Source organism: Streptomyces sp. NPDC101152 (genome assembly GCF_044768275.1).
Lineage (GTDB): Bacteria > Actinomycetota > Actinomycetes > Streptomycetales > Streptomycetaceae > Streptomyces.
This window is the reverse complement of record NZ_JBIWPO010000030.1, coordinates 1-56,124: the sequence shown is the minus strand read 5'-3', so window position 1 is coordinate 56,124 and position 56,124 is coordinate 1. Positions and strand designations below refer to the sequence as shown.

The 56,124-nt window shown below is 71.7% G+C and carries 53 protein-coding genes and 2 pseudogenes (1 of these 55 only partly in view); 28 read left to right on the top strand and 27 right to left on the bottom strand.

What is annotated here, in order from left to right:
- The 6 genes from ACIRVK_RS30825 to tgmB form a co-directional block, all read left to right on the top strand.
- On the top strand, positions 1–444 hold the 3' end of the coding sequence (locus tag ACIRVK_RS30825; protein ID WP_404252802.1) for an FAD-dependent monooxygenase. 723 nt of this gene lie to the left of the window's left edge; only the last 444 of its 1,167 coding nucleotides appear in the window; its start codon lies off the left edge, out of view; its stop codon occupies positions 442–444.
- A gap of 2 nt (positions 445–446) precedes the next feature.
- The gene (locus tag ACIRVK_RS30820) at positions 447–1,412 is read left to right on the top strand and encodes a DUF1152 domain-containing protein (RefSeq protein WP_404252800.1); all 966 of its coding nucleotides are present in this window, start codon (positions 447–449) and stop codon (positions 1,410–1,412) included.
- A gap of 274 nt (positions 1,413–1,686) precedes the next feature.
- Positions 1,687–2,832, top strand: coding sequence for a hypothetical protein (locus ACIRVK_RS30815; RefSeq protein ID WP_404252798.1), 1,146 nt, complete (start codon positions 1,687–1,689; stop codon positions 2,830–2,832).
- A gap of 685 nt (positions 2,833–3,517) precedes the next feature.
- Complete coding sequence (locus ACIRVK_RS30810) at positions 3,518–3,853, top strand: YkvA family protein (RefSeq protein ID WP_404252796.1); 336 nt, start codon at positions 3,518–3,520, stop codon at positions 3,851–3,853.
- A gap of 83 nt (positions 3,854–3,936) precedes the next feature.
- Entirely contained in the window at positions 3,937–4,128 is a 192-nt protein-coding gene (gene tgmA, locus ACIRVK_RS30805; protein WP_404252794.1) for a putative ATP-grasp-modified RiPP, read from the top strand.
- Between the two features lie 17 nt (positions 4,129–4,145).
- Positions 4,146–5,120, top strand: coding sequence for an ATP-grasp ribosomal peptide maturase (tgmB, locus tag ACIRVK_RS30800; RefSeq protein ID WP_404252792.1), 975 nt, complete (start codon positions 4,146–4,148; stop codon positions 5,118–5,120).
- Between the two features lie 6 nt (positions 5,121–5,126).
- On the opposite strand, the gene ACIRVK_RS30795 is transcribed toward tgmB, so the two are convergent.
- A complete protein-coding gene (locus tag ACIRVK_RS30795; protein ID WP_404252790.1) occupies positions 5,127–5,342 on the bottom strand; it encodes a hypothetical protein in 216 nt (71 codons plus the stop codon).
- Between the two features lie 127 nt (positions 5,343–5,469).
- Positions 5,470–5,721, bottom strand: coding sequence for a DUF5133 domain-containing protein (locus tag ACIRVK_RS30790; protein WP_404252788.1), 252 nt, complete (start codon positions 5,719–5,721; stop codon positions 5,470–5,472).
- A gap of 169 nt (positions 5,722–5,890) precedes the next feature.
- Between ACIRVK_RS30790 and ACIRVK_RS30785 the strand changes: the two genes are divergently transcribed.
- Entirely contained in the window at positions 5,891–6,226 is a 336-nt protein-coding gene (locus tag ACIRVK_RS30785; protein WP_404252786.1) for a hypothetical protein, read from the top strand.
- 7 nt (positions 6,227–6,233) lie between these two features.
- On the opposite strand, the gene ACIRVK_RS30780 is transcribed toward ACIRVK_RS30785, so the two are convergent.
- Positions 6,234–7,091, bottom strand: a complete 858-nt coding sequence (locus ACIRVK_RS30780; RefSeq protein ID WP_404252784.1) for an aldo/keto reductase — start codon at positions 7,089–7,091, stop codon at positions 6,234–6,236.
- Positions 7,092–7,335: 244 nt separating this feature from the next.
- Between ACIRVK_RS30780 and ACIRVK_RS30775 the strand changes: the two genes are divergently transcribed.
- Positions 7,336–8,229: a Gfo/Idh/MocA family protein gene (locus tag ACIRVK_RS30775; protein WP_404252782.1), complete on the top strand. Its 894-nt coding sequence runs from the start codon at positions 7,336–7,338 to the stop codon at positions 8,227–8,229.
- Between the two features lie 8 nt (positions 8,230–8,237).
- Here the strand turns inward: ACIRVK_RS30775 and ACIRVK_RS30770 are convergent, their stop codons facing one another.
- Positions 8,238–8,840, bottom strand: a complete 603-nt coding sequence (locus ACIRVK_RS30770) for an AAA family ATPase (RefSeq protein ID WP_404252780.1) — start codon at positions 8,838–8,840, stop codon at positions 8,238–8,240.
- 197 nt (positions 8,841–9,037) lie between these two features.
- Between ACIRVK_RS30770 and ACIRVK_RS30765 the strand changes: the two genes are divergently transcribed.
- Positions 9,038–10,060, top strand: a complete 1,023-nt coding sequence (locus ACIRVK_RS30765) for a PP2C family protein-serine/threonine phosphatase (RefSeq protein ID WP_404252778.1) — start codon at positions 9,038–9,040, stop codon at positions 10,058–10,060.
- Here the strand turns inward: ACIRVK_RS30765 and ACIRVK_RS30760 are convergent.
- Positions 10,032–12,290 (bottom strand): MMPL family transporter, encoded by a 2,259-nt coding sequence (locus tag ACIRVK_RS30760; protein WP_404252776.1) that lies wholly within the window; start codon positions 12,288–12,290, stop codon positions 10,032–10,034. The two genes, ACIRVK_RS30765 and ACIRVK_RS30760, sit on opposite strands and share 29 nt — an antisense overlap.
- A gap of 167 nt (positions 12,291–12,457) precedes the next feature.
- Between ACIRVK_RS30760 and ACIRVK_RS30755 the strand changes: the two genes are divergently transcribed.
- Complete coding sequence (locus ACIRVK_RS30755; protein WP_404252774.1) at positions 12,458–12,664, top strand: hypothetical protein; 207 nt, start codon at positions 12,458–12,460, stop codon at positions 12,662–12,664.
- Positions 12,665–12,779: 115 nt separating this feature from the next.
- Positions 12,780–14,183 carry a Si-specific NAD(P)(+) transhydrogenase gene (gene sthA / locus ACIRVK_RS30750; protein ID WP_404252772.1) on the top strand — a complete coding sequence of 468 codons (1,404 nt, stop codon included), beginning with the start codon at positions 12,780–12,782 and terminating at the stop codon, positions 14,181–14,183.
- An 8-nt stretch (positions 14,184–14,191) separates the two neighbouring features.
- Here the strand turns inward: sthA and ACIRVK_RS30745 are convergent, their stop codons facing one another.
- Entirely contained in the window at positions 14,192–14,668 is a 477-nt protein-coding gene (locus ACIRVK_RS30745; RefSeq protein ID WP_404252770.1) for a DUF5709 domain-containing protein, read from the bottom strand.
- A 336-nt stretch (positions 14,669–15,004) separates the two neighbouring features.
- Between ACIRVK_RS30745 and ACIRVK_RS30740 the strand changes: the two genes are divergently transcribed.
- Both ACIRVK_RS30740 and ACIRVK_RS30735 read left to right on the top strand, forming a co-directional pair.
- Positions 15,005–16,480, top strand: coding sequence for an APC family permease (locus tag ACIRVK_RS30740; RefSeq protein WP_404252768.1), 1,476 nt, complete (start codon positions 15,005–15,007; stop codon positions 16,478–16,480).
- Positions 16,481–16,491: 11 nt separating this feature from the next.
- The gene (locus tag ACIRVK_RS30735) at positions 16,492–17,451 is read left to right on the top strand and encodes a hypothetical protein (protein ID WP_404252766.1); all 960 of its coding nucleotides are present in this window, start codon (positions 16,492–16,494) and stop codon (positions 17,449–17,451) included.
- Positions 17,452–17,463: 12 nt separating this feature from the next.
- Here ACIRVK_RS30735 and ACIRVK_RS30730 read toward each other — a convergent pair whose 3' ends face one another.
- The 5 genes and pseudogenes from ACIRVK_RS30730 to ACIRVK_RS30710 form a co-directional block, all read right to left on the bottom strand.
- Positions 17,464–18,573 (bottom strand): HoxN/HupN/NixA family nickel/cobalt transporter, encoded by a 1,110-nt coding sequence (locus ACIRVK_RS30730; RefSeq protein ID WP_404252764.1) that lies wholly within the window; start codon positions 18,571–18,573, stop codon positions 17,464–17,466.
- Positions 18,574–18,705: 132 nt separating this feature from the next.
- Positions 18,706–19,561, bottom strand: a pseudogene (gene prcB / locus ACIRVK_RS30725) (proteasome subunit beta).
- 92 nt (positions 19,562–19,653) lie between these two features.
- A complete protein-coding gene (locus ACIRVK_RS30720; RefSeq protein ID WP_404252762.1) occupies positions 19,654–21,144 on the bottom strand; it encodes a hypothetical protein in 1,491 nt (496 codons plus the stop codon).
- Between the two features lie 145 nt (positions 21,145–21,289).
- Positions 21,290–23,635 (bottom strand): glycoside hydrolase family 65 protein, encoded by a 2,346-nt coding sequence (locus tag ACIRVK_RS30715; protein WP_404252760.1) that lies wholly within the window; start codon positions 23,633–23,635, stop codon positions 21,290–21,292.
- Positions 23,632–24,372 (bottom strand): HAD family hydrolase, encoded by a 741-nt coding sequence (locus ACIRVK_RS30710; protein ID WP_404252758.1) that lies wholly within the window; start codon positions 24,370–24,372, stop codon positions 23,632–23,634. The genes ACIRVK_RS30715 and ACIRVK_RS30710 overlap by 4 nt, the downstream gene beginning before the upstream one ends.
- A 128-nt stretch (positions 24,373–24,500) precedes the next feature.
- Here ACIRVK_RS30710 and ACIRVK_RS30705 point away from each other — a divergent pair, with 128 nt between their 5' ends.
- Positions 24,501–25,139 carry a nucleoside/nucleotide kinase family protein gene (locus ACIRVK_RS30705; protein ID WP_404252756.1) on the top strand — a complete coding sequence of 213 codons (639 nt, stop codon included), beginning with the start codon at positions 24,501–24,503 and terminating at the stop codon, positions 25,137–25,139.
- A 13-nt stretch (positions 25,140–25,152) separates the two neighbouring features.
- On the opposite strand, the gene ACIRVK_RS30700 is transcribed toward ACIRVK_RS30705, so the two are convergent.
- The 4 genes from ACIRVK_RS30700 to ACIRVK_RS30685 all read right to left on the bottom strand — a co-directional run bounded on the left by ACIRVK_RS30700 (position 25,153) and on the right by ACIRVK_RS30685 (position 30,127).
- Complete coding sequence (locus tag ACIRVK_RS30700) at positions 25,153–26,871, bottom strand: hypothetical protein (protein ID WP_404252754.1); 1,719 nt, start codon at positions 26,869–26,871, stop codon at positions 25,153–25,155.
- Between the two features lie 2 nt (positions 26,872–26,873).
- Complete coding sequence (locus ACIRVK_RS30695; protein WP_404252752.1) at positions 26,874–27,776, bottom strand: carbohydrate ABC transporter permease; 903 nt, start codon at positions 27,774–27,776, stop codon at positions 26,874–26,876.
- On the bottom strand, positions 27,773–28,684 hold the full coding sequence (locus ACIRVK_RS30690) for a carbohydrate ABC transporter permease (RefSeq protein ID WP_404252750.1): 912 nt from the start codon (positions 28,682–28,684) through the stop codon (positions 27,773–27,775). The genes ACIRVK_RS30695 and ACIRVK_RS30690 overlap by 4 nt, the downstream gene beginning before the upstream one ends.
- Before the next feature lie 114 nt (positions 28,685–28,798).
- On the bottom strand, positions 28,799–30,127 hold the full coding sequence (locus ACIRVK_RS30685) for an extracellular solute-binding protein (protein WP_404252748.1): 1,329 nt from the start codon (positions 30,125–30,127) through the stop codon (positions 28,799–28,801).
- 221 nt (positions 30,128–30,348) lie between these two features.
- On the opposite strand from ACIRVK_RS30685, the gene ACIRVK_RS30680 reads away from it, so the two are divergent.
- From ACIRVK_RS30680 to ACIRVK_RS30645, 8 genes are all read left to right on the top strand, one after another.
- On the top strand, positions 30,349–31,527 hold the full coding sequence (locus tag ACIRVK_RS30680) for an ROK family protein (protein ID WP_404252746.1): 1,179 nt from the start codon (positions 30,349–30,351) through the stop codon (positions 31,525–31,527).
- Between the two features lie 47 nt (positions 31,528–31,574).
- Entirely contained in the window at positions 31,575–32,678 is a 1,104-nt protein-coding gene (locus ACIRVK_RS30675) for a Gfo/Idh/MocA family protein (protein ID WP_404252744.1), read from the top strand.
- 190 nt (positions 32,679–32,868) lie between these two features.
- Positions 32,869–34,779, top strand: coding sequence for a phosphatase PAP2 family protein (locus ACIRVK_RS30670; protein ID WP_404252742.1), 1,911 nt, complete (start codon positions 32,869–32,871; stop codon positions 34,777–34,779).
- Between the two features lie 92 nt (positions 34,780–34,871).
- Positions 34,872–36,569 (top strand): ArnT family glycosyltransferase, encoded by a 1,698-nt coding sequence (locus tag ACIRVK_RS30665; RefSeq protein WP_404252740.1) that lies wholly within the window; start codon positions 34,872–34,874, stop codon positions 36,567–36,569.
- Between the two features lie 76 nt (positions 36,570–36,645).
- Positions 36,646–37,569 (top strand): MurR/RpiR family transcriptional regulator, encoded by a 924-nt coding sequence (locus ACIRVK_RS30660; RefSeq protein WP_404252738.1) that lies wholly within the window; start codon positions 36,646–36,648, stop codon positions 37,567–37,569.
- Between the two features lie 303 nt (positions 37,570–37,872).
- Entirely contained in the window at positions 37,873–38,241 is a 369-nt protein-coding gene (locus tag ACIRVK_RS30655) for a hypothetical protein (RefSeq protein WP_404252736.1), read from the top strand.
- 56 nt (positions 38,242–38,297) lie between these two features.
- A complete protein-coding gene (locus tag ACIRVK_RS30650) occupies positions 38,298–38,864 on the top strand; it encodes an antibiotic biosynthesis monooxygenase (protein ID WP_404252734.1) in 567 nt (188 codons plus the stop codon).
- Positions 38,865–38,960: 96 nt separating this feature from the next.
- Complete coding sequence (locus ACIRVK_RS30645) at positions 38,961–41,396, top strand: SpoIIE family protein phosphatase (protein ID WP_404252732.1); 2,436 nt, start codon at positions 38,961–38,963, stop codon at positions 41,394–41,396.
- Positions 41,397–41,404: 8 nt separating this feature from the next.
- Here ACIRVK_RS30645 and ACIRVK_RS30640 read toward each other — a convergent pair whose 3' ends face one another.
- Positions 41,405–41,563 (bottom strand): hypothetical protein, encoded by a 159-nt coding sequence (locus tag ACIRVK_RS30640; RefSeq protein WP_404252730.1) that lies wholly within the window; start codon positions 41,561–41,563, stop codon positions 41,405–41,407.
- Between the two features lie 89 nt (positions 41,564–41,652).
- A complete protein-coding gene (locus ACIRVK_RS30635; RefSeq protein WP_404252728.1) occupies positions 41,653–42,336 on the bottom strand; it encodes a peptidoglycan-binding protein in 684 nt (227 codons plus the stop codon).
- Between the two features lie 180 nt (positions 42,337–42,516).
- Here ACIRVK_RS30635 and ACIRVK_RS30630 point away from each other — a divergent pair, with 180 nt between their 5' ends.
- Together ACIRVK_RS30630 and ACIRVK_RS30625 are read left to right on the top strand one after the other, a co-directional pair.
- Positions 42,517–43,215, top strand: a complete 699-nt coding sequence (locus ACIRVK_RS30630; protein ID WP_404252876.1) for a TetR family transcriptional regulator — start codon at positions 42,517–42,519, stop codon at positions 43,213–43,215.
- 112 nt (positions 43,216–43,327) lie between these two features.
- Entirely contained in the window at positions 43,328–43,741 is a 414-nt protein-coding gene (locus ACIRVK_RS30625) for a Zn-ribbon domain-containing OB-fold protein (RefSeq protein WP_404252874.1), read from the top strand.
- Between the two features lie 100 nt (positions 43,742–43,841).
- On the opposite strand, the gene ACIRVK_RS30620 is transcribed toward ACIRVK_RS30625, so the two are convergent.
- A complete protein-coding gene (locus ACIRVK_RS30620) occupies positions 43,842–45,182 on the bottom strand; it encodes a Gfo/Idh/MocA family oxidoreductase (protein WP_404252726.1) in 1,341 nt (446 codons plus the stop codon).
- A gap of 63 nt (positions 45,183–45,245) precedes the next feature.
- Complete coding sequence (locus tag ACIRVK_RS30615; protein ID WP_404252724.1) at positions 45,246–45,638, bottom strand: PPOX class F420-dependent oxidoreductase; 393 nt, start codon at positions 45,636–45,638, stop codon at positions 45,246–45,248.
- A 96-nt stretch (positions 45,639–45,734) separates the two neighbouring features.
- Here ACIRVK_RS30615 and ACIRVK_RS30610 point away from each other — a divergent pair, with 96 nt between their 5' ends.
- The 3 genes from ACIRVK_RS30610 (at position 45,735) to ACIRVK_RS30600 (ending at position 49,099) form a co-directional block, all read left to right on the top strand.
- Positions 45,735–46,730, top strand: coding sequence for a hypothetical protein (locus ACIRVK_RS30610; RefSeq protein WP_404252722.1), 996 nt, complete (start codon positions 45,735–45,737; stop codon positions 46,728–46,730).
- Between the two features lie 54 nt (positions 46,731–46,784).
- Positions 46,785–47,609, top strand: coding sequence for an SAM-dependent methyltransferase (locus ACIRVK_RS30605; RefSeq protein ID WP_404252720.1), 825 nt, complete (start codon positions 46,785–46,787; stop codon positions 47,607–47,609).
- A 113-nt stretch (positions 47,610–47,722) separates the two neighbouring features.
- Complete coding sequence (locus tag ACIRVK_RS30600) at positions 47,723–49,099, top strand: S1 family peptidase (RefSeq protein WP_404252718.1); 1,377 nt, start codon at positions 47,723–47,725, stop codon at positions 49,097–49,099.
- A 4-nt stretch (positions 49,100–49,103) separates the two neighbouring features.
- On the opposite strand, the gene ACIRVK_RS30595 is transcribed toward ACIRVK_RS30600, so the two are convergent.
- The 3 genes from ACIRVK_RS30595 to ACIRVK_RS30585 form a co-directional block, all read right to left on the bottom strand.
- A complete protein-coding gene (locus ACIRVK_RS30595) occupies positions 49,104–49,925 on the bottom strand; it encodes an EamA family transporter (protein WP_404252716.1) in 822 nt (273 codons plus the stop codon).
- A 56-nt stretch (positions 49,926–49,981) separates the two neighbouring features.
- Positions 49,982–50,167 carry a hypothetical protein gene (locus tag ACIRVK_RS30590; RefSeq protein ID WP_404252714.1) on the bottom strand — a complete coding sequence of 62 codons (186 nt, stop codon included), beginning with the start codon at positions 50,165–50,167 and terminating at the stop codon, positions 49,982–49,984.
- A gap of 100 nt (positions 50,168–50,267) precedes the next feature.
- Positions 50,268–51,428: an ROK family protein gene (locus ACIRVK_RS30585; RefSeq protein WP_404252712.1), complete on the bottom strand. Its 1,161-nt coding sequence runs from the start codon at positions 51,426–51,428 to the stop codon at positions 50,268–50,270.
- A 188-nt stretch (positions 51,429–51,616) separates the two neighbouring features.
- Here ACIRVK_RS30585 and ACIRVK_RS30580 point away from each other — a divergent pair, with 188 nt between their 5' ends.
- A complete protein-coding gene (locus ACIRVK_RS30580) occupies positions 51,617–52,816 on the top strand; it encodes a Gfo/Idh/MocA family protein (protein WP_404252710.1) in 1,200 nt (399 codons plus the stop codon).
- 25 nt (positions 52,817–52,841) lie between these two features.
- Here the strand turns inward: ACIRVK_RS30580 and ACIRVK_RS30575 are convergent, their stop codons facing one another.
- The 5 genes and pseudogenes from ACIRVK_RS30575 to ACIRVK_RS30555 form a co-directional block, all read right to left on the bottom strand.
- Positions 52,842–53,540: a L,D-transpeptidase family protein gene (locus tag ACIRVK_RS30575; RefSeq protein WP_404252708.1), complete on the bottom strand. Its 699-nt coding sequence runs from the start codon at positions 53,538–53,540 to the stop codon at positions 52,842–52,844.
- 131 nt (positions 53,541–53,671) lie between these two features.
- Positions 53,672–54,469 (bottom strand): SDR family NAD(P)-dependent oxidoreductase, encoded by a 798-nt coding sequence (locus ACIRVK_RS30570; protein WP_404252706.1) that lies wholly within the window; start codon positions 54,467–54,469, stop codon positions 53,672–53,674.
- Positions 54,470–54,513: 44 nt separating this feature from the next.
- Positions 54,514–55,144 (bottom strand): annotated as a pseudogene (locus ACIRVK_RS30565) (hypothetical protein).
- 15 nt (positions 55,145–55,159) lie between these two features.
- The gene (locus ACIRVK_RS30560) at positions 55,160–55,789 is read right to left on the bottom strand and encodes an MBL fold metallo-hydrolase (RefSeq protein ID WP_404252704.1); all 630 of its coding nucleotides are present in this window, start codon (positions 55,787–55,789) and stop codon (positions 55,160–55,162) included.
- The coding region (locus tag ACIRVK_RS30555; RefSeq protein WP_404252702.1) for a zinc-binding dehydrogenase at positions 55,789–56,124 on the bottom strand (336 nt) is incomplete at its 5' end. The genes ACIRVK_RS30560 and ACIRVK_RS30555, both read right to left, overlap by 1 nt.

Genomic DNA, 56,124 nt, shown 5'->3' with positions numbered 1-56,124 from the left:
GAACTGCTCCTGCCGGTGCTGCGCAAACACACCACGCCTGCCGCGGACATCGTCGCGGCCGCCACGAGCGACGTCCTGGTGACCAACGCCACCGAGATCCCGACCGGCACGCCCTGGCGCTCAGGCCGGGCCCTGCTCGTCGGCGACGCGGCGCACGCGGCCTCCCCGGCGACCGGTCAGGGCGCGTCGATGGCCCTGGAGGACGCCGTGGTCCTCGCGAAGTGCCTGCGCGACGCCCCGGACACCGACTCCGCCCTCTCCCGCTACGAGCAACTGCGCCGCGCACGCGTGGAGCACAACGTCACCGTCAGCGGCAACATCTCCCGGGGCGTGCCGTCACCGTCCCCCGCACGCGGAAGCCAGGCCCCTTCCCGGCCCGGGGACGAGGAGTTGGCCCGACTCCTGGACTGGGAGTCGGACATCGCCGCCGCACGGCAGGAGTAGCGGTGTTCTCCCTCACCGAACCCGCCTTCTTCACCCGTCTGCGGGACGCACGGCGCGTGCTCGTCGCCGGGGCCGGCGGCGGTTTCGACGTCTACGCCGGCCTGCCCCTGGCCCTCGCGCTCGCGTCGGCGGGCAAGGAGGTCCATCTGGCGAACCTGTCCTTCGCCGATCTGCACGGGCTCGACCTGGACGTGTGGCTGGCCCCGGACGTCGCGGCCGTGCGGCCGGACACCGCCGCCCGCGGGGACTACTTCCCCGAGCGCACACTCGCCCGGTGGCTCGAGCGGCAGGGTCTGCCGGCCACGGTGTACGCGTTCCCGCTCACCGGAGTCGGGCCGCTGCGCGCGGCCTATCGCGCGCTGACGGACCATCTCGGCGGCGTGGACGCCCTGGTGCTGGTGGACGGAGGGACCGACATCCTCATGCGGGGCGACGAGCACGGGCTGGGCACTCCGGAGGAGGACATGGCAAGCCTGGCGGCCGTGCGGGGGCTGGACGAGATACCCCAACGGCTCGTGGCCTGCCTGGGTTTCGGAGTGGACGCCCATCACGGGGTCAACCACTCGCTGGTACTGGAGAACCTGGCCGCCCTGGACCGCGCGGGCGCCTACCTGGGCGCGTTCTCCCTGCCACGCGAGAGCCGGGAGGGCACGCTCTACCTCGACGCGGTGGCCGACGCCCGGCGCGAGACGCCCGCGCACCCGAGCATCGTCAACGGCTCCGTCGCGGCGGCCGTGCGCGGCGAGTTCGGCGACGTCCGGTTCACGGAACGCACCAAGGGCAGCGTACTGTTCATCAACCCGCTGATGTCCCTCTACTTCTGTGTCGACGCCCGCGGGCTCGCCCGCCGCAACCTCTATCTCGACCGGCTCGAGAACACCGTGCTGATGCGCCAGATCGCCACCATGATCCAAGAGTTCCGCGATGAACTCGCCGGGCAGCGACCGCCCCGCGCCTTTCCCCACTGAGAACTCACGGGCGGGTACATCGCGTTCCGCGGGTGACGTCCGCCGCCGCGCGAACGGGACCCGCCCCTAAGCGGATGGCGGGCGGGTCCCGTTCGCGGGCGTCATTGTGACGATTTTCCCGCGCGCGCGGCACGTGTGAACGCGCGTGCCTTGGAGTGGGCCGCGCGTGCCCCGAGTGCGCGCCGTACGTCCCGTGTGCCGACCCCGGGTGACCTCCGGCGGGGACCGCGGACGATACTGGTGGACGCACGTGCCCCCGCCGTCAGATGGACTCATGCGCATCTCCCCGACCGACCGCCCGACCCCTTCCCCGACCCTGTGGCTGGCCCGCGGCCGCTACGTCGGCGACGACGACGCCGCGGACGTGGTGCGCCGGACCCTGAAACGGCTGCGTGGCGCCGACGTCCTCGACGACCAGCACGAACTGCCCGGCACCGAGGGCGTTGCGGAGCAGTTCTTCGAGGCGCGCTGGACCGTGGACGCGGCCGTGACCGTGCGGGCCCGGTTGACGCTGAAGACCGCCTCACCGGGCGGCCGGGAGTGGGTGCTGGCGGCGGAGGCCGAGCGCGCGTGGGACCAGGAGTGGCCCTCGCCCGCGACCATGTTCTGGCCCGACGAGCCGAACGCCGCCTGGGACCACGAACCCGCCACCGACCTGCGCCTGCGCGGCGTGCACAGGCTGCCCACGGACGACAAGGACATCCGGCGCCTGCTGCGGAGCGCGGTGCGCGGCGGCTGGAGCGTCAACGTCGTCGTGCACGAGGCGATGACACCGGACGAGCGCGGCAGCCGGCCGCTCGGGCCGCTGCTGCCGCCTGGACTGCGCCACCGGGTGCTGGAGCACCGTGCCGCGCCGGACCAGCTGCGCATCGTCAACCGGGCGCTGCGTGAGTTCGGTGTGCAGGTGCCGCGCGGCGGCGCCGTCCTGTTGCCCACCCACCCGGCTCCGGCAGGTTTCGACGGGGACGACTTCGCCGTACGGACGGTCTTCCTCGACGGGTCGCGGCCGGTCGAACTCGTCGACGCGCTCGCCCGGTTCGTGGCGTTGCCCCCGCCGCTCCCGGAAGGCGGTCCGGAGGCGGTCGCCGCACTACGGGACGACTGGCAGCTGAGGACCGTCGAGGAGGAGCTGGAGCGGCAGCGGGGGCTGGTCGCGATGTACGCCGACGCGCTGGAGGCGATGACGAAGTCGCGGGATCTGTACCGGGAGGCCGCCGAACGCGCCCACGAGGCGCTGGACGCCTACCGGGACAGCGACGGCGCCCTCGCGCAGCCCGGGCCGGCCGCCCCGCCCGCCGGCTCTCCGTTCCAGCAGTTGAGCCGCACGCTGGAGCGCCTCAAGGGCTCGGCCCGGGGCCTTCGCCCCGCCGGCGACGCCAAGCCGGAGGCGGATCCGCCAGGGGACTCGGCGTCGGACTGACCGATCGCGGTCAGTCGCGGTAAGGCGTGCCGCGGCGACGGCGGCCGGTCCGGCGATCCAGCTCGGTGCGAGGGTGAGGTCGAGCGCCCGGGCCAGCCGTGCCGAGTGGAACGTGCCTCGTACAGCTGGGCCGCCGCGAGGACGGCCGGCACCATGGCCGCGACCGCGAAGCCGGGGAGGGTGGGCCGCAGGGTCAGCAGGGCGGCCAGGACCGTGCACAGAACCGAGGCACCGCGAGTGTGCCCGTAGGACTGCAGGTCGGCGCGGCCCCGGTGCAGCGGGAACCAGAGCATCGCGCACAGCAGCAGGGCCGCGGCGGCGACGACGCCGGGCCTCGAGTGGTGCGCGGGGCGGTGCTGCGGGGCAGCGGCGGCACGCGGCGGTGTCGGGCGGCACCGGGACGCCGTTCGGGCGTGGCGGCCCCCTGACCTCAGTGGGGTTCCATCGGCGTCCGGTGCAGCAGGGCCATCAGCCGGGTCGCGTCCTCGGTCGGGCTGCTCTCGGCGGCGGAGCGGATCGCCTCGGGCGCGCTGTCGGTGTCGCGCGGTGGCCGGGTCGGCAGGGCGACCAGAGCGGATGCTCATGCTCCGCGCGCCGGTGTGCGGAACCTGTGGACGTACGAACGGCGGACGGGGGAATCCGTGTAGGGGGCGGGCCGTTCGGCGCGCCGGACGGAGGAAGGTCCGTGGATACGGCCACAACGGTGATCGTCGTCGCCGCCGCCCTGGCGGCACTGGTCCTCGCCGTGGCCGTCGGTGTCCTGGTGCGGCTGGTGCGGACGCGGCGCGCTCTGCGCCGGGCCGGGCTGCCGACCGGGCCGCGCTGGGTGTTCTGGGGAGCGGTCCTGTACTTCGTGCTGCCGTTCGACATCCTGCCCGATCCCATCTACCTCGACGACATCGGCGTTCTTCTTCTCGCACTGCACACCCTCCGGGGGCCTCTGCGCGCGGCTCATGGGCACAAAATCCCCATGACTACGCAGAGTAAGGAAACCAATCACTCGTTCGATTCGTATAAGTGACTGGAAGGGCAAGGCAGTCGGCGGACCAACCGGCGCCCCAGGGCGCACACGGCTGGTCGGCGCACACCGACGAGGGAGAGACGATGCAACCGTTCGCGCTCAACTACGCACGTCCGGCGGTGGAGTTGGAAGCCACGACTCCGTACGTCTACGACGCCGGGCGTCAGTTGAACGTACTCATGGACGGCCGGGTCGCCGCCGGCGACCTCGCACTGCTGAGAGAACTGGGGACCACCACCTCCACCGCGGGCTCCAAGACCCACTTCGACGACTGAACGCGAAACCACCCGACATGACCGTGTTGATCCTGACCTGTGAAGAGGATGTGACGGCCGACATGGTGGTCGTGCACCTCGACGCCCTGGGGGTCCCGGTGGTCCGCCTCGACCCGGCCGACCTCCCGGGCGGGGTCGCGCTATCGGGGGAGTACGTCCACGGCACCTTCCGCGGCCATCTGCAGTCCGCGGGGCGCCTGGTGAGCATCGCCGGCCTGCGGTCCGTCTGGATTCGCAGGCCGGGTACGCCCGGCACGCGGGTGCCCGAGCCCTCGGCCTGGCTCACCGAGGAGTCCTCGCAGGCCCTCTACGGGATGCTGCGGGGCTGCGACGCGCGCTGGATGAACCACCCCGACGCGGCCCTGCGGGCCCGTCACAAGCCCTGGCAGCTACGGCTCGCCCAGCGCTGCGGGCTGCCGGTGCCGGCCACGCTGATCACCTCGTTCCCGCAGGCGGCCCGTGAGTTCGCCGAGCGGTACCCGGATCTGGTGGTCAAGCCGGTGTCCGGGGCGCATCCGCAGGACCCGCCGCGGGCGGTGCCCACCAGCCGCGTGGCACCGGAGACGGACTTCTCCGCCGTCGCCTTCGGGCCCACGCTGCTGCAGCGGCGCGTGGCCAAGAGCGCCGACATACGGTTGACCGTGGTGGGCGAGCGGATGCTGGCGGCCCGCAAGGCCGCCGAGGACACGGAGGAGGTCGACGTGCGTTTCGCCCCGCCGGGCGCGCCGTGGCAGCCCACCGACGTTCCGCCGCGTATCGCCGCCGCCGTCCGCGGGTACCTGAGCGCGGCCGAACTGGCCTACGGGGCCTTCGACTTCGCCGAGGACGCGGACGGGACCTGGTGGTTCCTGGAGTGCAACCAGTCGGGACAGTTCGGCTTCGTCGAGGTGGAGACCGGCCAGCCGATCGCCCGGGCGGTGGCGGAGTGGCTCGCGCGTCCCGGTCCCGAGCCGCGGGCCCACCTCAACGGCTCGGTCACGACTGCCGGTTGAGTCCGGTCAGTGGGGCAGCGTCCCGGGCAGCAGGGCGGTCCGCTGCCATCCCGCGCCCGGGGAGGTGGGGCGTTCGGGGGACGGGCCGGCACCGAAGGACTGCAGCGGGCGCATGACGTACTCCAGCTCCCGGGTGACACGCTCGGCCTCACGGCGAGCCTGGGTGGGGACGTCGCCGCGCTCGGCGACGAGTCGGTCGTAGATGGGGGAATCCTGGAACACCCGTCAACGCGCCTTTCGTGTGGTGGCCCATCACTTGGGCACAGCTGACGAGTGTAAGCGCCCGGGCCTGCCCGAGTGTGAATTCGCCGAGAGCGCTTGACCTCGGCCCGGCGGTGTGGGTGGCCGGTCAGGCGGCGGACGCCGCGCAGTCGTCTCCGCACCTGTCCACGCCGGTCATCCGGCGTGCGACGCGCAGGAGGGCGTCGGCCCGGGCGATCGCCTCGCGCAGGTCCGGGCTGCCCATGAGTTCGCACAGTTCGCGGCTGACCTCGGCCAACTCGCGTGCCGTGTGCGGCCGGGCCCGCTCCGCCTGTGCGATGCGCAGCGATGCGTACGTGGTGAGCAACGTTCTGACGACCTTGGGGTCCGGAACGAGCACGAAGCGCCCCTCTCTCGGTTTTCGCCTCGTATTCCCGGACAGGGCCGGACCATTCCCGTCTTCCGCCCCGGTACCAGGAATTGACGCAATACCGTCGCTCGACCCGATTCCCCGGGCCCCTTTCGGCGTTGAACAGAGAGCAACCATCCCAGCACGAACGGTGACCATCATGAACCGCTCCGGCCGCCTCCTCTGCGCCCTCTATCTCGCCACCAGCGGCGGGCTCGCCTCGACCACCGTGCTCACTCTCACCCACGGCCCGCGGTGGGCGGCGCTCCTGTTCGCCGCCGCGAGCGTGGTCCCCGTCATCGCGGTCGTGCGCGAGACCCTGATCCGTGACCTGCGGGCGGCCTGCGCGGGGCCGCGCAGGCCGGCGCGGTCGGCCGCCGACGAGATCGTCCGCGAGGAGCTGTACGCCGCCTGCTGCGAACGCTGGTGGACGAGCCTGGGCGCCGACCACGACGCGGGCTGCCCGCACCGGATCCCCCGCAGCAGCGCCGCCTGAGCGGGTGTCAGACGGCGTCGAGGCGGGCGAGTTCCTCGGCGCTGAGTTCGAGGTCCGTCGCGGCGAGCGAGTCGCGGATCGTCTCCGGGCGGCTGGCGCCCGGGATCGGCACGACCACCGGCGACTTGGCGAGCATCCAGGCCAGACACACGCGCTGCGGGCTCACCCCGTGGGCCTCGGCGATCCGGGCGAACGGCGCGTAGGTGGAGCCCAGTTCGCCTGCGCGGGAGATCCCGCCGAGCGGGCTCCAGGGCAGGAAGGCGATGCCGAGTTCGTCGCACAGCTCCAGTTCCGGCTCGCTGGAGCGGAAGGCCGGGGAGAACTGGTTCTGCACGGACACCAGGCGCCCGCCGAGGATCTCGCCCGCCTGCCGGATCTGCTCGGGGTTGGCGTTGGAGATGCCGGCCATGCGGATCTTGCCCTCGTCGAGCAGATCCCGGACGGCGCCGATCGACTCGGCGTAGGGCACCCTAGGGTCGGGGCGGTGGAACTGGTAGAGCCCGATGGCCTCCACGCCGAGCCGGCGCAGGGATGCCTCGCAGGCCTCCTTGAGGTGGCGGGGGCTGCCGTCGAGGGTCCAACTGCCGTCCCCGGGCCGCAGGTGGCCGCCCTTGGTGGCGACCAGGACGTCACCGCCGCGGTCGTGGGAGGCGAGGGCCTTGGCGATCAGGGTCTCGTTGTGGCCGACCTCGTGGGCGTCGCGGTGGTAGGCGTCCGCGGTGTCGATCAGGGTCACGCCGGCGTCGAGGGCGGCGTGGATGGTGGCCAGGGAGCGCTCCTCGTCGGGTCGCCCCTCGATCGACATGGGCATCCCGCCCAGCCCGATCGCGCTGACCTCGACGTCCCCGATGCGGCGGGTGTGCATGACCTCGTGACCTCTTTCGGCTGTCGTGGGACCGGATGGCGTCCGGCCCGCCGGACAGCACCACGACGGTGCCGGAACGCGTTCCAGCCTGACCCGCCCCGGGGCCGCAGGTCCAATAGAGGAAAGAGAACGCATTCAGCAGCCGGGCAACTGAATCGCCCGGGAGCGCCCACCGGCTTGCGCGGCGCGTCGGGCGGTGTGCGAGGCTCGCTGCCGACCAACGGCGCACAGGAGAGGCGGCGGCATGCGGATCGGACTGCTCGGTACCGGCCCTTGGGCGGCGATGGCTCACGCCCCCGCGCTGAGCGAGCACACGGGGCTGGACTTCGTCGGAGTGTGGGGGCGCCGTCCGGAGGCCGCCGAGGAACTCGCCGACCGGCACGGCACCCGGGCCTACGACGACGTCGACGCGCTGCTCGCCGACGTGGACGCGGTCGCCGTGGCCCTGCCACCGGCCGTGCAGGCCCAGCTCGCGGTGCGGGCCGCGCGGGCGGGACGCCACCTGCTGCTGGACAAGCCGCTGGCGACGACCGCCGAGCAGGGGCGGGCCGTGGTCGACGCCGTGCGGGAGGCACAGGTCGCGTCGGTCGTGTTCTTCACCAGCCGCTTCCTGACCCGGACCGATGCGTGGATCGCCGAACAGGCCGGGGCCGGGGGCTGGTTCACGGGCCGGGCGGCGTGGCTGGGGTCGCTGTTCGGCGGTGACAGCAGCAGCCCGTTCGCCGACTCGCCGTGGCGACGGGAGAAGGGCGCCCTGTGGGACGTGGGACCCCACGCGCTGTCCGTGCTGCTGCCGGTCCTGGGCGACGTCCGGCGGGTGGCGGCCGCCGCCCCCGGCCCCGGGGACACCGTCCACCTCGTCCTCGACCACGTCGGCGGCGCCTCCAGCACCGTGACGCTCAGTCTGTCCGCGCCGTCCGCGGCGGAGGGAGCCACCGTGGAGCTGCGCGGCGAGACGGGGGTGGCCGTCCTCCCGGACAGTTCCGAGACCACGGTCAGCGCTCTCGTCCGCGCCGCCGACGCACTGATCGACGCCGCGAGCACCGGCCGGCCGCATCCGTGCGACGCGGCTTTCGCCCTGCGGGTCACAGAGATCCTCGCGCAGGCCGAGGCGCTGCTGGAGGGAGCGGCCGGCTGAAGGGGGCGTCACGCACGGTGCACTGTGGCGGCGATGACCGAGTCGGCCAGCGCCGCCACGGAGAGTCCGCCGGTGTCGACGGGTTCGATCCCCAGCTCGGTGAGGGCGTCGACCATGAGCCGCTGATAGCGCTCCGTCCGCGCCAGGAAACGGTCCATCAGCGCCCGCTCAGGCTCCGTCGCCTCCGCGTAGCGGCCGCCCGCGTGCACCCGGGCGCGCAGCACCGCCTCATCGGCCGTCAGCCACACGGCGGCCGTGCGCGGGACGTCCAGCGCGGCGACCCGGACCGGCCAGAGCGCCGAGCCCTCCAGGACGAGGCCCTGGCCGCCGTCCGCCGCGTGGGCCTCGATCAGGGCTTCGATGCGGGGCCACAGCCGCTCGTAGTGCCCGAGAACCGAGGTGATCAGTTCGTCGACCGTCAACGAGGCGTAGTGCTCGGCGACGTGCGGCGGAACCTCCCGCTCAGGTGTCCGCCAGGGCCGCCCCGGATGGCGGGCCAGCAGGTCGGTCGACCGGCACGCGAACCCGAGCCGCTCCGCCACGGCCCGGGCGACCGTCGACTTCCCCACGTTCGACGTGCCGCCGATCAGCACCACCCGTACATCGCTCACGCCGTCTCCCCCGCCGCCCGTCGGTCACCGCACGGCCAGCATGCCAGTCGGCACCGGCAGCACAGGGCGCTCGGCGTGCGGGGCGGGTCCCGGCGTAGGAGCGTGGTGGTGTGCGAAAGGCTGGCGTCCCGTCACCGCGCCGGGAGCAGGTCCGGCGGGGCTGGCTGCGGGGTGCTCCGCCGCCGTGGTGGGTGAGGATGCTTCCCCTCGCCCTGATCGCGGGCGTGTGCGCTGCGACGCTGGCGAGCCCGGGTCCGCTCGACATCGGTTTCCTGCTGGCCGCGATCCCGCCGCTGGCCGTCCTCTCGTACGGCCCATGGGCGACGGCGCTTCTCGGGGCGAGCGTGGTCATCGTGCTGAACATCCCGGCCTTCCGGCTCAACCGACCCGGCAACGGCGACCTGTTGACCATCTCCTTCGTGGCGGTGCTGAGCGTGTTCGTGTCGTACGTGCGCAGTCGCCGCGACGCCCAGCTGGACCTGGAGCGGACGGTGGCCGAGGCGGCGCAGCGCGCGGTCGTGCCGCCGCTGCCCGAGCGGGTCGGACCGGTGCGCTGCGCGGGCCTGTACCGGGCCGCCCAGCACGGGACGCTGGTGGGCGGAGACTTCTTCGACGTGCGCCAAGGGCCCTACGGCGTCCGGGCCGTGCTCGGCGACGTCCAGGGGCACGGACTGTCGGCGGTCTCCACGGTCGCCTCCCTGCTCGGCGCTTTCCGGGAGGCGGTGCTCGACCAGCCGGACCTGGAGTCGGTCGCCGTCCGCCTCGACCGCAGGCTGGTGGTGGACTCCGCGTCGTCCCGGTACGCCGAGCTGTTCGCGACCGCCGTACTGCTGGAGTTCTCCCCGGACGCCCGCTCGGTGCGCGTGCTGTCGTGCGGTCATCCGGCGCCGCTGCTGCTGTGCGGCACGCGCGCCACGGAGATCGAGTTGGCCGCGTGGACACCGCTCGGGCTCGGCCTGTCGGACGACGGCCCGCCCGCCGGGCTCACGGTGCCGCTGGCGCCCGGCCACAGCCTCTTCCTGTCGTCGGACGGGGTGACCGAGGCAAGGGACGGCGACGACGTGTTCTACCCGCTGACCGACCGCCTGCCCGCCCTCGCCGACGGCGACCCGGCCGTGCTCGCCGACCGGGTCTGGGCGGATCTCGTACGGTACTGCCCGGCCTTCGACGACGACGTGACGATGCTCGTGCTCACGCCCGCGTCACCGGGCGCTCGCTGACGTCCTGCCGGGGGCTCAGCTCCTGGTCGCCCTCGGCATCGATGTGCGGCAGGATCCGGTCGAGCCAGTGCGGCGTCCACCAGGCGTGCCGCCCCAGCAGGGTCATCACGGCCGGTACCATCAGCAGCCGCACCACCGTCGCATCGATCAGGACACTCACGGCGAGGCCGAGTCCGAGCATCTTGACCACGATGTTGTCGGTGATGATGAAGGCCGCGAACACGCTCACCATGATCAGGGCCGCGCAGGTGATGACCCGCGCGGTGATCTCCAGCGCGTGGGCGACCGAGGCCTTGGCGTCGCCGGTGCGCAGCCAGGACTCGTGGATGCGGGAGAGCAGGAAGATCTCGTAGTCCATGCTCAGGCCGAAGATGATCGCGAACATCATCATCGGCACATAGCTCTCGATGGGCACCTTGCCGTGGACGCCCAGCGCGGGGCCGCCCCAGCCCCACTGGAAGACGGCCACCACGACGCCGTACGAGGCCCCGATGGACAGGACGTTGAGCGCGGCCGCCTTGACGGCGACGAGCAGCCCGCGGAAGACGGCGAGGATGATGAGGAAGGCCAGGGCGACCACCACGCCGATGATCAGCGGCAGCCGGCTCGCCACGATGTCGCGGAAGTCGACCTGGGCCGCCGTCGTGCCGGTGACGTAGCCCTTGGCGGAGGTGCCGGCGACCGCGTCGGGGAGCGTGTGGTCGACCAGTCGGTTGGTCAGGGCCGTGGTGTCGGCGCTCTGCGGGGACTGCTGGGAGTAGACGGTCCCGATCAGGACGTCCCCGTCCTTGGTGGGCGTCAGCGGGGTGACGGTGGCGGCGCCGGCGACGCCGTTGAGGGTCTTCTGCGCCTGGGCGGACAGGGAGGAACGCTGGGACGAGGAGACCGTGCTCTGGTCGATGACGACGGTCAGCGGGCCGTTGGAGCCGGGGCCGAAGGCATGGGTCATCAGGTCGTAGGCGCGCCGGTCGGTGAAGGACGTGGGGTCGGCGCCGTCGCCGATGTGACCGAGCTGGATGGAGAACACCGGGATGGCGAGGACGACGACGGCCGCGACACCGGCCGCGAGGAACTGCCAGGGACGGCGCTCCACGCGCTGGGCGTAGCGGTGCCAGGTGCCGTGCGGGACGGCTCCCGGTTCCGCGTCGGTCTCGGCGACGGCGCGGCGCACCCGGTAGCGGTCGATGCGTCTGCCGGTGAGTCCGAGGAGGGCCGGGACGAGCGTCAGGGCGCCGATGACCGCGGAGACCACCGTCACGGCGGCGGCGAGACCGAGTTTGCCGATGAAGCTCACGCCGGACGCGTACAGCCCGGCCAGCGCGATGATCACCGTGCAGCCGGAGACCAGGACGGCCCGGCCGCTGGTGGCGGTGGCATGGCCCGCGGAGCGCACCGGATCGGCGCCGTCCATGAGGTTCTGGCGGTGCCGGGTGATCTGGAACAGGGCGTAGTCGATGCCGACGCCGAGGCCGATCATCGTGGCCAGGGTCGGCGAGACGGTGGCGAAGGTGAAGGCGGCGGCGAGCAGGCCGAGCACCGCGAGCCCGCCGACCACGCTGACCAGCGCGGTGAGCAGGGGCATGCCGGCGGCGATCACGCTGCCGAAGCCGATGAGCAGGACGACGATGGCGACGGCGAAGCCGATGAGTTCGCTGACCCGGTCGTCGGCGGCGGGGCGGGCCAGTTCGCCGAGCGGCCCGCCGTACTCGACCTGGGCGCCGGCCGAGCGCAGTGGCTGGACCGCCTTGTCGACGCCAGGCAGATAGCCCTTGCCGAGGGTGGAGGGCTGGGTGTCGAAGCGCACGGTGATGTAGGCGGTCTTCCCGTCGGAGGACAGGGGGCCGACCTTGGAGACGGGCGCGGACAGCGGGTTCTGCGCGGACAGGACGTGGGGGAGTTTCTGCAGGTCACCGACCGTGGTGGACATCTGCGAGCCGAGCGCGGTCAGGGACTGCTGTCCGTCGTGCAGGACGATCTGACTGCTGTAGCCGCCCGCCGCGGGGTCGTGCCGTTTCAGGACCTCCAGGCCCTGCTGGGACTGCACGCCGGACAGGGAGAAGTTGTCGGAGTAGTCGCCGCCGAAGGAGCGGTTGAGCATCTGCAGCGCGACGAGGGCGACGAGCCACGCCACGATGACGATCAGGAAGTGGCGGGCACACCATTCCCCCAGCCGACGGAGTGCCCCTCCGGCGCCGGCGCCCGTGTCCCCCGCACTGGTGGTATGTGACATAGCACTGGCCCTTTTCGCCGGCCGGTCGCTGGTTCCCCCCATTAGACGCCCGTTGGATCACGTCGGCATCTCCGCCCGGTTCGGCCGGTACCCGTCCCCTCCGGATGCACCGCGCGCCCGCGCGTTGAATGGTGTTTACAGAAGCGTTCCGGACCCGAGGAGCACTCATGCCGATGTCACAGCCCGACGTGTCCGGGCCGTCCGAGGACCGCGTCACCCCGGACGCCCTGCTCCACACCAGCACCGGCACCGAAGTGTCGCCGGAGGACCTCGTCCTTGCCACCGGCAGGGACATCACCCCGCACAGTCTGGAATGGGCCAGGCGCAAGCTGGAGACGGAGGGCCCCGCCGCCCTGGAGAAGCTGCTCCCCTAGGGCCCCTGGCGCACCGCAACTGTCCGCGCGGCGGCGGAAGTTCCCGTCGATCGCGCGAGGACCGCCGCCCGTCCGCCCTTTCGAAGGGGGCCTTCGGACTGACAGACTTCCGAGGGTGCCCGACTTCGACATGCTCGTCATCGGATCCGGCCCGGGCGGCCAGAAGGCCGCCATCGCCGCGGCCAAGCTCGGCCGCCGGGTCGCCGTCGTCGACCGCCCCGACATGGTCGGCGGGGTCTCCATCCACACCGGCACCATCCCCTCCAAGACCCTGCGGGAGGCGGTGCTGTATCTGACAGGTCTCACCCAGCGGGATCTGTACGGCCAGAGCTACCGGCTGAAGGAGGACATCACCGTCGCCGACCTGACCGCGCGCACCCAGCACGTGGTCAGCCGCGAGGTCGACGTCATCCGCAGCCAGCTCTCCCGCAACCAGGTCTCCCTGTACGCCGGCACCGGCCGCTTCGTCGACCCGCACACCGTCGCCCTGCGCGAGGTCAGCGGCAACGAACGGCTGCTGAGCGCCGACCACATCGTCATCGCCACCGGCACCCGGCCGGCGCGGCCCGACAGCGTCGAGTTCGACGGCCGTACGATCATGGACTCCGACAACGTCCTGGACCTGGAACGGGTTCCGCGCTCCATGGTCATCGTCGGCGCCGGGGTGATCGGCATGGAGTACGCCTCCATGTTCGCCGCGCTCGGCAGCAAGGTCACCGTCGTGGAGAAGCGGGCCGGGATGCTCGACATGTGCGACGTCGAGATCATCGAGTCGCTCAAGTACCACCTGCGCGACCTCGCGGTGACCTTCCGCTTCGGGGAGACGGTCGCCGCGGTGGAACGTCATCCGCGCGGCACGCTGACCATTCTGGAGAGCGGCAAGAAGATACCGGCCGACGCCGTGATGTACTCGGCGGGCCGGCAGGGCCTGACCGACGAACTCGACCTGGACAAGGCCGGGTTGACGGCGGACCGGCGCGGCCGGATCACCGTCGACGAGCACTATCGCACCGAGGTTCCGCACATCTACGCCGTGGGGGACGTCATCGGCTTCCCCGCGCTCGCGGCGACCTCGATGGAGCAGGGCCGGGCGGCGACCTACCACGCCTTCGGGGAGCCGGTCGGGCGGATGCACCACCTGCAGCCGATCGGCATCTACACGATTCCCGAGATCAGCTTCGTCGGCCGGACCGAGGACCAGCTCACCGAGGACAGCGTGCCGTTCGAGGTCGGCGTCTCCCGCTACCGGGAACTGGCCCGCGGCCAGATCATCGGCGACTCGCACGGCATGCTCAAACTCCTGGTGTCGCCGCAGGACCGCACCCTGCTGGGCGTGCACTGCTTCGGCACCGGGGCCACGGAGCTGATCCACATCGGGCAGACCGTGATGGGCTGCGGCGGCACCGTCGACTACCTGGTCGACGCGGTGTTCAACTACCCGACGCTGGCGGAGTCCTACAAGGTCGCCGCCCTGGACGCCACGAACAAGCTGCGGCAGATCGACCACATCGGGGACTGAGGGGCCGGTCAGCCGTCCGGGAGTCGGGTGTCGTCCTCGACGACGTGGACGGCGGCCTCCTCGGCGCCGGCCGCCCCGCCGTCGATGCCCACGTCGGAGGCGACCGCCTCCTTGGTGGTGTCGGGGTGGGCGCCCTCGTCCGGGGCGACCAGACGGCCCGCGCGATCCGTGCCGGCCTCGGGGTCGACGGGTTCGCCCTCGCCGCCGGGCAGGTCGCCCACCGCGTCGCCGGGCGGCACGCTCACGTCGGGCACCTCCTCGGCGAGCCGTTGGTCGAGGCTCTCGCCGTCGTGCCGCTCGGCGGCCGTGGTGCCGTGCCGGGTGACGCCGAGCGGCTTCTCCGGCGGCGAGTAACCCTCGTCGAGGGTGTCGTCGTAGTCGCGTTCGTCGAGGGCGTCCTCGAGGTCGAGGGGCGCCGCGTCCTCCTGTTCCTCGTTGGTGCCGGTGGGCTGGTAGACGTCGTCGGCCGTCGGGTCGGTGCCCATGGATACCTCCTGGCGCGCTGCGGCGGATCGTTTCCCTACGGTGTCCCGAACCGCGTTTCCCGTTGCGCGCCGTCCAACCTCCCGGGTCCCTCGTGGCCCAGGAGGTTACCGCCTGGTCAATCTTGAAACGTCAAGGAGTGCGGCTATCATCACTCGCACACACCCTGTGACCGCCCGGCGACGCAACGGCCGGGCGGGATCCTCCTCGCCCTTCCACGCCCCTGGCCCGAGGCCACCCCTCTGCGGTCCGGGGTGAGTTCGCCACACCCCCCACCTCCCCCTTCGTCGTCGGGGCAGGGTCGTCGCACGTCGTGCAAGACGGAAAGCAGCGCAACCATGAGCATCAACAGGGGCAGAGGGCTGCAGGCCAACGCCCTCGGAACCTTCGACACGGTGGTGATGGCCGTCGCGGGCAGCGCGCCGGCGTACTCGATCGCCGCCACCACGGCGGTCCTCGTCGGCGCGGTGGGACTGGCCAGCCCGGCGGCGCTGCTGTACTGCGCGATACCCATGCTGGGCATCGCTCTGGCCTTCAGCTATCTCGGCCGCATCGATGTGAACGCGGGCGCCAGCTACTCCTGGGTGGGCCGCACCCTGCATCCCTTCCTCGGGTTCATCAGCGGCTGGGCGCTGGTGATCTCGGCGACCATCTTCATGGTGGCGGGCTCGCTGCCGGCCGGTTCGATGACCCTCGCCCTGTTCGACGACGGCCTCGCCGCCGACACCGCGCTGTCGACGGTGGTCGGCGCGGGCTGGTTCATCGTCATGCTGCTCGTGGTGCTGGGCGGCGCCCGCCTCACCGTCCGCGCCCAGCTGGTGATGTCCGGCATCGAGCTGACGATCCTGGCGCTGTTCGCCGTCCTCGCCCTGTTCCACACGGGACACGCCCGCGCCTTCGACTGGTCCTGGCTCGGCTTCTCGCACTTCCACGGCGTGTCCGGCTTCGCCTCGGGCGCCCTGGTCGCCGCGTTCTACTACTGGGGCTGGGACGTCACCAGCAACCTCAGCGAGGAGACCCGCAACAGCCGTCGTACGACGGGACTCGCGGGCCTGATCGGGGTGGGCATCGTCTTCCTGCTGTTCGAGGTGTTCACCATCGCGGTCAACGTCGTCCTGACCTCGCAGCAGATCGACGCCAACAACGCCAACGTGCTGGGCGTCCTCGGCGAGGAGATCTGGCCGGGGCTGGGCGGCAAGCTGCTGATCGTGGCGGTGATGCTGTCGACCATCGCCACCCTGGAGACCACGCTCATCCAGGTCACCCGCTCTCTGTTCGCGATGGGCCGCGACCGTACGATGCCCTCCGCGCTCGGCCGGGTGCACCGCGGCTGGAACACGCCGTACGTGGCGATCGCCGTGGTCGGGACGGTGGCGCTGGCGATGTTCATCGCCTCCAACGCGCTGGGGTCGGTGGGGCAGATCCTCTCCGACGCGATCTCGGCGATCGGGCTCCAGATCGCCGTGTACTACGGGCTCGCGGGCCTCGCCGTGGTCGTCGCCTACCGCAAGCTGCTGCTGAGGTCCGTGGGCAACTTCCTGCTCGGCGGGCTGTGGCCGCTGTTCGGCGCCGTGTTCATGTTCTGGATCTTCGTCCAGTCGCTGGGCCAACTGGCCACCGCGGCGGTCGCGATCGGCATCGGCGGGCTGGCCGTCGGGCTGGTTCCGATGCTCTGGTACTGGAGACGGGGCAGTGACTACTACCGCCCCGCCCGGCTGGACGCGACGCGCACGGTCGAGGCGGAGTACGACGTCCTCGACGCGTACGCGGCCGCGAACTCCCGTGCCCACGAGGGTTACTCCACCGACTTCTGAGGGAGACCCCGATGGCGCGCGACCGTTTCGCCCCCGACTTCGACCCCGGCTGCGGGGACACGGCCCTCACCAACGCCTCCCACGACATCGTCATCGGCCGCTGGCAGGGCCTTCGGGACCTGCTGCGGGCCACCGGCCCGGACTGGACCGCCCGCGGCCACCGGGTGCGGCTGCTCGCCCAGGCCTGCGCGAGCACGTCGACGGCGGAGTCGTGGCTGGCCGCCGAACCGCGCAGCGCCGACGCGCTGGTGCTGCGGGCGGCGACGGAGACGGCCCGGGCGTTCAACCTGGCGATCGCCGCGGGCCGGGGCGTGCCGATCGACCAGCACCGTGTCGACACCGCGGTGTCGGCGTGCCTGCAGGCGGCGGAGGCGTATCTGGACGACCCGACGCCGTGGATCTCGCTGATCTCGGTGGCGCGGCTGTACCCGTCGGGGGTGCGCCGGCAGGAGCTGGCGCGCTGGTGGGACGAGTTGCACCGGCGCGACCCGTACAGCGTGGAGGGCCATCTGCAGGTCCTGCACTACTACTCGGCACGCTGGCACGGCTCGCACGGCCTCATGTACGACTTCGCGCGCGACGCGGCCGGCGTGTCACCCGCGGGCTGCGCGCTGCCGGTGCTGGTGCAGTACGCGCGCGTGGAGGAGTACCGCTACGCCCTCGACGCCGGCCACGGCGGGCACAGCGCCGTGGGTCTGGGGCAGCACTGGAGCCACGACGGCGCCGCGAGTGACGTGCGCCGCACCTGGCAGCGCTGGATCCTGGGCCGTACGGACAGCACCATCGCCCCCGGCGAGCTGCGGGACGTCAACTACCTGGCGCACGCGGCCTGCCACGCGGGCGACAAGGAGGTCGCCGCCCATCTGCTGCGGATGCTGGGCCCGCGGGTGACGCGGACCCCCTGGTCGTACACGGGGGATCCGGAGCCGCAGTTCGTCAAGTGGCGCAAGGAGATGCGGGTGCGCGGCTGAGCGGCGGCGGGGCTACTCGGCGGGCGCGGGCTGTTCGGCCGGCCGGGCCAGGCCCGCCGTCCACTTCTCCTCGATCCGGCCGAACTTCCACACCAGCAGGGCGACGACCCAGGTGGCGAAGAACAGGCCGACGATCACGAATCCGACGATGTTGAGGTCGAGTCCGGCGACCCAGTCCCAGAAGAAGCCGTGCAGGCCGAGCTTGTCGGCGAGCAGGCCGAGGAGTTCGACGGTGCCGATGAGCAGGGCGACGGCGACCGACAGGCCGGTGATGGTGAGGTTGTAGTAGACCTTGCGGACCGGCTTGGAGAAGGCCCAGCCGTAGGCGAAGTTCATGAACGAGCCGTCGATGGTGTCCAGCAGCGACATACCGGCGGCGAACAGCACGGGCAGGCACAGGATCGCGTACCAGGGCAGGCCCGAGGCCGCGCCCGAGCCGGCCAGCACCAGCAGCGCGATCTCGGTGGCGGTGTCGAAGCCCAGGCCGAAGAGCAGGCCCAGCGGGTACATCTGCCAGGACTTGGTGATCGACCTCATGACGCGGCCCAGCAGGCGGTTCATGAAGCCGCGGTTGTTGAGCTGTTCCTCGAGGGCGGCCTCGTCGAAGTGGCCGTGGCGCATCTGCCGGAAGACCTTCCAGATGCCGGCCAGGATGACGAGGTTGATGGCGGCGATGATGTACAGGAAGGTCCCGGAGACCGTCGTGCCGATCAGGCCGGTGACGTTGTGCAGCTCGGAGTTGTCGTCGCGGACCGGCCCGGCCACCGCCTTCATCCCGAGGGAGAGCAGCAGCGCCAGGACGAAGACGACGCTGGAGTGCCCGAGCGAGAACCAGAACCCGACCGACAGGGGCCGCTTGCCCTCCCCCATCAGCTTGCGGGTGGTGTTGTCGATCGCGGCGATGTGGTCGGCGTCGAAGGCGTGCCGCATGCCCAGGGTGTAGGCGGTGACGCCGATGCCGATGCCGAAGGACTTCTCGCCGATGCTGTAGTGCTGGGGCGCCACGATGCCGACGAGGGTGAACCAGCCGATGACGTGCAGGGCGATCACGAAGGCGGCCATCCCGCCGACCCTGATCCACTCGTCCCGCGTCATGGAGGTGCGGAGGCGGTGCCAGGTCATAGGGGACGTTCCTTCTCTCGGGTGAACGGCAGCTGCGTCAGACTACCTTGTGCCATCATCCCGTACTTGCAAATGGTGTGCACTAAAGGCCGTGACAGCTCTTCACCAGGGAAGGGAAAAGACGGGAAGGCGTCAGGGCATGGCGTTCGGCCCGTCCGGGCGGCCGCGGCGCTGCTCGACCATCTCCCGGCTGAGCTGCTCGGTCTCCGGCTCGGGCAGCCGCTCGAAGCCCTCCTCGGTGATCACCGACACGATGGGGAAGATCCGCCGGTTCACGTCGGGGCCGCCGGTGGCGGAGTCGTCGTCGGCCGCGTCGTAGAGCGCCTGCAGCGCGGCCAGCGCGGCCTCCCGCCGGTCCAGGCCCGGGCGGTAGAGCTTCTTGAGCGCTCCCCGGGGCGTACGGGGATCCGGAGCCGTCGGCGTGGAAGGCCTGCTTCTCGTACAGCCCGCCGGCGACGTCGAAGCTGAAGATGCGGCCCTTGCGGCCCTCCGGCGCCGCGGGGTCGTAGCCGGCCAGGAGCGGTACGACGGCGAGGCCCTGCATGGCCTGGCCGAGGTTCTGCCGGATCATCCCGGCGAGCCGGTTCGCCTTCGCCCGGAGGGTCATGGGGATGCCCTCGATCTTCTCGAAGTGGGCGAGCTCGACCTGGTACAGCTTCACCATGTCGAGGGCGAGTCCGACGGAGCCGGCGAAGGCGACCGCGGTGTGGTCGTCCGCGGGGTGCACCTTCTCCAGGTCGCGCTGCGCGATGAGGTTGCCCATCGTGGCCCGGCGGTCGCCGGCGATCATCACGCCGTCGCGGTAGGCGAGGGCGAGGACGGTGGTGCCGTGCGGGAACCGGTCGGGCGCGGCGCGCACGCCGTCCGGGAAGGGGCGGCGGGTGGGCAGCAGATCGGGGCGGTGGGCGGCCAGGAACTCGGTGAAGGAGGCGCTCCCGGGCGTGAAGAACTCCTGACCCAACCGGCTCTCGCCGTCACTCGCTGCCATGCGTGTCCCCCTCCTGTTCGCGCCGACACCGGACTCCTACCTGAAGCGGCACGCCGGGAAACGCGACCGGCTGACCGCAGCGGCGCGGGACGTCAGCGGGAGCCCGGCACACGCGGGGCCGGGGCGACGTACAAGCGCAGGTCACCGACCCGGTGGGAGCGCCAGCCATGGGCGTAGGCGGGCGGGGGGTCGCTCCTGCCGGTCAGGACCGCGACCGGGATCCGCTCGGCGGTGCGGCGGATGCCGGTGGCCGTGGAATTGGCGTTGTGGCCGCCGGTCGCGGCGGAGGAGCAGCCCGTGTAGTAGGCGATCGGGATGGCGTCGCGGCCGGTGACCAGGCAGGGCGGCCGGACGCCGACGCGGTGCAGTTCGGTGGCTGTGCGGGCCCAGGCGCGGTGGTCGGCGGTCACCCGGTGCACGGCGTGCTCCAGGACGAGGTACTGGACGGCCGCGTGCCCGGCCAGCCCCAGGGCGACCAGGACCAGGGGCAGCGGCCGTGGTCTCCCGTCGGGCGCGGTGACGAGGTGGACGAGTGCGGCCGCGACCGGGATCGCCAGCAGGGCGTACGCGGGGAGCAGGAAACGCGGCGCCGCGTAGCCGATCAGGAAGAGGTACGGGAAGGCCGCCGTGGCCGCGCCGGCCAGCGGCACCGCGATGGGAACCGGGCGCCGGGCCCGGACGGCGAACGCGAGGCCGAGCAGGGCAAGGAGGGGCAGCGCGAACCACCACAGGGTGACGAGCGGGTGCGGATCCGGTCCGGTGCACGGGCGGCACAGTGTCCGTCCGCCCAGGCTGCGCAGTTGGTCGCCGACGGCCAGGTGCCAGCCGAGTCCGCCCTGGATGCGGGAGGCGTCGGACAACCGCTGCCCCAGCCCGCCGTACGACACGTACGCCTCGATCACCCACTCCCCCGCGCCCGCGACGAGCCCCGCCAGCAGCAGGAGCGCCAGCCGCCACCGGCGTGCGGCGAGCAGGAGCAGCGGCCCGACGACCCAGACCGCGTCCATCGGCCGCATCAACGCCATCAGCCCGGCGCCGACCGCCACGCCCCACAGCGCCGAGTGGTCGGCCCGGTCGGCGCGGGCGCGCAGGAAGCAGCCCACGCAGACCAGGGCGCCGACGGCGACCCAGTAGTTGGGCATGGCCTGCGGGCCGTAGAAGAGGGTCACCCACAGGGAGGCGAACAGCGCACCCGCCAGGGCCAGGACGCGGGCCGGGAACAGTCCTCGCCACACGCGCAGGGCCAGGTAGAGGGCGAGGCCCGAGAGGACGGCGAGGTAGACGCGCAGCACGAAGGTGGACGACGTCCACACGGCGGCGGGCGCCACCAGCAGTGAGACGCCGCGGGCGCGGGGCGCGCTGAAGAAGGCCGCCGGAGCCTGCCGGCCGACCTGGCTGACGTACACCACCTCGTCCCAGCCGAGCCCCAGGTCGGGCCGGACGAGGACCAGTTGCGCCAGGGTGAAGCAGCCGGCCACCGCGGCGAGCAGGAGGTCGCCGCGCACGCGCTGCGGCCCAAACGGCATGGTCGACGAAGTGGGCTGCCGGGCACCGGCGACTGCGGATCGCGCGCCGTCGGCCATCGCCCACCTCCCGCCTGCCCGCGGGCCGGCAGAAGGAGCAGCCGAAAGGAACCTCACGGACAAAAGCAACCTAACCCGCCCCGAACGGCACCGCCGTCCGAGGCTGGGCCAGGCGCCTGACGAAGCCCGCCTGCGGTCGAGAGGATCACTGACGGGCGTTGGGGCTGCGATGCGGCGGCTGTTCGGGTGCCGGTACGGAAGGTGCGGGCGGGACGGCACGGACGGCCGGGGCCTCGGCTCGTACCGTCAGCGGGGTCCCATGGTGGCTGATCGTCAGCGGCGGGCCCGACAGCAGCGTGTACGTGGCCTGGTCGGGGCCGATCTCCACGCGCAGCCGGCTCTGCAGGAGCTGGAGGCTGAAGGCGAGGCGGCTGAACCGTTCGGGCAGGCGGGGTGCGAAACACAGGCTCGTGCCGTCGCGGCGCAGTCCGCCGAAGCCGGCGACCAGGGCCGTCCAGGTGCCGGCCAGCGACGCGATGTGCAGCCCGTCGCGGGTGTTGTGCTCCAGGTCCGCCAGGTCCATCAGCGCGGCTTCGGCCGTGTAGTCGTAGGCCAGCCGCAGGTGCCCGGCCTGGGCGGCGATGACGGCCTGGCAGCAGGCGGACAGGGAGGAGTCGCGGACCGTCAGGGGCTCGTAGTAGGCGAAGTTGCGGGCGACGTGCTCCTCGTCGAACCAGGTGCCGCAGGTGTACATCGCCAGCACCAGGTCGGCCTGTTTGATCACCTGCTTGCGGTAGAGGTCGAAGTACGGGAAGTGCAGCATCAGCGGGTACTGGTCGGGGCGGGTGGCGGCGAAGTCCCAGCGCTGGTAGCGGGTGAAGCCCTCGTGCTGCTCGTGCACGCCGAGTTCGTGGTTGTAGGGGATGTGCATGGCCTCGGCGGCGTCGCGCCAGGCGGCGCTCTCCTCGTCGTCGACGCCGAGCTGCGCGGCCCGGTCGGGGTGGCGTTCGCAGGCGTCGGCGGCGGCGAGGAGGTTCGCGCGGGCCATGAGGTTGGTGTACGTGTTGTCGTCGGCGATGGCGCTGTACTCGTCGGGGCCGGTGACGCCGTCGATGTGGAAGGCGCCCCGGTGGTCGTGGTGGCCGAGCGAGCGCCACAACCGGGCCGTCTCCACCAGCAGTTCCGTGCCGGCCTCCCGCTCGAACCGCGTGTCCCCCCGCGCGGCCGTGTAGCGCACGACGGCGTCGGCGATGGCGGCGTTCACGTGGAAGGCCGCCGTGCCGGCCGGCCAGTACGCCGAGCCTTCCGAACCCTCGATGGTGCGCCAGGGGAACGCGGCGCCCCTCAGGCCGAGTTGGGCCGCGCGTTCACGGGCGGCGGGCAGGGTGCTGTGCCGCCAGCGCAGCGCCTCGGCGACCGAGTCGGGCGAGGTGTAGGTGAGCAGGGGCAGGACGAAGGCCTCGGTGTCCCAGAAGGCGTGGCCGTCGTAGCCGGAGCCGGTCAGGCCCTTGGCGGGGATGGCGCGCTGCTCGGCGCGGGCGCCGGCCTGCAGGACGTGGAAAAGGGCGAAGCGGACGGCCTGCTGGATCTCCTCGTCGCCGTCCACCTCGACGTCGGCGCGCGCCCAGAAGTCGTCGAGGTAGTCGCGCTGGTCCTGCAGGAGGCCGTCCCAGCCGCTGTGCCCGGCCGCCGCCAGGGCCGCCTCGACCTGGTCGCTCATCGCCGGCCGCGAGCGGACGGCGGACCAGCCGTGCGCGACCAGTTTCTCCACCCGCAGCCGTTCGCCCGGTTCCAGCACCGAGGTGACGGTCAGCCGGGCCACGTCCACGTTGCTCTCGCTGCGGGTCGTGGTCCGCTCGGGGCCGGTGACGTTGTGGTCGGCGGCCACCGCCACCCGCAGGCCGCTGCGTTTGGTCCGGTGCACCAGGCGCAGCCGGTGGCCGACGGCGACGTCCTCCTCGGCCTCCAGCGGGGACTGCAGCGCCTGGGCGGCGCGGGGGTCGCCGTCGGACCCGGGCAGGCTCTCGTTGGCGACGAGTTCCGACTGGATCACCACGCGGGAACGGCTGTCGACGGCCTCCACCTCGTAGGCGACGGCGGCGACGGCCCGCTGGGTGAGCGAGACCATGCGGGTGGAGCGCACCCGGACGGTGGACCCGGCCGGCGACGTCCATTCGCAGGTCCGCTCCAGCACGCCCCGGCGCAGATCGAGGACCCGCTCGTGGGAGACGAGCCGCCCGTAGCGCAGGTCGAAGGGCTCGTCGTCGACCAGCAGGCGCAGCAGCTTGCCGTTGGTGACGTTGATGACGGTCTGGCCGGACTCCGGGTAGCCGTAGCCGGCCTCCGCGTAGGGCAGCGGGTGCACTTCGTGGACGCCGCCCAGGTAACTGCCGGGCAGGCCGTGCGGTTCGCCCTCGTCGAGGTTGCCGCGCCAGCCGACATGGCCGTTGGAGAGCGCGAACACCGACTCGCTCTGGGCGAGGACGTCCAGGTCGAGGCGGGTTTCGCGGACGGCCCAGGGTTCGACGGTGTAGGAGAGGTGGGTGATCACGCCCCGCCTCCCAGTTCGGCGAGGTCCTTGACGACGACGTCCGCACCGTGTGCCGACAGCGCCTCGGCCTGTCCGACGCGGTCGACCCCCACGACGTAGCCGAAGTGGCCGGAGCGGCCCGCGTCCATGCCGGCCAGCGCGTCCTCGAAGACGGCGGCGTGGGCGGGTTCGATCCCGAGGTCATGGGCGGCCGCGAGGAAGGTGTCGGGGTGCGGCTTGCCCGGCAGCTTCCGCTCGGCTGCCACGACGCCGTCGATGCGGACGTCGAAGAGGCGTTCGGCGTCGATGGACCGCAGCACGTCGACGGTGTTGGCGCTGGAGGAGACGATCGCGGTGCGCAGGCCGTGCGCGCGCACGGCGTCGATGTAGCGCAGCGTGCCGTCGTAGGCCTCGACTCCTTCGGTGCGGATCTTCTCCAGGACCAGGGCGTTCTTGCGGTTGCCGACCCCGTTCACCGTCTGGGCGTCCGGTGGGTCGCCGGGGTCCCCCTCGGGCAGTTCGATGCCGCGGGAGGCGAGGAAGGTGCGTACGCCGTCGGCGCGCGGGCGGCCGTCCACGTACTCGTCGTAGTCGGTGACCGCGTCGAAGGGCCGGAAGCCCTCGCCGTCTCGTTCGCGCAGGAAGGCGTCGAACGTCTCCTTCCAGGCGGCCGCGTGCACCACGGCCGTCTTGGTGACGACCCCGTCGAGATCGAAGAGACAGGCCTGGATGGTTTCGGGGAGACCGAGCTTCGTCATACCGGTTCGGTTCCCCTCCAGGTGCCATCCACATCGTGGCGCACGCCACACGGGTCAACGTCCGGGCTCTCCAGGGGCACGGCAGCCCGGGAGCCGGACGGTGCCGGTCGGGTGACACACTCTGCTGTGTGCCCCCGACCTTCGACGACCTGCTCGCCCGCGCCCGCGCCCTCACCGCCCCCGGCCGGCGCGCGATCCTCGGTGTCACCGGCCCTCCCGGAGCGGGCAAGACGACGCTGGCCGAGCGGCTGGTGCGGGAGTTGAACGGGTCCCGACGGCCGTGGGTGGCGCACGTGCCGATGGACGGCTTCCATCTCGCGGACGTCGAACTGGACCGGCTCGGCCTGCGGCACCGCAAGGGCGCGCCGGAGACCTTCGACGCGGCGGGCTACGCGGCGCTGCTGCGGCGCTTGCACGACGAGACGGAGGGCGACGGCATCGTCTACGCGCCCGGTTTCGAGCGGGTGCTGGAGCAGCCGATCGCGGGTGCCGTCCCGGTGCCGGCGACGGCCCGGCTGGTCGTCACGGAGGGCAACTACCTGTTGCTGGACACCGGCGCGTGGAAGCGGGTGCGCGAACAACTGGACGAGGTCTGGTTCTGCGGGCTCGACGAGGACGAGCGCATCCGCCGTCTGGTGGCCCGGCACGAGGAGTTCGGCAAGGGCCACCAGGAGGCGGTGGACTGGGTGCTCGGCACCGATCAGCGCAACGCCGACCTGGTGGCGTCGACCCGCGAGCGGGCCGACCTGGTGGTGTCCTGCGGCTGAGGCGTCGTCGCGATCACCCGGCAGGCGCGGGCCGGTGGGCACGCAGCGCGAGGGTCAGCGTGTGCGGGCCCTGTCCTCCGAGGTAGACGCGGTTGCCGGTCGTCGCGTCGGTGCCGCCGACCACGGTGTGGTCCTGGCCGGGGTCGTACCGCAGGATCTCGCTCCGGTCCGGCCCGGCGAGCGGCTCCCCGGCCTTGACGGCCACCTCGACCCGGATCTCGTCGTCGCCGACCCGGTAGGTCAGCGGCCCGGACGTCAGGCACCAGCGTCCCTCGCCGATCGGTACGGCGCCCTCCGGCACCCCGCCCGGGCGGAAGGTCAGTTCGAGGGCCCAGGGCACGCGTGGTCCGCTGATGTCGATCAGCAGGTCGGCACCATCCTCCCGCAGGTCCGCCTCGACGCGGGTCGTCTGCGAGACCTCGTCGCGAGGCCGGTCCGCGAAGGCCATGGCGGCCGAGAAGCGTCCGTCGTCCGCCAGCCGGTAATCGCCGTTGTCCCGGCGCAACTCCGGCGGGAGCGGCTGGTAGTAGGCGGCCGAGAGGGTTTCGGTGAGCTCGTAGCTGTTGCCGGCGAGCCTGCGCATGTCGGCGGCCCGGAAGGGGCCCAGGTCGAAGAAGTCCCGCGAGAGGCGGACCGCGTCGAGGACGGCGTCCCCGGCGAACAGGCGCAGGAAGGTGGGGTTGCAGGCGAGGCCTGAGCGGATGCGCCGGTGCCGGGGCACGTCGGAGCCGCCGTAGACCACCGTGTGCGCGGTGGCGGAGGCCCGTGAGGCGAGGCGCGCGCCGGCGAGGTACCGGTCGCGAGGCAGGGTCGGCTCGGCCGGGGCGGGCAGCGCCTGGCCCAGCTCGGGGGTGAGGAGGGTCTGGGCGAGCAGGTCGGGGTCGTCGATTCCGGAGGCGGCCGCCAGCCGTGCCGCCCGACTGAAGTCGCCCCGGCCGGTACGGACCGCGAGCAGCCGGTAGTGCGGCAGGTAGGGCGCCAGCGGGAACGGGCCGTGCTGGTCCTGCCGTCGCGAGTGGACGGTCTCCACCGTGCCGTCCGGCCTGATGAGGTCAAGGGTCGTGGCGAGGTTGCGTTCGACGGCGTCCCGCAGGCCGGCGCGTCCGAGGACCTCGGCCAGCAGGAGGAGCGACGGGTTGGACACGTGGGCCGCGTAGTTGGCGCTGCGTTCCGAGTAGAGGCCCTCCGCGTCGATGTCGACGCCCTCGGCGAGCCATTGCTCGACGCGGGCGAGGAGCCGGTCGTCGGGGAAGGACCGGTGCAGCCGGGCCAGGGCCGCGCTCAGCTCCCAGCGGTGGTTCGGGGTGTGCACCCCGCCGGTCAGGAGACTGCCGGAGGCGGCATGGGCGATCTCGGCGAGCGCGGCCGTGACCTCGCGCAGCTCCGGCCCCCCGTCGGCGGCCAGGACGTGCGCGTCGCACACGTCGTTGACGGTGAACGCGGAGTCCGGAGGTGACTGCACGTTGTCGCCGCCGGCGAAGAGACCGGTGGCTGTCTGCGCGTCCCGCAGGGCGCTCAGGTGGGTCCTCGCGGCGGCGACGGCCCGCGCACTGCCGTGCAGGGCCGACTCCGGTGAGCGGTACGCCGCGACGAGCGTCTTCACCCGGCGGGCCAGGACGCGGTGGGTCACCCCGGCGGGGTGTTCGTCGGGGGCGGCCGCCAGCGGGGCGGTCAGTGCGTCGGCGGCGCGGGCCGCGGCGCGGACGAAGTCGTGGTCCAGCGGGGAGGGCACGGTCAGTCCTTCAGTCCGGCATTGATGTCGGCGTTCATGACGTAACGCTGGAAGACCAGGAAGATGACGATCAGCGGGATGATCGAGATGACCGATGCGCCGAGCAGTACCGACCAGTTGATGTTCTGCGCCCCGACGATGCTCTGGATGCCGATCTGCACGGTGAACTTGCTGGGGTCGTTGAGCATCAGCAGCGGCCAGATGTAGTCGTTCCACCGCCACTGGAAGGACAGGATGGCGAGGGTCAGCATGATGGGCCGGGAGACCGGCACCATGATCCGCAGGAAGATCGACAGTTCGCGGGCGCCGTCGATGCGTGCGGCTTCCACCAGTTCGTCGGGGACCGTCAGGAAGAACTGACGGAACATGAAGCATCCGGTCGCGGTGAGCACCGCCGGGAAGATGATGCCGGCGAACGAGTTGTAGAGGCCGAGGTTGCGGACCACCAGGAACTCCGGGGCGAGCATGACCTCGCCCGGCAGCATCGTGGTGGCCAGGATGCAGAGAAAGAACGCCTTGAGCCACTTGTTGTCGTACTTGGCCAGCGCATACCCGGTGCAGCAGCTGACTCCCACCGTGAGGATCGTCGTGATCACGCACACGATGGTCGTGTTGATGAAGTACTGGGAGAAGTTGGCACTGCGCCACGCCGTCAGGTAGCCCGACAGGGTGGGGTGGTGCGGAACCAGCGTCAGCGGATAGGAGAACAGGTCGCTGGCCGGCTTGAGGGAGCTGAGGATGAACCAGAGCACCGGCAGCCCGTAGAGGCACGCGAGGATCCACAGCAGTGTCGTCGCGGACACCGCCTGCCGGATCCCGCCTCTTGCCACGCCGCCGGGCCGCTTCCTGGAAACGGCCCGTCCGGGAACGGCGTCGACCTTGCGGGGCATGTCTGTGGTTGTCATCGGTTCTCCACCCGCCGGTTGACGATCAGCTGGATGATCGCGACGGCCATCAGGATGAGCATGAGCACGAACGACGCGGCGCTCGCGTAGCCGATCTGGCCCCGTTGGAAGCCGGTCTGGTAGATGTACTGGACCAGCAGGTTGTTCGACGTTCCGGGTCCGCCGTTGTTGAGGGCGACGAACACCGGGTATTCCTTCATCGCGTTGAGCGTGTTGAGCAGGATGACGATGAACGAGGTGGGTGCGATGCTCGGCAGTGTGATACTGAAGAACTGGCGCCATGGTCCGGCGCCGTCGAGCGCGGCCGCCTCGTAGTACGACACGGGTACGTTCTTGATCGCCGCGATGAACAGCAGCATCGTGAAACCGGTCCACATCCAGGCCGCCGCCATCACCACCACCAGCAGCGACAGGTCCGCGTTCGACTGCCACGAAACGGCGTGCCAGCCGAGCTTCTCGATGACGTAGTTGACCAGTCCGAAGTTCTCACCGAACAGCCACCGCCACAGGACGCCCACGACGATGGGCGACAGAAGCCATGGGATGAAGAAGATGACGCGCGCGACCGATGCGCCCTTGGCATGCTTGCTCACCACCAGGTTGGCGGCGAGCAGCGAGACCGCGAAGTTCAGGGGTACGAAGAGCACCGTGTACAGCAGCGTCCGGGTCAGCGCGTCGTAGAAGGTGGAGTCCCCGAACAGGGTGCGGTAGTTGTCCAGTCCGACGAACTGGAACGCGCCCACGCCCGTGTAGTTCGTGAAGGAGTAGACGAGCCCGATCACCGCAGGCCACACGAAGAACAGCGCGAAGAGCACGACATTGGTCGCGATGAGCACGAGCGGCGCGACCGTGTACTTGCTGCGTCTCCTGGGCGGGCTCGCGGACACGTCCGAGGCGCGTTTTGTCATCTTCCTGACTCCGTGCTGGTGGAATGGATTGCTGGGGGCTCACGCCATGAGCCCGGCATCATGATGCGCCGGGGCCGGGCGGCGGTGTCTCCACCCGCCGCCCGGCCCGCTCGCCTAGGATCCGCCGCCGACCTGCTGGTTGTAGCCGGCCACGATGTTCTCCAGTGCCTTGTCGGAGGACTGCTGCCCGTTGATCGCCTTGCCGAGCTCCGTCTTGGTCGGGTCGGTGGTGAGGCTCTTGCCCTTCAGCACCCACTCCGTCTGTGCGCCGTTGAAGTAGCCCGAGATCGGGGCGTAGAGCGGGATCTCCTGGTTGTACAGCTTGAACGCCGCCTGCGCCGCAGGGGAGGTGAAGGGGTACTTCGGGGTCAGGCCGCTCTCGACCGGGAGGAACCCGGAGCTCTCGACCAGCTCGGTGTACTGCTTCGGGTCGTACATCCAGGTCAGGAACTTCGTCGCGGCGGTGGCCGCGGCGCCGTTGTTGTTGAAGCCCACCACCAGGCCGCCGCTGTTGACGTCACTGGCCTGCACCGGCTGGGCGGGAGTCGGGACGCTCGCCCACTCGAACTTCTTGATGCTGTCCGCGAAGGCGGGCACCTGCCACACGCCGGACCAGTAGGCGACGACGTCACCGCTCTGGAACATGGCCGACGGGTCGGCGCCGCTGGTCCACACCGACTTCGGCATGATCTTGTCGTCGTTCCAGCCGACGAAGGTGTTCACGGCCTTCTTGGTGGCGTCGTCCACCGAGAACTTGCCGGAGGAGTCCGCGTGGACGTACTTGCCGCCCATCTCGTACACCATGGCGCGCAGCCGCGACGGCGACTGGTCGAAGGCCAGGGAGTACTTGGCGCCGGTCTTCTCGCGGACCTTGTTGGCCGCCGCGATGAAGTCGGTCCAGGTCCAGGTCTTGTCGGGCGAGGCCGGGAAGGAGACCTTGGCCTTGTCGAACAGCGACTTGTTGATGAAGAGGCCGGACGCGGTGACGTCCGAGGGGATCGCCAGCACCTTCCCTGACGAGTCCTTGGCGAGGAAGTTGCTGTTGATGTTGTAGCTCTTGTTGTTCGCGATGGAGGCGAGGTCGAGCAGCTTGTTCGACCAGATGGGGTCCAGCGAGGGCACGGAGGCGACGTCGGGCAGGGAGTTGGCCTGCGCGGCGTTGTGCAGCTTGGTCGTGTAACCGTCGTAGGGGATGTTGACGAGCTTGACGGTGACGCCGGCTTCCTTCTTGTACTGCGCCACCAGCTTCTTGTAGCCCGCGTCCTGCCCCGGGACCGTGGAGATCCAGAGCGTCAGCGACTTGGAGTTGCCGCCCGAACCGGACCCCGACCCGCAGGCGGAGAGCAGAAGGGCACCTGCAGCCGCCGCGGCAGCGAGGGGAACCACGCGGCGTATGCCGCCGCGGCCGAGTCCGCGGGAGCGCCGCACACCCACATTGGTCATCTTCGAACCCTTTTCTTCGGAGCGGACGGAGCACGGCGCCGGCCGCTGGAGTAGCAGGTCCCCGTTTCCTATCACTGTGATGGAATACCCACAAGGGTTATCGCATCATGTTGCTGATCCGGAACCCTTGGCACAACACAGGAGGCTGGTAAGGTCCAGAAAGCCAGGACACGCATGCGGACGGGACTTATCCTCAGTCCGATGGATTATGGGGGAGGGCCGTGAAGCAACGGGCGCCGCGTACAGCGACAACTCGGCATGTCACCGAGATCAACCGGACCGCGATACTAGACGTCCTCCGGGAGCACGGACCACTCTCCCGGCGTGACATCCAGCAGCGCACGGGGCTCGGCTCGGCGACCATCGAGCGGCTGTGTTCGGCCCTCCTGGAGGAGGGCGCCGTGGAACCCGCGGGCCAGGTGCGCTCGTCGGTCGGCCGGCCCTCCATGCTGCTGCGCTTCGCCTCGTCGGCGCGCGCCATCATGGCCGTCGACGTCACCGAGTACACCGCCCGCGGCCGCCTGGTCGACCTCGGCGGAAGCACCCTGTACGAGGAGAGCCACACCTTCGCCCTCGACGGCCAGGACGCGGGCGCCGCCCGCATCGACGGGCTGCTGGGCCTCGTCGACCGGCTGACCTCGCCCGGAACCGGCGTGACGGCCCCGATCGTCGCCGTCGGCATCACCGTTCCCGGCATCGTGCACGACGGGGTGGTGTCCAAGGCGGTCGAGCTGGACTGGCAGGAGGTGCCGCTCGCCGACATCGTCTCGGCCCGCAGCGGGCTGCCGATCCTCGTCGAGAACGACGCCAACGCGACGGCTTACGGCGAGTGGAGCAGCGGCGCCCTCGCGAACGCGCACAGTGCCGTCGCGCTGGTGCTCGGCGCCAGACTCGGCGCAGGCATCATCAACGAGGCGCGCCTGCACCGGGGGCACCGGTCGGCGGCGGGCGAGATCGGTTTCCTGCTGACGTCGAGCGCGTCCTTCTCGCGCTACTTCACGGAACAGGGCGACGTCGAGTCGACCCTGGCGGCGCAGGTGCAGCCGTTCGCCGCCCGGGAGGGCCTGCACGGCAAGCGCATCGGCCCCGCGTTCCGCGCGATGATGGCCCGCTGCCGGGCGGGCGACGCCGACGCCGAGCGGGCCCGCGACGAGTTCTTCGACTCCATCGCCCTCGCCCTCGTCGCCACCTCCGTCGTGCTCTCGCCCCAGGTCATCGCGCTCGCCGGCGCGTTCGCCCAGTACAGCGAGGAGTCCGCCGAGCAGCTGACCAGGCGCCTCGTCGGCCGCATCCCCTGGGTGCCGCGCATCGCGGTGAGCGAGCTGGGCTTCGACGCGGCGATCACCGGGGTGAGCGCCCTGACGATCGAGCACGCCCGCTCCGCGACCTACCTCGCATGAGCCGCCCTCCAACCCCCCACAAGCCCGAACCCGACGGAGCACGCGTGATGGACGAAGAGATACGGATAGCGGTCGTGGGCACCGGCGACGTCGCCATGGACCACGCGGCCGCGCTGACCGCCCCGGGCCCGGTCCCCGCGAGGATCGTGGCCGCGGCGGACACCGACCGGACCCGGCTGGAGGCGTTCCTGGCCAAGCACGGCACACCGGACGGCTACGACGACCTCGACGTGCTGCTGGAGCGTGCCCGCCCGGACCTGGTGTATCTCTGCACGCCCCCGGGTCTCCACCGCGACCAGGCGCTGGTCTGTCTGCGTTCGGGGGCCAGTGTGCTCGTGGAGAAGCCCCCCGCGCTGTCACTCAAGGAGTTCGACGAGATCGCCGCCGCCGCGAGCGGCCCGCCGTGGTTCGCGACCGTCTTCCAGCACCGTTTCGGCCGCGGCCAGTCCGCGCTCAAGTCCCTGGCCGCCTCGGGAGTGCTGGGCCGCCCGCTGCTGGCGGTCTGCCACACCACGTGGTTCCGCGACCAGAACTACTTCGACGTGCCCTGGCGGGGCCGCTGGGACACCGAGGGCGGCGGGCCCACGATGGGGCTCGGCATCCACCAGATGGACATGATGCTCGACGTGCTCGGCGACTGGACCGAGCTGCAGGCCGTCACCCGGACGCAGGCCCGCCGCACCGAGACCGAGGACGTCTCGATGGCGCACGTGACCTTCGCGAACGGCGCCGTGGCCTCGGTGGTCAACAGCTCCCTCTCGCCGCGCCAGGAGTCGTACCTGCGCTACGACTTCGAGTACGCCACCGTCGAGGTGACGCACCTGTACGGGTACCGGGACGAGGACTGGCGAGTGACCCCGGCACCGGGGCACGACCATGTGCTCGCCGAGTGGAAGGACGCCATGGACGGCGCGGCGGACGGTGCGGCCGCCGGGAACTCCCGCAGCGGGCACTGGGCGCAGTTCGCGAAGGTGCTGTCCAGTCTGCGTGAGGGCACCCCGCCGCCCGTGCCGCTCGCCGAGTCCCGGCGCACGCTCTCCCTGGTCGCCGCCCTCTACGCCTCGGGTGCGGCGGGCCGGCCGGTGAAGCCCTCGGACGTCTCTCCCGGCACCCCGTTCTACGACAGCATGGGCGGCCGGCGCTCCGGCTGACCGCGCGTTCACCCGCAGGACAGGTCCCGGTCGCACGAGCCTCGCCACCGGGACACGCACCGCCCGTAGATCTTCGCACGACGTACCGGTCGACTCCCGCGGCTCATGTGCCGTGCACGAGTCCCCCGCGAGCGCACGCCATGTCACCCCCTTCGGCCGCACGGCCGCAGAACTGAAGAGAGGCACACGCATGCCGTCATCTGCCGGGCACCGCTCTTTCTCCGTCGGCAGACGGGGTTTCCTCAAGACCTCCCTGGGCGCCTCGGCCGGTGTGCTGGCCGCGCCGACCTTCGCCTCCTGGATGGCCGCCGCGGACGCCAAGGCCGCCACCGTCCCCGCCGCGTTCGTCGACGACTACCGGACCAATCTCCCGACGAACCTGACGCCGGAGACCAACGCGGTCGTCCGGATCCTCGGGGGCTTCGCGCAGGTGTGGAAGACGGGCGGCGCCTGGAACACCGGAACGCCCCTGCGGCCCGACGTGCTGCGCGCCAACGTGCGGTACTCCGTCCGCGTCACCGGTGCCCGCACGGACGCGCAGGCCAAGGAGGCGTTCCTCTACGACCGCCAGCACCAGAGCTACGCGATGATCGCGGGCCTGGGTCCGCTGGCCGACCTGTACCGGACCGGCGCCAAGGCGGTCACCTCGATCACCAGCGCCCCCGACGGCACCCCGGCGACCAAGATCGACGACGCCGTGCCCGCCGACGCCCCGGCCGGCTCCGCGCTCGGCGCGGGCTCGCACGACTCCGCGCTCGGCAAGGTGGCCGAATTGGTGGACACGCTGCGCGGCAACTGGGCGTCGGGCAACCCCTCCAAGTACGCCTACCAGTACCCGCGGCCGTGGCGCATGAACGAGGACAGCCAGGTCGTCGACACCGGGAAGACCGACGCCCTCGGGTACCCGGTGTACGAGTCCGACGTGGTCGTCGCGCCCCAGCTTCTGCGCCAGCGCAGCACCTCCCCCACGGACGACGGCGGCTTCCCCAGCGGCCACACCAACGCCTTCCACCTGGCCGGCCTGGCCTACGCCTACGCCGTGCCCGAGCGGTTCCAGGAGCTGGTGACGCGGGCCTTCGAGCTCGGCCACACCCGGATCGTGGCCGGCATGCACTCCACGGTCGACGTCATCGGCGGCCGCATCATGGCCACCGCCCTGGCCGCCGCCACCCTGGCCGACCCGGCGAACGCCGGTCTCAAGGCCGCCGCCCGCGCCCAGGCGCTGGCCTACTTCACGCAGAAGACCGGCACGACCCCCGACACCCTCTTCGCCTACGCGCACTCGGACGCCTCCGACGCCTACGCCGACCGGGACGCCAACGCCTGCGCGGTCGAGTCCCGGCTGACGTACGTGCTCACCCGCCGGGGCCGCAGCGTTCCGCTGACCGTGCCCAAGGGCGCGGAGGTGCTGCTGGAGACGCGGCTGCCCTACCTGGACGCCGAGCAGCGCCGTGAGGTGCTGCGGACGACCGCGTTGCCCTCCGGGTACGTGCTGCTGGACGGCTTCGAGCAGTGGGGGCGGCTGAACCTTTTCGCCGCCGCCGACGGCTACGGCGCCTTCGACTCCGACGTGACCGTGACGCTGGACGCGGCGGCGGGCGGCTTCGGCGCGGCCGACAGCTGGCGCAACGACATCGACGGCGACGGCGGACTGACCAAGCAGGGCACCGGCACGCTCACCCTGACCGGCCACAACAGGTACACCGGCGGCACCGTGGTGAAGGGCGGCACGCTGGTCGCCGGCTCGTCCCACGCGCTGGGCCATGGGAACGTGCGGGTGTGCGGCGGCACGCTGCGGGTGCAGCGGGGCGTGCAGGTGCACGGTGTGTACGCCCAGGAGTCCTCGGTGCTGGAGCTGTCGCTGCGCTCCGGCCACGAGCCCGCCCTGGAGGTGACGCGCCGGGCGCTGCTGGGTGCGGGCAGCGTGTTGTCGCTGCGGCTCGACGCCGACCGGCCGCCGGCCGCGGGCCGCACGGTGCGGGTCCTGTCCGCTGCCGCGCTGCGTGGCCAGTTCGACCGCGTGGAGCTGAACTCCGACCGGCTGCGGGCCGTACCCGTCTACACGACGGAAGGTCTGTCGGTACGACTCCTGAAGCGGTGACGCCCGGGGGCGGGAGCTGATGCGACAGTAGGGCCCATGAGAAGGGCCCGGATCGCTCCCGCCCGCCCGCGGTCCCTGTCACGGCGGGGCGGATGATGGCGCGCGAACAGCACTCGGTCCTCGATCCCGGGACCCCCGACGGCGAGGCACGGCCCCCGTACCCGGTGACGGCCGCCCCGCCGCCCGGCCGAACCTGGCGGCGGTGGCTGCCGCCGCTCCTGGTGGTCGTGCTGCTCGCGCAGATGGCCGCCGCGATGGTCACCACGGCCGTGCAGCAGACGCCGACGATCGACGAGCCGATCTACGTCGCCACGGCCGCCGACTACCTGCACGAGCACCGCGTCCGGTTCAACCCCGAGCACCCGCCGCTCGGCAAGCTGGTCGTCGCCGCCGGGGTGGCGGTCGCCGACCCGCGTCTGGACACCTCCTCCAAGGGCGACCAGAGCCGGTTCGCCCAGCATCTGCTGTACGGCTCCGGGAACGACCCGTGGCGGCTGATGTTCTGGGCCCGGCTGCCGGTGATCGTGCTGACGCTGCTGTTCGGGCTCGTGGTGTTCGCCTTCGCCCGTGAACTGGCGGGCGCTGCGGCCGGGTTGGCGGCTCTGGCCCTGTACGCCTTCTCCCCCGACCTCATCGCCCACGGCTCGCTGGCCACGCTGGACGTGCCGGCGGCGGGGTTCGTGCTGACCTCGGCCTGGCTGCTGTGGCGCTCCCGCCGACGGCCCCGGCTGTACGTCCCCCTGGCCGGGCTGGCCCTCGGGGCGGGGCTGGCGACGAAGATGAGCGTGCTCCCGGTGGTTCCCGTACTGGTGGGGTTGGCCGCCTGGGCGGTCTGGCGACCGGGGGCCGCGGACCGGCGCCGCGCGCTGGTGCGCTCGCTCGGAGCGGCCGCCCTCGTCGCGGTGGCCGCCGTGGCCGTCGTATGGGCGTCGTACCTCGCGGTCGATCCTCGGCTGCGGTGGTCGGCGGCCGGGCAGCAGGTGCCCGCCGTGCACGGGGTCAAGGGGCTGCTGGTGCAGCTGATGCCGGTCCCCGAGTCGTACCGGGACGGGATGCGCATCCAGTTCGGGCTGGAGAAGTACCCGTGGCAGGGCTTCCTGTTCGGGCATCTGTACACCGGGTCCCGCTGGTACTACCTGCCGGCCGCGCTGCTGGTGAAGACGCCGCTCGGCATGCTCGCCCTGTGGACGGCAGGTGCCGTCGCGGTGGTGGCGGTACGACGGCTGCGGCCCGCGGCGCCGTACGTGCTGCTGCCGGCGGCCGTGCTGCTGGCCGCGGCGATGACCGGGTCGCGGGACTTCGGAACCCGGTACGCGATCTTCGTGCCGATGTTCCTGGCGGTCGCGGCGGGCTGCGTGCTCGTCAACCGATGGCGCTGGGCGCCGCTCGCGACGGGGGCACTGGTGCTGTTCGTCGCGGTCAGCTCGCTGCGGACGTTCCCCTACTACCTCCCGTACTCCAACGAGGCGTTCGGCGGCCCGTCGAAGACCTACCTGCGGCTGCACGACTCCAACGTCGACTGGGGCCAGGATCTCGGGCGGCTCGCCGACCGGCTGCGCGAGCGCTACCGGGGCGAGCGGGTGTGGCTGGTGTACAAGGGCAGCGGTGTGCCGTCGTACTACGGAATCGACGCGGCCGATCCGCGCGAGGTGCCGGCCCGTCAGGTGCACGGTCTGCTCGTCGTGTCGGACACGGCGGTCGACAAGGCGCGCGGGCGGCTGGCCGCGCTGATCAAGAGCAGTCGTCCGGTGGACGAGGTCGGTCGTTCGATCACCATCTACCGCCGCTGAGGCACCTGTACAAGCCCTGGTCACGACGGTGTGTGAGCTATGTTGAAGCACTGTGGGAGACAAAGGAGGCGCACCGGTGCCATCGCCGCAGCAGGCACGCGCACAGGCATCCGCCATCACTTCGGGCAAAACGGCTCCGGAGGCCGAGGCAGCCCCGGCCTCCCAGCTCAGGAACCTCTTCGACCGGCCCCGGCTCTCCCCGGGCCAGCGGCGCATCGCCCAGTACCTGATCGAGCACATCACGGAGGCGGCGTTCCTGTCGATCACCGATCTCGCCGAGCGCGTCGGCGTGAGCCAGCCCTCGGTGACCCGGTTCGCCGCCGCCGTCGGCTTCAGCGGCTACCCGGCGCTGCGCGAGAAGCTGCAGTCGATCGCCCTCGGCACGCTGGCCGGCGGACCGGGAGCGACCGAGGAGAACGGCAGCAACGAACTCCAGGCGGCGGTCGACGCGGAGATCGAGAACCTGGAGAACCTGCGGCGCGACTTCGCCGACCCCGACCAACTGATCGAAGCGGGCCGCAAGTTGTCCGCGTCCACCCCGCTGACCGTGCTCGGGCTGCGGATCTCGGTGTCGCTCGCCGAGTACTTCGCGTACGCCGCCCGCCGCATCCATCCCGACGTGCGGCTGGTGACCCGGGGCGGCAGCGTCGCCTACGACGCACTGCTGCAGTCCCGTGAGGCGGGCGGCACCTGGGTGCTGGCGTTCTCGATGCCCCGGCACGCCCAGGAGACGCTGACGGCGGTCCAGGTCGCGCGCAGCGCCGGTCTGAAGGTGGCCCTGGTGACCGATCTGGCGCTCGGGCCGGTGGCCGACGAGGCGGACGTCGTCTTCGCCACCGGCACCGGATCCCGCCTGGTCTTCGACTCCTACGCGGCGCCCGGCGTGATCGCCGCCGCGCTGCTGCAGGCCATGACCGACGCCGACCCGGAGCGCACCCAGGCCCGGCTCGAGGAGTACGAACAGATCTCCGACCAGCACCAGTTCTTCCTGCGGGAATGACCCCACCCGTAACCTTCGGTAACACCTTCCCCACGCGCCGTTCCGAATTACAAAGGGACCTTTCGGAACAAATCGCGCATGAATGTTTTCATACGCCTTGCAAACGGGACGGCATATATAAATACTTCTCACGCGTCACCCGGACATTCGCAGCCGCCGTCTCCTACCCGCGTCGGCGCCGCGGGCATCCGGGCGGGCCTCGTCCGTGCGAGTGCCCGTGGTGGTCCCGGTCATCCCCTAGGCCGGGGCCGCCCGCACCCGTCGGACCACCCTCACGACGCCGCACACCCGGAAGCGATGATCATGCAACTGACGACCACGCGCATCAGCCCGGACTGGCCGTGCCAGGTCAAGCAGCCCGGTTCCTACGACTGGGAGCGCTCCGCGGCCAAGTGGCTGCGCGAGCTGGTGCCGGCGCGGTACGCCAGCTACCCGGCCCTGATCCGCCACCCCGTGCTGCTCGCCCGTCACGCGCAGATCCAGGTCCAGCACGAGATCCGGGTCGCCCGCACCGCCCTGCAGACCGCACGCGCCGACCTGCCGCGCCTCGGCCTGCCCGAGTCGGTCATAGAGCACACCATCAAGCTGTACGCGGCGGAGGTGCTGCAGCTCCAGCACATCGCGCGCAGCGTCCGCGCAGTCACCCAGGCGCTCATCGACTCCGCGCGCTGAGCCGCGGCGCGGCTGTCGGCGCATGATCCGCGCCCCGCGTGGCACACGTGGTGAACATGAGCACCACCCAGCTGCGCAGAGGCGAACCGGTCACCACCGTGCTGACCTGGCAGGTGCGCCCGGGCCGGGAGCGGGAGTTCGAGGAGTGGACCCACGGCATCACCCGCTGCGCCAGACGGTTCCCCGGCAACGAGGGCGTGTCGTGGCTGCGGCCCGAGGACGGCGCCCGCTACCACGCGGTGCTGCGCTGGTCGGATCCGCACCGGCTGACCCGGTGGCTGGAGTCGGCGGAGCGCGCCGAGTGGCACGAGCGGATCGAGGGGGTCGCCACCGAGGTCGGTAGCGAGCGGCAGTCCACCACCGGCCTGGAGACCTGGTTCGGCCTGCCGGGCACCACGGTGCAGTCGCCGCCCCGGTGGAAAATGGTGCTGACCACCTTCCTCGGCGCCTATCCCTTCACGCTCCTCATCCAGGCGCTGGTGACGCCCCGCACCACCGCGTGGCCGCTGCCCCTGCGCGCGGCCGTCTTCCCCGTGGTCCTGCTGCCGGTGCTGACGTACCTGGTCATGCCGCTGCTGAGCCGCCTGTTGCGGCAGTGGCTGTACCGCCGGCCGGACGGCTGAATACGGCACGCGGAGGCACTCTGTCCACCGCGCCCGCCGGATCTTCCTCTTTCGAGTGAAGAGCGGGCAGGCACGTGGGCGAACGGTGCGTGGCCGATGTGCGATGCTCGACACGTGACGAGCGAGCCCGCCACGCCAGCGGAGTCCCCGACCGCGCCCGACACCGTTGCGCTGGCCAAGATCGTCGCCAGACAGCGTGCCGAGATGGACCGGCTGCGGGATCTGGCGGCGATGTCGGCCGTCCTGGAGCGGGCCAAGGGCGTCGTCATGGCGGAGACCGGCTGTTCCCCCAACGCCGCCGAGGAACAGCTGCGCAAGCGCGCCGAGTCGGAGCACCGCACCCTCCTCGAGGAGTGCTGGATCACGCTCGGCGGCCTGGCACCCGCCCCGTCCGCGGCGGCGGCCGAACCGCATGCCGAAGCCTTCCCGGAGTCGGCCGTGCCGCCCTCGCGGGCGTCGGCCGTCGTCGACGACGCTTCGGGTGCGCTGGCGGCGCTCGGCCGGGACCTCGTCCATGTGTCGACGCCGCAGGAGCTGGCGGGCTGTCTGCTGGAGCATCTCGCGCCGGAGGTGGAGGCCGACGCGGTGATGCTCTACGCGCTGCTGCCCGCCGGCGGTCTGGACCTGATCGGGCATGCGGGCATCGACGAGCGGCTGGCCGCCCAGTGGCAGCACGTGCCGCCGCTCAGCGGGGTGGCCGCGCTGGACACGCTGCGGGCGGGCGAGCCGCGCTGGCTGGAGGACCTGGAAGCGGACCGGAAACGGTATCTGCTCATCGGGGATCCGCCGAGCCGCTGGCCCTCCCGTGCCTGGCTGCCGGTACCGGGGCCCGACCCGTCGGCCGGGCGAGCGGGCAGGGCCGCACGGCCGGGAGACGTGTGTCTCGGGGTGATGCGCGCCCGGGGCGGACCACTCAGCGAGAGCGTTCGCGCGCATCTGCGGGCGGTCGCCCTGCTGTGCGCGGGCCGGCTGCGCGCCTTCGACACCCGTCCCGGGGTGGCCCGCGAGGACGCACCGGACGTCGTGCGGGCCGTGTTCGACGCGCTGCCGGGCGCGACGATACTGCTCACGCCTCTGCGCACCACCTCGGGGGACATCAGCGACTACCGCATCGACGCCGCGACCGCCCACGCGGCCGACGTGATCGGCCGCCCGGGCAGCGAGCTGGTCGGCCGGGGGTTCAGGGAGTGCTGCCCGGCCCTGGCGGGTGAGCCGCTGTGGCAGGGCCTTGAGCGGGCGCTCGCCACCGGGGAGCCGTACGAGAGCGAGCAGTTCGCGCACCAGGAGCTGGTGGACGGTGTCGCCGAGTTGTGCACGTACTCGGTGCGCGCGGCGCGGCTGGAGCCGAACCTCGTCGTCACCTGGCTGCGTCACGGCTCCTCGGACCGGCAGGAGCAGCGGCTGGCGGACGTGCAGCGGCTGGGGAATCTGGGCTGGGCCAGCTGGAACCTGCTGACCCACGAAGTCACCTGGTCCTCCCAGGTCTTCACGCTCTTCGGCCGGGACCCGGCGGACGGGCCGGTCCCGCTCACCCGGCTCCCGGAGGCGACGCTGCCCGAGGACGGACCGGTCCTGGCCCACGCCGTCGCGGAACTCCTGCGCGCGGGACGGCCGTTCGACGTGCCCTTCCGCATCCGCGTGGCAGGCCGGCTACGGCATCTGCGGGCCGTCGCTGAGGCGGTGCCGGACTCGCACGGAACGATCGTCGAGGTCCACGGCGTCGTCCAGGACCTCACCGCGCAGCGCAGCGCGGAACTCGCGCTCGTCGAGAGCGAACGGGCCATCCTCACCCAGCACGACGTGCTGCGCGCCGAGCGGACCCTGGCCGGCCGGCTGCAGCACGCGCTGCTGCCCCTGCCGACCCGGCCCGTCCCGCTCGCGGGACTGCGCGTCGAAGTCGCCTATCTGCCCGCCCAGTCGGGCATCCACGTGGGCGGCGACTGGTTCAGCGCCATCGAACTGCCGGACGGCGACGCCCTGTTCGTGGTCGGTGACGTCGCCGGGCACGGCATCGACGCGGTCGCCACGATGGCGCTGCTCCGCTTCACCGCGAAGGGCATGGTCATCACCGGCTCCTCGCTGACCGGAGCGCTCGCCCGGCTCAACACGCTGCTGCTGCACTCCCGCGACACACACGCCACGGCGACCATGGTCCTGGCCCGCTACTCCCCCGCCGAGCACGTGCTGGTGTGGGCCCAGGCCGGCCATCCGCCGCCGCTGCTGCTGCGCGACGGGCAGGTGCGCTATCTCGACCGGCCCGGCGGCATGCTGCTCGGTGCGAGCACGGAACCGGTCTTCGAGGAGGCGCGGTGCCGTCTCGAGCCGGGCGACCGCGTCATCCTCTACACGGACGGCCTGGTCGAGCGGCCCGGCGAGGGCATCGACAAGGGCCTGAAGCGGCTCGCCGAGGCAGTTCTGTCCCACCACACCGACGACCTGGGCTCCCTGGCACCGCTGCTGGCCGGAGTGCTCGAGGGCGACCGGCGGGACGACGTCTGCATACTCGACATCAGGGTTCCGGACACCCCCTAGGGCACGTCTCATTCGTCGTCGCGATGCCGCCAGTACCAGACGACGCCCACGACAAGGGCGAGCAGGAAGACGGCGGGCAGGACCAGACCCGGGACGCGGGAGCCGTTCATGTGCGGGGCTTTCGGATCGGGCGGGCCCGACGCCAGGTGCGCCGGCCCTGCGCCCATGGTGGCGCCTGAAGCCCCGTGACCACACCCCTCCACCAGGACTTTCCCCAGCCGTTGTCCGGTGTTCGAGCGGCGGCCGCACGCTGGGGTCAGCCGGTGGCGGCACCCGTACGGGACTCCAGTGCCTGCCGGGTGTCGTTGCCGTAGACACCGTTCTCGTCGCCCCTGATGCCGTACCAGAGCTGGAAGCGGGCCACCGCGGCCCGGAGGGTGGCGTCGTAGTGGCCGTCGGTGGAGCCGTGGTCGTACACGTTCGGGATGCGCAGCAGGCGTTTCTGCAGGTCGGTGACTGCCGGCCCGCTGTCGCCCGCGCGCAGGGTGCCGGCGCCGTCGGGGTCGGTGGCGGCAGACCCGGAGGCGGTCGCCGACGCGGTCGCGGTCGGCTCGGCCGACGCGCTCGGGCGGGGCGACACCGGCGGTGTGGCGGCCTCGCCGCTCTTGCCGGGCAACAGGAGAGCGCAGCCGAAGCCGACCAGGGCGGCCGCCGCGACGGCGACCGTGACGGCGGCGCGGCGCAGTCCTGACCCGAGGCCGAACCGGCGGAAACCGCCGGGGGCGGCACGGCCCTCGGCGCGCACCGGCTGCAGTTCCTGTGTCTCGCCCTCGTCCCAGGAGTACGGGTCTGGCACGGCGACGGGCTCCAGGTCGGCCGTGCCCTGCTCCATCTCCCTGAACAGCTCCGCCAGGGCGTCGGTGCGGCGGGGGCGCAGGACGACGATGGGCTCCAGCGGCGGGCGGTCGTCCGGTGCCCCGGATGCCGACGGTGCGGGCACAGTGCTCTCCTTCCGTGCCGTGGCGGCGCTCTCGGCCGTTCCCGGAGTGATACGCGGTCACGGCCCCAGGAGTTCAACAGGCACTGAGTTCCCTGCCATAGGCGCACTGAGTGCCATTCGCCTCGCTCGGATGCTACGTTCCCGTTCATGAAGACGGAGCCGGCGGCCACGCGTCCGCCCATGCGGGACGCCCTGGTGGCGGCCGCCTTCCACCTGTTCCTCGAGCGGGGCTACGAGCAGACGACCGTGGACGACATCGTGGCGCTCGCCGGTGTCGGACGGCGGTCGTTCTTCCGCTACTTCCCCTCCAAGGAGGACGTGGTCTTCCCCGACCACGAGCGGAGCCTGGCCGAGGTGACGGCGTTCCTCGCCGACAGCTCCGACGACCACGACCCGGTGCTGCGGGTCTGTGACGCGGTCCGGATCGTGCTGCGGATGTACACCGAGAACCCCACCTTCTCCGTGCAGCGCTACCGCCTGACCAAGAAGGTACCCGGGCTGCGCGCGTACGAACTCTCGGTGGTCTGGCGCTACGAGCGCGCCTTCGCCGATTATCTGCGCGGCCGCCTCGCGGACCGCCCGGACGGGACGCTGCGGGCCGACGTGATCGCGGCAGCGGTCGCGGCGGCGCACAACAACGCGCTGCGCTCCTGGCTGCGTTCCGACGGCCAGGGCGAGGCGGACGACGCCCTCGACCACGCCCTGGGATACGTGCAGTCGGCGTTCGCCGGCCGCCCGGGGCCCGAGGACGCCGAGAAACCCGAGGAACCCGAGGACGTGGTGGTGCTCGTCTCCCGGCAGGGCGCACCCCTGTGGCGGGTGGTCCAGGAGATCGAGCGCGCCCTCGACCGAGGAGGCGACCGAACCCGTCCAGATTGAGGGTACGCAGTACCTTTACGTATGACACTCAGTGTCATACATTGATGCCGTGCACGGTGGCACGGCGTACCGCGCACGTGGGATTCCGGCCGAGCGCAGGGAGTTGACCAGCGTGTACCACCACTCAGGAATCGCGGTTCGCCAGACGACCGGCTCCGTCGCGGGCGTGCTCGACCCCGCGCCGCGGGACACGGACGCCCTCCTCTTCCAGCGCTGCACCTGGTGTGGAACGGCCATGTACCACCGGATCCTGTGCCCGGTGTGTCAGGGCAGCGACCTCAGGACGGAACGCAGCGAGGGCACCGGCACCATCCGCCACGCCACGGTGGTGCACCGCAACACCCCCGCCGCGCGCAATGTGTCGCTCGTCGAGATGGCGGAGGGCTTCGTCGTCCGCGGCCGCGTCATGGGCTCGCTGATCAGCATCCACAGCGGCGGCCGGGTCCGGCTGACCACCGTGAAGGATCCGGTGCGCGGCGAGCCCGTCTTCCAACTGCTCGACGAGCCCTACCGCGCCTGGACCTGACCGGCACGGCACCCTAGTGCCGCGGCAGGCAATGTTTGCCCGGTAAGGAGCGGCGTCCGGGGCGTCCTCTATCGGCGTGCGAACGTTGCCTGCCGCGGCACTAGAGCCCGGGGATCAACTCCCGTACCGTCACGGGGCGTCCCGTCTCGAAGCACCGGTTGACCGCGACGCCCACGGCCAGGGCGAGGGCGCCGTCGCGTTCGGTCGCCGTAGGGTGGCCCGCCTCCCCGGGATCCGCCGGCCGCCCCGAGGCCGCTGACCCGAACAGCGCGTCCAGCATCCGCGGGTCTCCCCCGCCGTGCGCCTCGTGGCCCGCGTCGTCGAGCGGGACGTCGACGGGCGGGCGCCACAGCGGGCGCAGGGTGAGCCGCGCGCCGCCCGCGTGCTCCGCCGCGGTGTCCCCGTGCAGGGCACCGGTGTTCGACGCGACCCGGGTCACGGGCCGCTGCCAGCGGCTCTCCTCGACCTCCAGTTCCAGACGGCCCGCGCTGCCGTTGAACATCACCCGGTAGCCCTCCCACGGCGAGTACGCGGTGAGGTGGTACGTCATCGTCGCCCCGCGCCGGTAGCGGACGAGGACGGCCATGTCGTCCTCGATGCTGACCGGGCCGCCGAAGACGTTGCGGTCGCGGACGTACCCGTCGTCCCGCTCGGCATCCAGGTACAGGGCACGCAGGGTGTCGTTGGCGGCCAGGTCCAGCGCGTAGGGGTCGTCGGCGGCCGGGGCGGCGCCGTGGGCCCGCTCGTAGTCCCGGCGCAGTCCGTGGCGTTCGCCCGCCTCGGGGCCGTAGAAGCCGAGCCGGCCGTAGCCGAAGACCTCCTCGGGCTCGTCCGCGAGCCACCAGTTGACCAGGTCGAAGTGGTGGCTCGCCTTGTGCACCATCAGTCCGCCGCTGTTGTGCTTCTCGCGGTGCCAGCGGCGGAAGTAGTCGGCTCCGTGGCGGGTGTCGAGGAGCCACTCGAAGTGGACCGACAGGATCTCCCCGACGGCACCCTCGGCCAGCAGGGCGCGCACCTTCTCGTGGACCGGGTTGAAGCGGTAGTTGAAGGCGACGGTGAGCGAGTTGCCGGTGGCCTCGACCGTGCCGAGGATGCGGGCGCAGCGCTCCGCGTCGACGGTCATCGGCTTCTCGGTGACGACACGGCAACCCGCCTCGAGCGCAGGGACGATGTAGGCGTCGTGGGCCGCGTCGACGGTGGTGACGACGACCTCGTCGATGCCCTCCGTGCGGAGCATGTCGGCGAAACGGTCCGGTGGCCACATGGAGGCGGGCGGTGCGCCGCCGGCGGTGAGCAGGGCGTTGTGGAAGGCCATCCGGGTCGGGTTCGGGTCGCACAGGGCGGCCACCCGGTGGGCGGGGCGGACGGCGAGGCCCCGGGTGAAGGTCTGGGCGCGATGTCCGGTGCCGACGACGGCGGCGCGCAGCGGGGTTCGGCTCATTGAGGGGTCCTGTCCCGAACCCGCCCGGCCCATGCCTCTCCTGCGCCGCCGGCCCGACGTCTCTCAGGGCTCGGGAGTCACCCGGATACCGACGGTCCCGCCGAGACCGCGGCGCAGGCGGCTGCCGAGCAGGGTGAGCCGGCCGAGGACGCCGTACTTGCGGGCGATGAGCCGGCGGTAGCGGGCGACGGTCGCCTCGTCGGTGATCTCCGCCGTGCCGGGCACCTGGGCGCCGGTGGGATTGCCGCGCACGTCGCAGGGGCCGACGAGGATGTCCCCGCGGGCCCGGATCCGCTTGACCTTCCAGGAGTCGGCGGCCGTCCACACGCCGAGCGAGTCACCGTCGCGCACCACCCACACCGGCGTGGCCACCGGGGTGCCGTTCTTCCGGTAGCTGGTGATCAACACGTACTTGCCCGCGCCGAGCCGTTCCAGCTGTGGCTGTGTGTTCTCCATGGCGGAAGTCTAGGCACGCGTCCCGCGGAAAGAATTTGATCCGCCGGGCCGGTCGTGCGAGAACCTGTCCATGGGCACGGGACAGGGGGCTCGGGTGTGACCTGGCAGGACCTGGAAGTCTGCTGCGACGAGTCGGGCTCCGACGGCGAGAACCTCACCGGCGGGAACACCGACGTCTTCGCCCACGCCAGTGTGCGGCTGCCCGTGGACACCGCGGCCGCGGCCATCCGGGAGACCCGGGACCGGATCCGGTCGCCCGCGGAGGAGTACAAGGCGAACCATCTGCTGCGGGAGAAGCACCGGGCGGTGCTGGAATGGCTCCTGGCGCCCCAGGGGCCGCTCCGGGGAAACGCCCATGTGCATCTGGTCGAGAAGGCGTTCCTCGTCGTCGACCGGGTCGCCGAGCTGCTCCTCGGCGATGCCTCCGGCGCCCCGGCCCTCTTCGCCGCCGGGCGGCGGTGCCTCGGGGACGCACGGTGGGGGGAGTTCCTGCGGTCGGCCAACCGGCTGCTGCGCGTGCGGCACGACGGGGACCCCGCGCTCCCCGTCGAGGGGTTCTTCCGCACGGTGGACGACCTGCGGCGCACGCCCGTGCCCGCCGTTCCGGGGGCCGTCCTGGACGCGCTGGCGGCGGCCCGTCCCCGCGCGGAGGCGTACCGGGCCGCGCTTCTCGCCGGGCCGCCGCTGGTACCGGTGCTCAACCCGCTGCTGCCGGCCATCGTGCGGACCGCCGCGCACTGGAGCGCCGGCGAGCACCGGGTGCGGCTCGTGCACGACCGGCAGAACCTGCTGACGCCCGAACGCATCGCCTGGATCGAGGAGACGGCTCGGCGCTCCGGCATCCGGCTCGGCGGGCTGCGGCTCGTGGTCGCCGGCGAGGATCCTCGGGTGCAACTGGCCGACTTCCTCGCCGGGATCGCCCGCAAGCTCGCCTCGGACGAGCTGAACCGGCGGGCGGACCCGGCGCTGACCGCGCTGCTGCGGCCCTACGTCGATCCGCACTCCGTGTGGGGCGACGAGACGAGCCGGGCACCACTCATCGCGGAAGTCACCCCGTCCGCACCCTCGGCAGACATCAACTCCGCCGTCTAGATTGGCCGGTTGTCGCCCCCCGCGCCCACCACCGGCCCTCCAGGAGCTGAGCAAGTGACGGACAACCCGGCAGCCACCGACGATCCGGCCGCTGCGCTGCGCAGACGCATCGACACCCTGCGCCCGCACACGGCCAGGATCTGGAACTACTGGCTCGGCGGCGGGGACTACTACGAGGTGGACCGCGTGGCCGGCGACCGGATCCGCGAACTCCACCCGTCCATCGGCGAGTACGCCCTCGCCGACCGCCAGTTCCTGGGCCGCGCGGTGCGTCACCTCGTCGCCGACGTGGGCATCCGCCAGTTCCTCGACATCGGCACCGGTCTGCCCACCGCCGACAACACGCACGAGGTCGCCCAGCGGCTCGCCCCCGAGTCACGGGTGGTGTACGTCGACAACGACCCGCTCGTCCTGGCCCACGCCCGCGCCCTGCTGACCAGTTCGCCGGAGGGCCGCACCGATCATCTGGACGAGGACCTGCGCAACGTGGAGGCCGTCCTGGAGCGCGCCGCCGACACCCTGGACCTCGACCGGCCGGTGGCCCTGATGCTGCTCGGGGTGGTCATCTTCGTGGGCGACGACGAGGACCCGTACGGGATCGTGCGGCGGTTCATGGACGCGCTGCCCGCCGGCAGCCATCTCGTCCTGTCCCACACCATCACGAGCCCGGCGCTGCCCGAGGTGGACGCGGCGGTCCGGTTCTGGAACGAGCACGGCACCCCGGCGCTCACCCAGCGCACCCCCCAGGCGGTGGCCAGGTTCTTCGACGGCCTGGAGCTGCTGGAGCCGGGTGTGGTGTCGTGCCCGCGCTGGCGCCCGCAGGAGGGTTCCGAGCCCCGGGAGGTGGCGATGTACGGCGGGGTGGGGCGCAAGCGGTAGAAGATCGTCGGCGTGCTGAACACGCCCGGCTCCCGGCACGTATGGAGAGAGGGCGCTCAACGACCCAAGGGCCCCGCGGTGTTGCACCGCGCGTACAGGTTCGGGAGCCATGCATGAGGCACGCACGACGACGGACGGTCCGGCGAGTGACACGACTGGCGGCCGTCGGCGGACTGCTCCTCGGGGGAGCCATGGTGACGCAGGCCGCCATGGCGAGCGAGCCCCCCGGCACCTCCGCCGTGCCGTTCAGCGCCACGGGCGGCGCGCCGGGCACGGGCGCCTCGCTGGTGTCCGAGCTGGGTACCGCCCGGACGGCGGGCACCTGGGTCGGCGCGGGCGGGCGCACGGTCGTCGCGGTGACCGACCGGAAGGCGGCGGCGCAGGTCGAGCGCTCAGGCGCGGTGGCGAAGATGGTCAGCCACAGCATGAACGAGCTCAAGGCGGCGACGGCGACGCTGCGTTCGGCCCCGCGGGTGCCGGGCACGGCGTGGGTGATGGACTACCGGACGAACCAGGTGGTCGTGCAGGCCGACAGCACGGTCTCGGCCTCCGACTGGTCGGACATGACCAAGGTGGCGTCCGGCATCGGCAGCTTCGTGCGCATGGAGCGCACCAAGGGCACCTTCACGACCCGGATCAACGGGGCGGTGCCGATCCTCTCGACCGGCGGGCGCTGCTCGGCGGGGTTCAACGTGACCAACGGGCAGACCGACTTCATCCTCACCGCCGGGCACTGCGGGCCCACCGGGTCCGTCTGGTTCACCAACAACCAGGGCACCCAGCAGCTCGGCACGACGGTCAGGCAGAACTTCCCGGGCAACGACTTCTCCCTGGTCCAGTACGCGAGCGGGACGGCCGGGCAGGGCGCCGACATCGTGGCCATCGGCAACGGCAACGGCGTACGGATCACCGGGGTGAGCGATCCGGTGGTCGGGGAGCGGGTGTTCCGCAGCGGCAGCACCAGCGGCCTGCACGACGGGGAGGTCAAGGGGCTCGACGCGACGGTGAACTACCCCGAGGGCACGGTGACCGGCCTCATCGAGACGAACGTGTGCGCCGAACCGGGCGACAGCGGTGGCCCGTTGTTCTCGGAGGGCATCGCGCTCGGTGTGACCTCGGGCGGCAGCGGTGACTGCACCGCGGGCGGTACGACGTTCTTCCAGCCGGTGACGAAGGCGATGCAGGCGCTCGGTGTGCAGCTGATCGTCTCCAAGCAGGCGGCCGCCCAGCAGGGCGCCTCACCGGCGCCGTCCGCCTCGGCCACGCACAGCGCGATCGCGCCCACGACGACCTCCCCCGGCTCCACCACTCCCGCGACGGGCACCGCGACCGGCACGACCCTGCTGGCCCGGCTCGGCGACCCCAGGAACATCGGCCCCGGCATGCTGGTGATCGGCGGCAGCCTGATCGCGCTGGTGGCCACCCGGTGGATCCGGTCGGAGCAGGACCGCAAGGAGTACCGGCGCTACTACTCGACGACCTGGGGCTGACGGTTCAGCCCACGGTGAGCAGCACGGTGGCCGCCGCCGCACCCAGCAGCCCGGCACCCTGGCGCGCGGTGATCCGCTCGTGCAGGAACACGAGGCCGAGGACGACGGGGAGAGCCGGGTAGAGGGAGGCGAGCACGACGGCCACCGTGAGCAGCTGCCGCTGGGCGGCGAGCAGGTAGAGGATCAGACCGAGCGCGGCCCCGGCCCCCACGAGGAGCGCCTGCGCCGCGAGCCGCGGGGGAAGGGTGGGCGACCTGTGCCGCAGGGTGGTCGGCACCAGCAGGAGTACGGCGGCGGCACGGCCGGCGACGACCGGCCACAGCCCGGCGGCCGGGCCCGCGAGGCCGAGGGCGACGTACTGCACGGCGACGCCCGCGCTGGCGAGCAGCCCGTCCCCGGCTCCCCGGGCGGCGCCGGCCATGCCGCCGGCCACGAACCAGAGGGCGGGCACTGCGAGGGCGATGCCCGCCCAGGCCGACGGGTCCGGCCGGTCACCGAGCAGGAGGACCCCGCACAGGACCGACAGGGCCACGCCGGTCACCGCGCTCAGCGGCACGACGACGGTCATGGCGCCGCGGCTCAGGCCGCGGTTGAGGAAGTACATGGCGGTGCCGCTGCCCAGGCCGGACAGGGCACCCCACAGCAGGTCGGCGGGGTGGACGGCACGGGCGGGCATGAGGAGGGCGGCGGCGAGGGCGAGCGCGAGGCCGCCGAGTTGGCCGCGGAAGGTGACGGTGGTGAAGGAGGCCCGGCGGGAGAGGATCCCGCCGGAGAAGTCGACGATGCCGTAGCAGACGGCCGAGGCCAGTGAGAGGAGGGGGCCCATTCGGTCAGGGGTGCCCCGGTCCGGCGCGGCGATGCGCGGCGGGCCTCAGGTGGTGCTCAGGCGGCCCGCGCGGGTTGCGGGGCCGCGGCGGCCCACTCCAGGACGAGCCGCTGGTACTCCTCGCGCTGCTCGACGCTCAGTGTCCCGCCCGACCGGCGCCACAGGGCCCGGATCTCCTCGTTGACCTCGGCCGCCGAGCGTTCGGAAGCCTGTTCAACAGTGGTGGACATGGCGTGAAGCATACGGCTCCGCAGGTGAAGGCGACGTGAGTAATCAGGAATGAACCGGACATAGCGGACCGTGTTACTGATCACGTCCATCTGTCAAGATCCTTACGGGAGTTCATGCCTCGCCCGCGCCCAGCACCAGGACCTGGATCGCCAGAACGGCGGCGCCACGGGCCCAGTCGTGAAAATCGGACACTTTGGTCTCCAGGTCCACGCGGGCGGCCATGGGGTGCCGCAGGGACCTGATCGTCTCCCGCACCGTGTTCTCCGCCACATCCATCAGCCCGACCCCCTCGCCGGCGAGCAGGATCTTCTGCGGCAGGACGAAGTTGGAGATCTGGGCGACCAGCGTGCCGAGGGCGCGCGCGGCCTCGTCGACGACCCGGGCGGGCATGGGGTCACCGGCGGCCGCCCTCTCCAGGATCTCCTCGTAGCTCCAGTCGCGGCCGGTGGCGGCCCTGACCTGGTAGCGGATGCTGGAGATGGTCAGCAGCGAGACGGCGCTGCCGCGCTCCCCGTCGGGCGTGAGCGGGCCGTTGGGGTTGACGATCCAGTGCCGGCCGAAGCCCCGGTCCTCCTCGGCGTTCGGCACCCGCTTGCCGCCCAGGACGAGCCCGTAGCCGATGCCGGCACCGATGGTCAGGACGACGAAGCGCTCCAGGCCACGGCCGGCACCGAACCAGGTCTCCGCCTCCACGAGAGCGGCGACGTCGTTCTCGACGACGGCGGGCAGCCCCGTACGCTCCTCGACGAGCCCGGCGAGCGGAACGCCCCGCCAACCCAGGAAGGCCGACTCCGCCACTACGGAGCGGTCCTCGACCCGGCCCCCCACGCCGATCCCGATCCCGGCGACGCGCGGGTACCTGCGGGTGAGCTCGCCGGTCATCTCCTCCAGCAGGTCGGCGACCTCGGCGGGGTCGTGCGTGGTGAGCGGGCGGTCGTGGCGGGCGACGATGTCGCTCCTGAGCGTGGTGACGACGCCGTAGACCATGTCCTCGGTGATCTTGAAGCCGATGAAGGAGCGGGACTCGGCGACCACGTCGAGCGGCTGCGACGGGCGTCCCTGGCGGACCTCCGGCAGGGCGCCCGCCTCGGTGACCTCGACCAGCAGGCCCGACTCGATGAGGGGCTTGGTGAGCCGGGTGAGGCTGCCGGCGGACAGGTCGAGCCGGCGGGCGAGCTCGGTGCGCGAGAGCGGCCCGTTCACGAGCACCTCGATCGCCACCGAGCGCTCACCGGCGCTCAGGGGAAGCCAGCTCGCGGCAACTGTGGTCATGGAGGTCAGACTCCCATACGATTTTTTCGTACTGAAAGCAATCAGCTCACTTTAGACCAGCCCATGGCATCCAAGAAACATCCAGCAGGCATCTTGACGTCAGGATTCTTTCGCAACAAAAGTAAATGGCCATCTACTGAGCGCAGTCAGATCAACCTGATCCTCTCCCAGTGAAGGACACGCCTTTCATGACGTTCTCCCTCGGCATCGTGGGCGCCGGCCAGTTCTCCGGCCAGTTCGCGACGCTGTTCCAGGCCCACCCCGGTGTCAGCGACGTCTACGTCACCGACCTGCTGCCCGAACGAGCCGAACAGCTCGTCGCCGCGCAGGGGTTGGCGGGCACCTTCCCCACCTACGAGGCGATGCTCGAGTCGCCGGCGGTCGACGCGGTCGCCGTCTTCACCCAGCGCTGGACGCACGGACCGCTGGTCCTGCAGGGCCTCAACGCGGGCAAGCACGTCTACTCGGCGGTCCCGATGGCGATCACCACCGAGGAGATCTCCGCCATCATCGACGCGGTCCGCACGACCGGGCTGACGTACATGATGGGCGAGACCAGCCAGTACAACCCGGCGACCGTGCACGCCCGCAACCAGATCGCCGAGGGCGCCTTCGGGCGGCTCTTCTACGCCGAGGGCGACTACGTCCACGACATGGACCTCGGCTTCTACGAGGCGTACCAGTACAGCGGCGGCGAGAACTGGAAGGCCACCGCCAGCTATCCCCCGCTGCTGTACCCCACGCACTCGGTGGGCGGTGTGCTCGGCGCCTGGCAGACGCACGCGGTGAGCGTGTCGGCGATCGGCGTGGTCGACGACCGCGGTGACGGCGTGTTCGACAAGGACGTCAGCCAGTTCGGCAACGACTTCTCCAACGCCACCGCGCTGTTCGAGGTGGCGGGCGGCGGATCGTTCCGCACCAACGAGTTCCGGCGGGTCGGCTATCCCTCGCACATCCGTGAGTCCCGTTTCCGCTTCTTCGGGACCGAGGCGAGCATGGAGCAGCTCGCCACGGTGGCGCTGTGGCAGGACAAGAAGGGGGTGAAGGACATCAGCGAACTGCTGGAGCCCAAGCCCACCATGTCCCCCGACGACCCGTCGCTGCAGCACATCGCGCCCGAACTGCGGGCCGCCTTCACCTCCGGTTCGGCGCCGGTGCACGACCGGGCGCGGTTGCCGCGGGCCTTCGACAACCTGCACAACGGGCACGAGGGCAGCCACCACTTCCTCGTCGACGACTTCGTGACCGCCGTCAACACGCGCTCGCTGCCGTCGGTGAACGCGTGGGTGGCCGCCCGCTACACCCTGCCGGGCATCGTCGCGCACGAGTCGGCGCGGCAGGGTGGGGTGCGGCTGGAGATCCCGGACTTCGGGGACGCACCGCAGTAGGCGGGACGCCGGGCCGGGTGCCTGCTCAGGTGCCCGGCTTGCGGCCGTAGACGAAGACGTCGTCGCCGGTCTTCAGCAGGTTCCAGTACTTCTGGGCGGTGGCGGGCGTCATGTTGACGCAGCCGTGCGAGCCCGGCGGGTTCCACATGCTGAGCTGGACCGAGTGGAAGGCCTGGCCGCCGTCGAAGAACTGGCTGTAGGGCATGGGCACCTTGTAGATGTCCGAGACGTGGTTCTTGTCGCGCCAGTAGATCTTCTTCAGGCCGGTGCGGGTGACGTACCCCTTGCGGCCGGTGCGGACCGGCACCGGGCCGTAGACGAGCCTGCTGCCGTCCTGGATCCAGCTGAGCTGAAGCGTGAGGTTCACGCAGGCTATGCGGCCCTTGTTCGTCGGGCACTTGCCGTCCTTGTTGGGGTTGTTCCCGACGGCCTTCTGCTTGTTCATGAGGTCCATCACGCCCCAGGTGACGGAACCCGCGTACCCGATGTTCGGGGTGATGCCGTGCTTGGTCTGGAATGCCTTGATGGCCTGGCAGTCGGCGACGGACTGCTTCCCGTCGACCGGCCGGCCGAGGAACTTCTCGACCTGCTTCTGGTACGGCCCGGCCTGTGTGGTGCAATCCGTGGCCGCCTGGGCGGAACCGCTGCCCAGTGCGATGGTGAGCGGTGCCACCAGTCCGGTGATCCCGAGTACGACGGCTCCCCGTCTGCGGATGTCCCCCATGGCGTGCCTCTGCCTTTCGCGCGGAATGGTCGTCCGATCTGCGATCTCTGCCAGCTAGACCCATGTCCGCCGCGATCGGTTGTAAGTCGCCGCACGTTACGACGAAACGGTGACAATCGCAGTGCCCCAGCTCACAGGGCCGCGCGCGGTCGCGCCGTGGCCTTGAACCCCGCGTGGACCGCGGTCAGGCCGCCGTCTACCGTGAGCACGGTGCCGGTGACCCAGGCCGCGTCACGCGAGGCGAGGAAGGCGACGGCGGCGGCGATGTCCTCCGGTTCGCCGACCCGGCCGAGCGGGTACAGCGGGCGCAGCGCCTCCAGCTCGTCCTCCCGCCCCTCCCACGCGGAGGTGCGCACCGTGCCCGGCTCGACGAGGTTGACGCGCACTCCCCGTGCGGCGGCATGACCGGCGAGGGTACGCGTGAGCGAGCCGAGGCCGGCCTTGGCGGCGCTGTAGGCCTGGTTGCCGAAGTCCAGGCGGCCGTTGACGGAGCCGATGGTGACGACGGCGCCGCGACCGGAGCGGGCGAGGTGCGGGAGGGCGGCCCGGCAGCAGCGATAGGTGCCGGTGAGGGTGATGTCGAGGTCGCGTGCCCACGCCTCGTCCGTGCCGTCCTCGAAGAGCGGCGTGTCGGAGGTGCAGCTCGCCGCGCTGTTGACGAGGACGTCCAGAGAACCGAAGGCGTCGACCGCGAACGCGACGGCCGCCTCCACTGCGGCGCGGTCGGCCACGTCACAGATCGACGCCTCGGCCGCCATCCCCTGTTCGCGCAGCTCGCTCGCCGTCCGCTCCACCTCGGCGCGGTCGGCGTCGGTCAGCAGGACCCGCGCCCCCTCCTCGGCCAGACGCCGGGCGACCGCGGCGCCGATGCCTCGGGCCGCGCCGGTGACGAGAACCCCGTACCCCTCGAAGCGCTTCGCGTCAGCCATGGACCGAAGCTACTCCCGGAAATGATCCACGGGCAGTGGGCGTCTCACCGGTAGCCGGTCACGTCCGCCGGCTTCCCCGCGTCCTGCACCTCGACGAGGTTCCGCCAGGCGTCCGGGCGGCTGCCGTCGAGGTCGGTGAAGCCGTAGGCCTGGGCGAGGCCGCCGCTGGAGAGGGAGCCGCCGTTCCAGCGGACCACCTCCGGGTCGGCGGCCAGGGCGGCGACGGCGCGGCCCACGTACCGCGGGGTCTCCGAGATGGCGAAGTGCGGGACGTCCGTGAGGACGTCGCGCCAGTCGTCCTCGCGCACACCGAACTGGTCGAGCATGATCTCCGAACGCATCCAGCCCGGCGTGAGGGCGACGGCGGTCGCGCCGCGCGGCCCGAGTTCCTGGCCGAGGGCGAAGGCCATGCGCAGGACGGAGGTCTTGGCGAGGTCGTGCTCCCAGCCGGCCCTGATCGTCGGCGACGCGGTCGACGAGGGCGCGCACCTGACCGGATTCGGGGTGCTCGGCGGGTACGGCGATGCCGTTGCCGCCGGCCCGGATGACCAGGTCGGCGGTGTCCTCGATCGTCTCGGGGCGGTCGTACTCGGAGCGCCGGGCGCGGGTGCTGCGTCGTCTCACCTCGAGGATGCCGGGAAAGCCGGACAACCTCTGTCGTGATTTCCGGTGGATCGGCCGAGTGCGGTGTCAGTGGCCGCGGGCGATCCACTCCTTAAGGTGCGGGGCCTCCGCGCCGATCGTCGTGGAGTCGCCGTGGCCGGTGAGGACCTTGGTCTCGGGCGGCAGGGTGAGCAGTCGGTCGCGGATGGAGTCGATGATCGTCGGGAAGTGGGAGTACGACCGTCCGGTGGCGCCGGGGCCGCCCTGGAAGAGGGTGTCCCCGGTGAAGACCGTGGCGAGGCCGGGATCGTGGAGGCAGACGGCGCCCGGCGCGTGGCCGGGGGTGTGCAGGACGGTGAGGTCGGCTCCGGCGGCCTCGATGACCTGGCCGTCGACCAGATGGGCGTCGGGGGCGCGGTGCGGGTGGGTCTGCTTCCACAGGGGCAGGTCGTCGGGGTGCAGCCAGATGGTGGCGCCGGTGCGGTCGGCGAGTTCGGGCGCGGCGTCGATGTGGTCGTTGTGTGCGTGGGTGCAGATGACGGCCTTCAGCCGCCGATCGCCCACTGCCTGCAGGATGGCCTCCGCGTCGTGGGCCGCGTCGATGACGACCACCTCGTGATCGTCGCCGACGAGCCACACGTTGTTCTCCACGTCCCAGGTGCCGCCGTCCAGGCTGAACTGCCCCGAGGTCACCAGGCGTTCGATGCGCACGGTCATCACAGCACCACCACCGAGCGCAGCACGTCGCCGTCGTGCATCCGCTCGAACGCCTTCTCCACCTCGCCGAGTTCGATCGTCTCGGTGACGAACTGCTCCAGCGGCAGGCGGCCTTGGAGATGCAGGTCGATGAGCATCGGGAAATCGCGGCTGGGCAGGCAGTCGCCGTACCAGGACGACTTCAGCGAACCGCCGCGACCGAAGACGTCGAGCAGGGGCAGTTCGAGTTTCATCTCCGGCGTGGGCACACCGACCAGGACCACCGTGCCCGCCAGGTCCCGGGCGTAGAAGGCCTGCTGGTACGTCTCCGGGCGGCCCACCGCCTCGATCACCAC

Excerpts from the sequence above, each read along its gene's own strand:
- ACIRVK_RS30775 (WP_404252782.1), top strand. The coding sequence starts at position 7,336 with ATGCGGATCGGACTGCTCGGTACCGGCCCTTGGGCGGCGATGGCTCAC.
- ACIRVK_RS30585 (WP_404252712.1), bottom strand. The coding sequence starts at position 51,428 with ATGACCACAGTTGCCGCGAGCTGGCTTCCCCTGAGCGCCGGTGAGCGC.
- ACIRVK_RS30630 (WP_404252876.1), top strand. The coding sequence starts at position 42,517 with ATGCGGGACGCCCTGGTGGCGGCCGCCTTCCACCTGTTCCTCGAGCGG.
- ACIRVK_RS30575 (WP_404252708.1), bottom strand. The coding sequence starts at position 53,540 with ATGGGGGACATCCGCAGACGGGGAGCCGTCGTACTCGGGATCACCGGA.
- ACIRVK_RS30755 (WP_404252774.1), top strand. The coding sequence starts at position 12,458 with ATGCCGATGTCACAGCCCGACGTGTCCGGGCCGTCCGAGGACCGCGTC.
- tgmA (WP_404252794.1), top strand. The coding sequence starts at position 3,937 with ATGCAACCGTTCGCGCTCAACTACGCACGTCCGGCGGTGGAGTTGGAA.
- ACIRVK_RS30655 (WP_404252736.1), top strand. The coding sequence starts at position 37,873 with ATGCAACTGACGACCACGCGCATCAGCCCGGACTGGCCGTGCCAGGTC.
- ACIRVK_RS30595 (WP_404252716.1), bottom strand. The coding sequence starts at position 49,925 with ATGGGCCCCCTCCTCTCACTGGCCTCGGCCGTCTGCTACGGCATCGTC.
- ACIRVK_RS30740 (WP_404252768.1), top strand. The coding sequence starts at position 15,005 with ATGAGCATCAACAGGGGCAGAGGGCTGCAGGCCAACGCCCTCGGAACC.
- ACIRVK_RS30615 (WP_404252724.1), bottom strand. The coding sequence starts at position 45,638 with ATGGAGAACACACAGCCACAGCTGGAACGGCTCGGCGCGGGCAAGTAC.
- ACIRVK_RS30560 (WP_404252704.1), bottom strand. The coding sequence starts at position 55,789 with ATGACCGTGCGCATCGAACGCCTGGTGACCTCGGGGCAGTTCAGCCTG.
- ACIRVK_RS30675 (WP_404252744.1), top strand. The coding sequence starts at position 31,575 with ATGGACGAAGAGATACGGATAGCGGTCGTGGGCACCGGCGACGTCGCC.
- ACIRVK_RS30780 (WP_404252784.1), bottom strand. The coding sequence starts at position 7,091 with ATGCACACCCGCCGCATCGGGGACGTCGAGGTCAGCGCGATCGGGCTG.
- ACIRVK_RS30620 (WP_404252726.1), bottom strand. The coding sequence starts at position 45,182 with ATGAGCCGAACCCCGCTGCGCGCCGCCGTCGTCGGCACCGGACATCGC.
- ACIRVK_RS30760 (WP_404252776.1), bottom strand. The coding sequence starts at position 12,290 with ATGTCACATACCACCAGTGCGGGGGACACGGGCGCCGGCGCCGGAGGG.
- ACIRVK_RS30645 (WP_404252732.1), top strand. The coding sequence starts at position 38,961 with ATGTGCGATGCTCGACACGTGACGAGCGAGCCCGCCACGCCAGCGGAG.
- ACIRVK_RS30600 (WP_404252718.1), top strand. The coding sequence starts at position 47,723 with ATGAGGCACGCACGACGACGGACGGTCCGGCGAGTGACACGACTGGCG.
- ACIRVK_RS30765 (WP_404252778.1), top strand. The coding sequence starts at position 9,038 with ATGCTTCCCCTCGCCCTGATCGCGGGCGTGTGCGCTGCGACGCTGGCG.
- ACIRVK_RS30785 (WP_404252786.1), top strand. The coding sequence starts at position 5,891 with ATGAACCGCTCCGGCCGCCTCCTCTGCGCCCTCTATCTCGCCACCAGC.
- tgmB (WP_404252792.1), top strand. The coding sequence starts at position 4,146 with ATGACCGTGTTGATCCTGACCTGTGAAGAGGATGTGACGGCCGACATG.
- ACIRVK_RS30730 (WP_404252764.1), bottom strand. The coding sequence starts at position 18,573 with ATGACCTGGCACCGCCTCCGCACCTCCATGACGCGGGACGAGTGGATC.
- ACIRVK_RS30745 (WP_404252770.1), bottom strand. The coding sequence starts at position 14,668 with ATGGGCACCGACCCGACGGCCGACGACGTCTACCAGCCCACCGGCACC.
- ACIRVK_RS30590 (WP_404252714.1), bottom strand. The coding sequence starts at position 50,167 with ATGCTTCACGCCATGTCCACCACTGTTGAACAGGCTTCCGAACGCTCG.
- ACIRVK_RS30650 (WP_404252734.1), top strand. The coding sequence starts at position 38,298 with ATGAGCACCACCCAGCTGCGCAGAGGCGAACCGGTCACCACCGTGCTG.
- ACIRVK_RS30570 (WP_404252706.1), bottom strand. The coding sequence starts at position 54,469 with ATGGCTGACGCGAAGCGCTTCGAGGGGTACGGGGTTCTCGTCACCGGC.
- ACIRVK_RS30735 (WP_404252766.1), top strand. The coding sequence starts at position 16,492 with ATGGCGCGCGACCGTTTCGCCCCCGACTTCGACCCCGGCTGCGGGGAC.
- ACIRVK_RS30695 (WP_404252752.1), bottom strand. The coding sequence starts at position 27,776 with ATGACAACCACAGACATGCCCCGCAAGGTCGACGCCGTTCCCGGACGG.
- ACIRVK_RS30665 (WP_404252740.1), top strand. The coding sequence starts at position 34,872 with ATGATGGCGCGCGAACAGCACTCGGTCCTCGATCCCGGGACCCCCGAC.
- ACIRVK_RS30580 (WP_404252710.1), top strand. The coding sequence starts at position 51,617 with ATGACGTTCTCCCTCGGCATCGTGGGCGCCGGCCAGTTCTCCGGCCAG.
- ACIRVK_RS30685 (WP_404252748.1), bottom strand. The coding sequence starts at position 30,127 with ATGACCAATGTGGGTGTGCGGCGCTCCCGCGGACTCGGCCGCGGCGGC.
- ACIRVK_RS30815 (WP_404252798.1), top strand. The coding sequence starts at position 1,687 with ATGCGCATCTCCCCGACCGACCGCCCGACCCCTTCCCCGACCCTGTGG.
- ACIRVK_RS30690 (WP_404252750.1), bottom strand. The coding sequence starts at position 28,684 with ATGACAAAACGCGCCTCGGACGTGTCCGCGAGCCCGCCCAGGAGACGC.
- ACIRVK_RS30710 (WP_404252758.1), bottom strand. The coding sequence starts at position 24,372 with ATGACGAAGCTCGGTCTCCCCGAAACCATCCAGGCCTGTCTCTTCGAT.
- ACIRVK_RS30720 (WP_404252762.1), bottom strand. The coding sequence starts at position 21,144 with ATGGCCGACGGCGCGCGATCCGCAGTCGCCGGTGCCCGGCAGCCCACT.
- ACIRVK_RS30670 (WP_404252742.1), top strand. The coding sequence starts at position 32,869 with ATGCCGTCATCTGCCGGGCACCGCTCTTTCTCCGTCGGCAGACGGGGT.
- ACIRVK_RS30640 (WP_404252730.1), bottom strand. The coding sequence starts at position 41,563 with ATGGGCGCAGGGCCGGCGCACCTGGCGTCGGGCCCGCCCGATCCGAAA.